Origin of the sequence: Streptacidiphilus sp. ASG 303 (genome assembly GCF_020991365.1) — a bacterium.
GTDB lineage: Bacteria > Actinomycetota > Actinomycetes > Streptomycetales > Streptomycetaceae > Peterkaempfera.
In genome coordinates, this window is the sequence record NZ_JAJLRA010000019.1 from 56,915 (window position 1) to 114,585 (window position 57,671).

Annotated in this window: 45 protein-coding genes and 5 pseudogenes (1 of these 50 cut by a window edge); 29 read left to right on the forward strand and 21 right to left on the reverse strand. The window is 74.3% G+C overall.

Annotation, left to right across the window (positions count from 1 at the left end):
• Positions 1–8,104, forward strand: the 3' portion of a protein-coding gene (locus tag LO771_RS21270) for a hypothetical protein (RefSeq protein WP_230654860.1). It extends 902 nt beyond the left edge of the window; 8,104 of the gene's 9,006 nt are visible here — the last part of the coding sequence; its start codon lies beyond the left edge, outside the window; it ends in the stop codon at positions 8,102–8,104.
• Positions 8,105–8,374: 270 nt separating this feature from the next.
• Here the strand turns inward: LO771_RS21270 and LO771_RS21280 are convergent.
• From LO771_RS21280 to LO771_RS21290, 4 genes and pseudogenes are all read right to left on the reverse strand, one after another.
• A pseudogene (locus LO771_RS21280) lies at positions 8,375–8,692 on the reverse strand (alpha/beta fold hydrolase); the annotation flags it as partial.
• Positions 8,693–9,176: 484 nt separating this feature from the next.
• Positions 9,177–9,335 (reverse strand): annotated as a pseudogene (locus LO771_RS31695) (aldehyde dehydrogenase); the annotation flags it as partial.
• Positions 9,336–9,424: 89 nt separating this feature from the next.
• Positions 9,425–9,688 (reverse strand): aldehyde dehydrogenase family protein, encoded by a 264-nt coding sequence (locus LO771_RS30825; RefSeq protein WP_255744671.1) that lies wholly within the window; start codon positions 9,686–9,688, stop codon positions 9,425–9,427.
• A 96-nt stretch (positions 9,689–9,784) separates the two neighbouring features.
• Positions 9,785–10,762 carry a zinc-binding dehydrogenase gene (locus LO771_RS21290; protein WP_230654864.1) on the reverse strand — a complete coding sequence of 326 codons (978 nt, stop codon included), beginning with the start codon at positions 10,760–10,762 and terminating at the stop codon, positions 9,785–9,787.
• 245 nt (positions 10,763–11,007) lie between these two features.
• Between LO771_RS21290 and LO771_RS21295 the strand changes: the two genes are divergently transcribed.
• From LO771_RS21295 to LO771_RS21305, 3 genes are all read left to right on the forward strand, one after another.
• Positions 11,008–11,664, forward strand: coding sequence for a TetR family transcriptional regulator (locus LO771_RS21295; protein ID WP_230654866.1), 657 nt, complete (start codon positions 11,008–11,010; stop codon positions 11,662–11,664).
• 533 nt (positions 11,665–12,197) lie between these two features.
• On the forward strand, positions 12,198–12,800 hold the full coding sequence (locus LO771_RS21300; protein ID WP_230654868.1) for a DUF4328 domain-containing protein: 603 nt from the start codon (positions 12,198–12,200) through the stop codon (positions 12,798–12,800).
• 237 nt (positions 12,801–13,037) lie between these two features.
• On the forward strand, positions 13,038–13,913 hold the full coding sequence (locus LO771_RS21305) for a hypothetical protein (RefSeq protein ID WP_230654870.1): 876 nt from the start codon (positions 13,038–13,040) through the stop codon (positions 13,911–13,913).
• A 198-nt stretch (positions 13,914–14,111) separates the two neighbouring features.
• Here LO771_RS21305 and LO771_RS21310 read toward each other — a convergent pair whose 3' ends face one another.
• Positions 14,112–14,681, reverse strand: a complete 570-nt coding sequence (locus LO771_RS21310) for a hypothetical protein (RefSeq protein WP_230654872.1) — start codon at positions 14,679–14,681, stop codon at positions 14,112–14,114.
• 399 nt (positions 14,682–15,080) lie between these two features.
• Between LO771_RS21310 and LO771_RS21315 the strand changes: the two genes are divergently transcribed.
• The 3 genes from LO771_RS21315 (at position 15,081) to LO771_RS21325 (ending at position 16,987) form a co-directional block, all read left to right on the forward strand.
• On the forward strand, positions 15,081–15,656 hold the full coding sequence (locus LO771_RS21315; protein WP_230654874.1) for a GNAT family N-acetyltransferase: 576 nt from the start codon (positions 15,081–15,083) through the stop codon (positions 15,654–15,656).
• Between the two features lie 171 nt (positions 15,657–15,827).
• Positions 15,828–16,424, forward strand: coding sequence for a hypothetical protein (locus LO771_RS21320; protein WP_230654876.1), 597 nt, complete (start codon positions 15,828–15,830; stop codon positions 16,422–16,424).
• A gap of 326 nt (positions 16,425–16,750) precedes the next feature.
• A complete protein-coding gene (locus LO771_RS21325) occupies positions 16,751–16,987 on the forward strand; it encodes a hypothetical protein (RefSeq protein ID WP_230654878.1) in 237 nt (78 codons plus the stop codon).
• A 131-nt stretch (positions 16,988–17,118) separates the two neighbouring features.
• On the opposite strand, the gene LO771_RS21330 is transcribed toward LO771_RS21325, so the two are convergent.
• The gene (locus LO771_RS21330) at positions 17,119–18,096 is read right to left on the reverse strand and encodes an L-threonylcarbamoyladenylate synthase (RefSeq protein WP_230654880.1); all 978 of its coding nucleotides are present in this window, start codon (positions 18,094–18,096) and stop codon (positions 17,119–17,121) included.
• 187 nt (positions 18,097–18,283) lie between these two features.
• A complete protein-coding gene (locus LO771_RS21335; protein ID WP_230654882.1) occupies positions 18,284–18,622 on the reverse strand; it encodes a winged helix-turn-helix domain-containing protein in 339 nt (112 codons plus the stop codon).
• Positions 18,623–18,750: 128 nt separating this feature from the next.
• Between LO771_RS21335 and LO771_RS21340 the strand changes: the two genes are divergently transcribed.
• The 7 genes from LO771_RS21340 to LO771_RS21370 all read left to right on the forward strand — a co-directional run bounded on the left by LO771_RS21340 (position 18,751) and on the right by LO771_RS21370 (position 26,335).
• Positions 18,751–20,307, forward strand: coding sequence for a proton-conducting transporter membrane subunit (locus tag LO771_RS21340; RefSeq protein WP_230654883.1), 1,557 nt, complete (start codon positions 18,751–18,753; stop codon positions 20,305–20,307).
• A gap of 100 nt (positions 20,308–20,407) precedes the next feature.
• Positions 20,408–22,864: a DUF2309 domain-containing protein gene (locus LO771_RS21345; RefSeq protein WP_230654886.1), complete on the forward strand. Its 2,457-nt coding sequence runs from the start codon at positions 20,408–20,410 to the stop codon at positions 22,862–22,864.
• 47 nt (positions 22,865–22,911) lie between these two features.
• Positions 22,912–23,502, forward strand: coding sequence for a carbonic anhydrase (locus tag LO771_RS21350; RefSeq protein WP_230654887.1), 591 nt, complete (start codon positions 22,912–22,914; stop codon positions 23,500–23,502).
• Positions 23,503–23,528: 26 nt separating this feature from the next.
• The gene (locus LO771_RS21355; protein ID WP_230654888.1) at positions 23,529–24,383 is read left to right on the forward strand and encodes a DUF6671 family protein; all 855 of its coding nucleotides are present in this window, start codon (positions 23,529–23,531) and stop codon (positions 24,381–24,383) included.
• A gap of 320 nt (positions 24,384–24,703) precedes the next feature.
• Positions 24,704–25,144 (forward strand): VOC family protein, encoded by a 441-nt coding sequence (locus tag LO771_RS21360; protein WP_230654890.1) that lies wholly within the window; start codon positions 24,704–24,706, stop codon positions 25,142–25,144.
• Between the two features lie 277 nt (positions 25,145–25,421).
• Positions 25,422–25,937, forward strand: a complete 516-nt coding sequence (locus tag LO771_RS21365; protein WP_230654892.1) for a cupin domain-containing protein — start codon at positions 25,422–25,424, stop codon at positions 25,935–25,937.
• A complete protein-coding gene (locus LO771_RS21370; RefSeq protein ID WP_230654894.1) occupies positions 25,934–26,335 on the forward strand; it encodes a VOC family protein in 402 nt (133 codons plus the stop codon). Before LO771_RS21365 ends, LO771_RS21370 begins: the two co-directional genes overlap by 4 nt.
• 427 nt (positions 26,336–26,762) lie before the next feature.
• On the opposite strand, the gene LO771_RS21375 is transcribed toward LO771_RS21370, so the two are convergent.
• Together LO771_RS21375 and LO771_RS21380 are read right to left on the reverse strand one after the other, a co-directional pair.
• Positions 26,763–27,248 (reverse strand): cupin domain-containing protein, encoded by a 486-nt coding sequence (locus LO771_RS21375; protein ID WP_230654896.1) that lies wholly within the window; start codon positions 27,246–27,248, stop codon positions 26,763–26,765.
• A gap of 181 nt (positions 27,249–27,429) precedes the next feature.
• Positions 27,430–27,903 (reverse strand): carboxymuconolactone decarboxylase family protein, encoded by a 474-nt coding sequence (locus LO771_RS21380; protein ID WP_230654965.1) that lies wholly within the window; start codon positions 27,901–27,903, stop codon positions 27,430–27,432.
• A gap of 358 nt (positions 27,904–28,261) precedes the next feature.
• Between LO771_RS21380 and LO771_RS21385 the strand changes: the two genes are divergently transcribed.
• From LO771_RS21385 to LO771_RS21410, 6 genes are all read left to right on the forward strand, one after another.
• Complete coding sequence (locus LO771_RS21385; protein WP_230654900.1) at positions 28,262–28,927, forward strand: class I SAM-dependent methyltransferase; 666 nt, start codon at positions 28,262–28,264, stop codon at positions 28,925–28,927.
• Between the two features lie 257 nt (positions 28,928–29,184).
• Positions 29,185–30,153: an RNA polymerase subunit sigma gene (locus LO771_RS21390; RefSeq protein WP_230654902.1), complete on the forward strand. Its 969-nt coding sequence runs from the start codon at positions 29,185–29,187 to the stop codon at positions 30,151–30,153.
• A 285-nt stretch (positions 30,154–30,438) separates the two neighbouring features.
• Complete coding sequence (locus LO771_RS21395; protein WP_230654907.1) at positions 30,439–31,185, forward strand: phosphotransferase family protein; 747 nt, start codon at positions 30,439–30,441, stop codon at positions 31,183–31,185.
• 283 nt (positions 31,186–31,468) lie between these two features.
• Positions 31,469–32,365 carry an RNA polymerase sigma-70 factor gene (locus tag LO771_RS21400; RefSeq protein WP_230654909.1) on the forward strand — a complete coding sequence of 299 codons (897 nt, stop codon included), beginning with the start codon at positions 31,469–31,471 and terminating at the stop codon, positions 32,363–32,365.
• A gap of 402 nt (positions 32,366–32,767) precedes the next feature.
• Positions 32,768–33,514, forward strand: coding sequence for an SDR family oxidoreductase (locus LO771_RS21405; protein WP_230654911.1), 747 nt, complete (start codon positions 32,768–32,770; stop codon positions 33,512–33,514).
• Between the two features lie 702 nt (positions 33,515–34,216).
• A complete protein-coding gene (locus tag LO771_RS21410) occupies positions 34,217–34,654 on the forward strand; it encodes an STAS domain-containing protein (RefSeq protein ID WP_255744654.1) in 438 nt (145 codons plus the stop codon).
• A gap of 178 nt (positions 34,655–34,832) precedes the next feature.
• Here LO771_RS21410 and LO771_RS21415 read toward each other — a convergent pair whose 3' ends face one another.
• The 3 genes from LO771_RS21415 to LO771_RS21425 form a co-directional block, all read right to left on the reverse strand.
• Complete coding sequence (locus LO771_RS21415; RefSeq protein ID WP_230654967.1) at positions 34,833–35,030, reverse strand: hypothetical protein; 198 nt, start codon at positions 35,028–35,030, stop codon at positions 34,833–34,835.
• 554 nt (positions 35,031–35,584) lie between these two features.
• The gene (locus LO771_RS21420) at positions 35,585–36,238 is read right to left on the reverse strand and encodes a MarR family winged helix-turn-helix transcriptional regulator (protein ID WP_230654915.1); all 654 of its coding nucleotides are present in this window, start codon (positions 36,236–36,238) and stop codon (positions 35,585–35,587) included.
• On the reverse strand, positions 36,235–38,115 hold the full coding sequence (locus LO771_RS21425; protein ID WP_374228212.1) for a glycoside hydrolase family 15 protein: 1,881 nt from the start codon (positions 38,113–38,115) through the stop codon (positions 36,235–36,237). The genes LO771_RS21420 and LO771_RS21425 overlap by 4 nt, the downstream gene beginning before the upstream one ends.
• Before the next feature lie 300 nt (positions 38,116–38,415).
• On the opposite strand from LO771_RS21425, the gene LO771_RS21430 reads away from it, so the two are divergent.
• Positions 38,416–39,432, forward strand: a complete 1,017-nt coding sequence (locus LO771_RS21430; protein WP_230654917.1) for an SDR family oxidoreductase — start codon at positions 38,416–38,418, stop codon at positions 39,430–39,432.
• Positions 39,433–39,790: 358 nt separating this feature from the next.
• On the forward strand, positions 39,791–41,200 hold the full coding sequence (locus LO771_RS21435) for a SigB/SigF/SigG family RNA polymerase sigma factor (protein ID WP_230654919.1): 1,410 nt from the start codon (positions 39,791–39,793) through the stop codon (positions 41,198–41,200).
• 788 nt (positions 41,201–41,988) lie between these two features.
• Here the strand turns inward: LO771_RS21435 and cynS are convergent.
• Together cynS and LO771_RS21445 are read right to left on the reverse strand one after the other, a co-directional pair.
• Complete coding sequence (gene cynS, locus LO771_RS21440) at positions 41,989–42,459, reverse strand: cyanase (protein WP_230654921.1); 471 nt, start codon at positions 42,457–42,459, stop codon at positions 41,989–41,991.
• An 80-nt stretch (positions 42,460–42,539) separates the two neighbouring features.
• Complete coding sequence (locus LO771_RS21445; protein WP_308188963.1) at positions 42,540–42,764, reverse strand: carbonic anhydrase; 225 nt, start codon at positions 42,762–42,764, stop codon at positions 42,540–42,542.
• 71 nt (positions 42,765–42,835) lie between these two features.
• On the opposite strand from LO771_RS21445, the gene cynR reads away from it, so the two are divergent.
• The 3 genes from cynR (at position 42,836) to LO771_RS21460 (ending at position 47,396) form a co-directional block, all read left to right on the forward strand.
• Positions 42,836–43,780, forward strand: a complete 945-nt coding sequence (cynR, locus tag LO771_RS21450) for a transcriptional regulator CynR (RefSeq protein ID WP_230654923.1) — start codon at positions 42,836–42,838, stop codon at positions 43,778–43,780.
• Between the two features lie 548 nt (positions 43,781–44,328).
• Positions 44,329–45,573, forward strand: a complete 1,245-nt coding sequence (locus tag LO771_RS21455) for a ThuA domain-containing protein (RefSeq protein WP_230654926.1) — start codon at positions 44,329–44,331, stop codon at positions 45,571–45,573.
• Positions 45,574–45,995: 422 nt separating this feature from the next.
• A complete protein-coding gene (locus LO771_RS21460) occupies positions 45,996–47,396 on the forward strand; it encodes a chitinase (RefSeq protein WP_230654928.1) in 1,401 nt (466 codons plus the stop codon).
• An 813-nt stretch (positions 47,397–48,209) separates the two neighbouring features.
• On the opposite strand, the gene LO771_RS21465 is transcribed toward LO771_RS21460, so the two are convergent.
• The 4 genes from LO771_RS21465 to LO771_RS21480 all read right to left on the reverse strand — a co-directional run bounded on the left by LO771_RS21465 (position 48,210) and on the right by LO771_RS21480 (position 52,239).
• The gene (locus tag LO771_RS21465) at positions 48,210–48,950 is read right to left on the reverse strand and encodes a hypothetical protein (RefSeq protein ID WP_230654930.1); all 741 of its coding nucleotides are present in this window, start codon (positions 48,948–48,950) and stop codon (positions 48,210–48,212) included.
• 883 nt (positions 48,951–49,833) lie between these two features.
• Positions 49,834–50,175, reverse strand: coding sequence for an SH3 domain-containing protein (locus LO771_RS21470; RefSeq protein WP_230654932.1), 342 nt, complete (start codon positions 50,173–50,175; stop codon positions 49,834–49,836).
• 307 nt (positions 50,176–50,482) lie between these two features.
• Positions 50,483–50,923, reverse strand: coding sequence for a hypothetical protein (locus LO771_RS21475; protein ID WP_230654934.1), 441 nt, complete (start codon positions 50,921–50,923; stop codon positions 50,483–50,485).
• Between the two features lie 737 nt (positions 50,924–51,660).
• Entirely contained in the window at positions 51,661–52,239 is a 579-nt protein-coding gene (locus LO771_RS21480; RefSeq protein ID WP_230654936.1) for a TetR/AcrR family transcriptional regulator, read from the reverse strand.
• An 88-nt stretch (positions 52,240–52,327) separates the two neighbouring features.
• Here LO771_RS21480 and LO771_RS21485 point away from each other — a divergent pair, with 88 nt between their 5' ends.
• From LO771_RS21485 to LO771_RS21500, 4 genes and pseudogenes are all read left to right on the forward strand, one after another.
• Entirely contained in the window at positions 52,328–52,774 is a 447-nt protein-coding gene (locus LO771_RS21485) for a DUF1772 domain-containing protein (protein ID WP_230654939.1), read from the forward strand.
• A gap of 419 nt (positions 52,775–53,193) precedes the next feature.
• Positions 53,194–53,967, forward strand: a pseudogene (locus tag LO771_RS21490) (class I SAM-dependent methyltransferase).
• A gap of 165 nt (positions 53,968–54,132) precedes the next feature.
• The gene (locus LO771_RS21495; RefSeq protein WP_230654941.1) at positions 54,133–54,522 is read left to right on the forward strand and encodes an SMI1/KNR4 family protein; all 390 of its coding nucleotides are present in this window, start codon (positions 54,133–54,135) and stop codon (positions 54,520–54,522) included.
• A 47-nt stretch (positions 54,523–54,569) separates the two neighbouring features.
• A pseudogene (locus LO771_RS21500) lies at positions 54,570–55,334 on the forward strand (transposase family protein); the annotation flags it as partial.
• A 47-nt stretch (positions 55,335–55,381) separates the two neighbouring features.
• On the opposite strand, the pseudogene LO771_RS21505 reads toward LO771_RS21500, so the two are convergent.
• The 3 genes and pseudogenes from LO771_RS21505 to LO771_RS21515 all read right to left on the reverse strand — a co-directional run bounded on the left by LO771_RS21505 (position 55,382) and on the right by LO771_RS21515 (position 57,265).
• A pseudogene (locus LO771_RS21505) lies at positions 55,382–56,113 on the reverse strand (IS701 family transposase).
• Between the two features lie 93 nt (positions 56,114–56,206).
• Entirely contained in the window at positions 56,207–56,623 is a 417-nt protein-coding gene (locus tag LO771_RS21510) for a DUF5958 family protein (protein WP_230654943.1), read from the reverse strand.
• Between the two features lie 78 nt (positions 56,624–56,701).
• Entirely contained in the window at positions 56,702–57,265 is a 564-nt protein-coding gene (locus tag LO771_RS21515) for a dihydrofolate reductase family protein (RefSeq protein ID WP_230654945.1), read from the reverse strand.
• Positions 57,266–57,671 lie beyond the last annotated feature (406 nt).

The following is a 57,671-nucleotide window of genomic DNA, read 5'->3' on the forward strand; positions in this document are numbered from 1 at the left end:
CAGAGCCGGCAGCGGCGACGCGGGCGCCCCCCGCACCACCGGCACCACCAGCACCACCAGCACCACCAGCACCACCGGCACCACCGGCACCACCGGCACCACCAGCACCACCGGCACCACCAGCACCACCAGCACCACCAGCACCACCAGCACCACCGCGCAGGAGACCACCACCACGACCGGGGCGGGGCAGCAGGCGAGTTCCGCACCGCCCATGATCGACCTCCGCACCACCGCCGAAACCAGCACCGGCACCGGCGGCACAGAGGCCCCCACCGTCACCCGGAGCACCGCCGCGACGCCGGCTACCACCAACGGCACCGCCGCCCACCCGGGCACCGGCACCGGCGGGGAGGCCCTCGCCGCCACCGGCGCCACCGCCCCCCGCCCGGGCACCACCACGGGCGCCGCCGCAGGCCCGGCCCAAGCCCCCGCCCCGGCACTGGGCACGAACGGCCGGACCACGGCCCCCGACCTGCCCGGCTTCACCACCCACCTCACCCCCCATCCCGACCCCGCACCCGCAGACCCCACCCGCACCGAGACAGCACCCGCCCTCACCCCGGGTGGCCCCCGCCCCGCCACCGCGGCACCGGAACACACTGCCCCCGCACCCACCGGATCCCGCACAACCGCAGGCGGCAGCCGCACCACCACCATCGACACCACCACCGGCCCGGCCCGCACCACCGACACCATCACCGGCCGGACCGCGGCCCCGGACCCCGCACCCGGCACCCCCCGCACCCTCGACCCTGCCGCACCCGCACCCCAGACCCCCCACACCCCGCCGGTAGACGCACCCCGCACGGTTGCCGGCACGACCGCAGACCCCGCCACCGCCCCACGCCCGCAGGACACGCCCGCCGCACACCGCCCGGACACCACCCCCCGCACCGACGACCTCCACGCCCGCCCGACCATCCTCCCGGATCCCGACACCGCCCCCCACGCCCACGGGCCGGACGAGAACCGTGCGAACGGGCGGGCCGGCAGGTACGAGCAGGACGGCAGCTACGGGCCTGCCTCCACCGGGACCGTCGACGTGACGACACACACCGAGCCGGCACCGCCCGGCCCGACCCGGGACGCATTCGTCGTCCACACCGTGAACAACAGCCTCCGGGCGATGGATCGGCCCCCGGTGACGGCCGAGCGGGTGAGCGAAGTCCACCGCGCGTTGGAGACGCGGCACGGTGCCGCCTTCACCCGGCAGGGGCCGCGGGAGCGGGGCGAGGAGGTAGCCCGGCACATCGCGGGCCTGGAGCCGGCCCGCATCCTGGGCGGCGGAGACCTGCGACCCGGGGAGTCCCGGACCACCGGCGGGACCGGACCGACCGGCGTCGCCGAGGCGGCGGCAGGCACGTCCACCGCCGTCCGGGGCCCCGTCCGGGAGCCGGCCCCAGTCGTCCCCCGTCCCGACAGGTGGCGCCTCACGACCATCGAGGGCGACCTGGGCAGACGGCGGCCGCCCCGGGTCGATCACGGGCTGCCCCCGGCGGCTGAGGCCACCGGCCCGGTCCGGTTCAGCGACGGGGCCGTGCTGCCGCCCCACCTCACCGGCGGCCTCCGCGAGATGCTGGACGGCCTGCCGGCGGACGTCGTCCGCCGGTCCTTCGGCCTCGGCCAGGGCCATCACGTGCTGCGCGGCGCCGACCTGGTCGTGCGGGAGCTCGACGGCTTCCTGCAGGGGTCGGACGCCGTCCGGCCGGCCCCCCCTCGCCACTCGGGCGCCCCGGGCGGCACGGGTCTGCTGGACCAGGTGAGCCGGAGCCTGCGGGATGATCCGCAGGCGTTCTTCGGTGACGGCAGGAGGTTCGTCTACGAGGCGGCGGACAGGACCTTCCGAACGCTGGAGGTGACCGCCCGGCCGTACGGGAACTGGGAGCGGTTCACCTTCGGCTTCGCGAAGCCGGTCAAGGTCGACACGATGCAGCGGTCCACGGCCACCAGCGGCCAGGTCAAGGTCAACAGCACCTCCATGACGTGGGCCCCGACGGCGCCCCTCGGACCCGCCAAGCTCCCCTTCAGCCCCTGGGGCAGGGTGAACGTCCGCTTCTCCACCGGCAAGCAGGCGCGGTACAACCTGCAGAACCAGCTGGTGCACCAGACCGAGACCCGCACCACGGACGGCTCGCACGTCCATCTGGACGACGTCTGGTACCAGTTCTCGGTCAGGGACAGCCGCGGCCGTCCCGTCACCCTGGACGGGAGGCAGGTCGTCGAGGGCGGTCCTGTCCGGCACCAGGCGGAGTTCGGCTTCGCCGTGCGCGACGGCCTCACCGTGCGGATCGCCGACTCCCTCACCCTCCCCAAGCAGCCGGAGGGGGGACTGCCGGACGAGCTGACGCTGGGCCGCGGTTCCCGGTTCCGGATGGTGAACACCGAGGTGTTCGGCCCGGTGGGCCACATCCGCGACTGGGTGCTCTCCCAGGCCGGGGTGGAGGAGCACACCGGGACCGCCGCCCAGATCAACGACTTCTTCTCGACCGAGAACTTCCACCGGATGAGCCGTGTGCTCCATGCGGGCGCCGTGTACACCCCGCAGCTGTACGGCGGCAGCAAGGGCCTCAGACCGCTGGGCGTCTTCACGGTGCGCGTCGAGTCCGTCCGGGCGACCCTCGTCAACGGGACGAAGGCCGCCGAGCTGCGCGACGGCGCGCAGTCCACCGTCCGCAACGAGCAGCTGGTCAGCACCTCCCGCAGCGTCGAGGTCGGTGCCTCCGCCGGTCCCGGACTGCAGCTGTTCGGCCTGGGCCACGGGGCGGTCGACCTGCGGATGCTGGCCGGGGCCAACATCCGCTACGGAGCGTCGAGCACCCACGGCACCGCTTTCGGGCACTCCGCGGCGATCAGGATCGCCGCACAGGCCAAAGGCGCCACGACCGGCCTGTACCTGGTGCGCAAGACCGTCACCGTCACCGCCCCGCCGCGTCCCGAAGGAGCGCTGACGGACGGGAGCGCGCGCACCGGGACGTTCCACACCTGGGCGCTCGAACGGCTGACCCGGACCGAGGCCCGCCGTCTGGCCGGGCTGGGCCCGGGCAGGCCGGAGGGCGAGGAGCCCTTCGCGCCGCCCTACCTCGCGGCGGACCGGCCTCAGACCCTCGGTATGAGCAGGGTGGAGGAGTTCACCTTCGCCGACGGGGCCGTCTCCCGCGACGTCGACGGCCGGACGGTGACCTTCCCGGAGCAGTTCGCCGACACCGTGCTCCGGGAGATCGACAGGGCGTACCCGGGCCTCGTCGTGCCCCTGGACGAGCTCCGGTCGGACCATCCCCGTCTGCGCGGCTCCGGCCATTACCAGACCGTGCTGTCCAACACGCTGGAGGTGCTGAACCGGCTGTCCCACCAGAGCCTCGCATCGGGTCTGGGCACGATGATCACTACGGGCCTGCGGATCGACCTGGCCGAATCGGGCCGTGCCACCAGGGGGCACCGCTACGTGTGGATCGACGCGGAACTGACCGGACGGCGCTATGAGGGCACGCAGGAGGACCTGCGCATCCGCTACAGCGCGCCGGGCAGCGAGAACGTGGGCGGTCAGCAGAGCGGTTCACGTGCGCTGCAGATGGGTGCCGAGGGCCTGCTGTCGGTACGCGACAGCCAGCGCGACGAGATCGGCGGTCCGCTGCAGGCGGGCACCGCCTCCCTGGGCGGCAGGTACGGCAGGCGCACCGAGTCGGGGAGCGTCTACGGCTCGACCGCCACCCACGAGGCGATGTCGATCGGCACCAGCGGCTCGCACCTGTACAGCTACGAGGTCAGGCTCAGGGTCGAACGCGGCGGTTTCGTGCGCCCCCGCCGGTGGATGCGCGGCCTGGTGTCCATGAACGTCCTGGGCACGCAGCCGTTCGTGTTCCGGCAGCGGGAGGAGGCCCTGATCGCGCCTCCCGGGCCCGGCACCGCGGTGCGGGACGCGCCGGGGCTGGGCCGGGTGCTGCTCAGCGTCCCCGTCGACCACACGCCCGTCAGGCCTCCGTCGGGCGTCCGGGAGGCTCCGCGGCCGAGGACGATGCCCGTCGCGGCGGCCCGCGGGCTGGCGCTGGGGACAGAGTCGTCGTCGGCGGCCTCCGAGATCTCGTCCCACCCCCACCAGACGCTCTCCGTCACAGGCGGCGGGCAGCTCACCCGCCTCCTGCGGGACGTGCTCCACGACGCGTCGGGCGGTTCTTGGACGGTGACGCAGAGGGGCGCCCCCGCGTACGACGCGGCCGAGCGGATCGTCCAGAACGAGAGCCTGATCGCGAACTTCAACGAGACCTTCTCCCCCACGGGCCTGCGGTCGCCGGGGCTGTGGTCCCCGTCCCCCTACCTGGACCGCTCGACGGTGCTCGTGCACCGGACGGCCGTCATGCCCGGCATGACCGCTCTCACCAGGGCGGTGAAGGTCGAGAGCGAGACGACCATCGGTGGCGCCGTCCAGGCATCCGGCCGCAGCGTGAGGACCAGCACGCTCTTCTTCGGCGGCCAGGTGGCCTTCATGAGGTCCCACCCCGCGGGCGGCGGGGTCACCGGCAGCTACACCCTCATGGCGGGCCCGTACCGCCGCGTCACCTCGACCTCCGTCACCGTCCAGCGGTCCGCCGTCGCGGAGATCAACCGCAAGGACGCCGGCCGCCACGTCCTCGTGAGCGCCCCCGTGCGGCACGAGATCGCAGCCGCCTCCAGCAGGCTCGGCCGCGGCGCGCACGACGTGCCCTTCGTGCCGAGGGCCCTGGCCGGGGTGTCGGGGCGTGAGCTCGTGGTCCCGGACGGCTGGTACGGCCACGTGCCGGAGAAGAGCGCCCACCGGCTCGGGGCGATGGAGGACGGCATCGGGGAGGTGCCGCTGTACGACGAGGTGGCGTGGTCCCCGCTGCCGTGGCTGAGGGACCGGCCGTTCGGCAGCTGGCCCGTCAACTCCCTCGACACGGCGGGCGTGCTCCGGCAGTTCGTGGAGAGGCTGAAGCCCCTGGGACTGCCGACGCGGGACGAGGAGCAGCTGCGCCAGCTGGTCTCGGAGCGCGTGGTGCGGGCCGTCGCCAAGGAGATGACCGGCGCGGGTTCCTCCGTGCCGGCCCGCATCGGCCGGTGGGGCGCGGAGTGGGCACAGGCGTGGATCGGCAGCCGCCAGGTGCGGATACGGGCCGAACTGATCCCCGGCCGGGGCGGCGGCTTCCGCGGCCTGGGGCACAGCGCGGAGCTGGAGGAGCACCGGCAGGCGGTGGAGACCGTCCAGCAGGCCCAGGGCCACTCCTCGGGCACGGCGCTCGGCCTCGCGGTTTCCGAGGGCGCGCACGTGGGCGACCCCGTGGTCAGGTCCGCCGGACCGGCCTACGCGCAGGCGGGCTCCTCGGTGCGGTCGACCACCCGGACGCAGACCGACGGCACCGTGCAGATCGCGACGGTGACGACCACGCAGGCCCACGGCGAGTACGCCACGCCGTACGACCTCCGGCTCCACCTGGAGATCACCGGCACCGAGCCGGCCGCCGGGACCCCGCAGCCGGCCACGGCCGGCCGGAAGGGCCGGGCCGACGACTGGGTGCGTATGTGGACCGGCCGGCGCAGGCACGTCGTCTCGATCCAGGCGCACGTGGGCAGCCTGATCGAGCACTTCCCGCTCAGTCTGATGCGACCCGACCCGCAGGACGGGGCCGAGCCGTCCGCTGCGCCGGTCCGGCAGCCCGTCCACCAGCACGACGGACCCCGCCCGGTCGCCGCACCGGGGTTGCCGGACGTGGACGCGTGGCTCCGCGGCGGGGTCGACGGGGGCGAGCCGTTCACGATGCCGCACGAGGGCTTCGCGGTCCGCGGCATCGTCGGCCTGGAGCACCTGCGCACCGCCAACGTACTCGCCCTGGGTGCGGCGTACGACCCCTCCCTGCCGGTACCGGAGCGGGGCGTCGTCGACGCGGACCTGCTGGCACGGGCCAGGAACACCCCGCTGACCCGCTACGGCAAGGGGGCGGCGCAGAACCTGGAGGACGGCACGTCCAACCTGGCGCTGACCGCCTTCTACGCCCACACCTTGACTCCGGAGGGCTACCAGGTGGCGGGCCTGACCGACCGGGGCCTGCTCGGCGGTGCGGACGGCAGTCTGACGCTCCGCTCCAGGCCGGACCTCTCCCGGTCCCGGCTGCTGACGGTCGCGGACGGTGTGAAGTTCGAGACGGCCAGGCGGGACCTGCACGGCAGCGGCTCCTCCTCCGCCGACGCCGAGGCGGCGGAGCACAGCCTGTCCGGCGGGCCGGCCGTCTCCTCGGCGGCCGGTACGAACCAGGTGGGATCCTCCTTCGGCACCCAGGACGCCGAAACCGCGGCCTCGGGGCTCTCCGCCGACCGGCTGGGATCGGTGAACGTCAAACCGGACAACGCGGTCCGCACGTTCCTGTTCGCCGTCCCCACGACCTGGCTGACCGTCGCCCACGTCCACCACCACGTCAAGGACAGCGCCCCGGCGGCATGGATCCGCAGCGCCTTCGGACACGTGGAGCGGCAGCCCCAGGCCATGGAGACCGACACCACGGTGCTGGCCTGGGTGCGCGAGGACGTCGCCCGCCAGCTGGGGCTGATCGACGACACCAACTTCCCGGCCCGGGTGGGCGAGGCGTGGAACGCCGTCACCAAGGCGGACAAGCAGTGGGTGGCCGCCGACAAGGCCTACTGGGACCTGCGCCGCACCGAGGGCGCGACCCGCTCCGCCCACCTGGCGGAGGCCGAATCCCGCCTCAAGGACCTCACCGACCGCGACGGGGACACACGGAGGGCCGTCGAGGGCGCCCGGTACACCCTCCGTGCGCTGGAGCGGCAGCAGGAGGAGGCCGAAGCCGCACACGACGGCTGGGAGGAGCTGCGGTCCCAGCTGATCGACGAGGCGCGGGCGGGCCTCGAGCAGGCGGAGCGGGCGGATGCCGTCCAGGACGCCGCCCGCCGCGCACTGGAGGAGGCAAGGAACCGGATGGCGGAGATCGAGGCGGAACTGCACGACCGGGAGGCGTACGCCAACGCGCTCGCCCGCGAGTACGCCCGGGTGCGGGCGGGCGCCGACCGGCTCACCGCCTGGCACCAGCTCGACCCCGCCGATCCGGGACGCGGGCAGCCCGAGCCGCCGGCCGTGGCCTACTCCCCGCCGGAGCAGCCGGGGGCCAAGGCGGCGAAGCCGCCAACGCCGAAGGCGGAGGCACCGAAGGCGGAGGCACCGAAGGCGGGAGCGCCGAAGACAGCCGCGCCGAGGACGCAGGCACCCGCGGCGACGGCCGTGCGGCAGGACGCGTCCGGGGTGAACCAGGCCCACGGCACACCGCCGTGGCAGCGGCAGGCCGGAGCCGCCGAGGGGCCCCCGTCCTTCGACGCGGCCGCCGACCACCGCGTCCTCGTGGCCACGGAGCCCGACGGACGCCACCGGACCTTCGACCTGTACCGGCCCGTGGGCGACGGGAACGGCTTCTACGCCGCCGTCCTGGCGGCGTTGCACCGCACCGCCGACGACCCCGCCGATCTGGCGAACAGGGTCTCGGCGAGCGCGGCCCTGTCGGACGGCGCACGCCTGGACCCGCGCGCGGTCTTCCACAGCCGTGAGCTGGAGCAGCTGACCGGCAGGTCCGACGGCGACCGCGACCAGGTCATCCGGAGCGGTGGGCTGCTTCCGGAGGCGCTGCGCGACCGGCTCACCCCGGAGGAATCCCACCTGCTGGCCGGGCTGAACCTGCGGGAGGCCCGCGGCTGGGACGCGGAGACGGCCGACACGGCGGCACGCCTGACCGCGTGGATCCTGCGCGTCAACCTGACCGTCGTCGAGGAGGACGGCTCCCACCGCCGCCATGCCGGGGCCGACGCACCCGGAGTCCGCGAAGTCACCGTCTACCGGCGGGGAGACGCCTATCTGGCGGCCGTCCCGAGGCGGGACGGCGCCGCGGGCGATCGCGCCGGGTCCGCAGGCGCCGAGGACGGCTGGCGGTGGGAGCGGAGGGAGGGCAAGCGGCCCGAGCGGACGGCGGCACCGGCGGGTCCATCGGAGGAGGCCGCCGCCGACCTGCAGCCGAGGCCGACCCGGCGGGACCCGGACCATCCCGACGGAGCGGAGCCCTTCCCGTCCGGCGGGGTGCTGACGGGCCGCTGACGGGGTCGGGGGGATCGAAGATCCGCTCGTCCGCGACCGCAGCGGCCTGCCGCCCCCGTGGGGCGCCTCCGCCGGCAACACCGCCGGCAGCCAGGCCCTCATCCCGCCGGTGTGCGGCATCCCGCCGATCCGCTCGCGCCGCAGCCCCCGCCGGCGCAGGTCCGCCGGGCTCCACGCCGGCAGGACACCTCAGGCGTTCGGCGTGCCGAGCTGCTTGCGACCCGGCGGGGCAGTCGGCCAAGCCCCTGGGAGCCTGGTGGTACCGGCTCCTCACTCGGGCTTGTCAGCGAAGAAGTCCGCCAACGAGGAAGCGAGCGCCTCCGGAGCCTGTTCGGCCACGTGGTGGCCGGAGTCGATGCCGTGGCCGCGGACGTGCTCCGCCCACCGGCGCCAGATCTCCACGGGGTCGCCGTACAGGTCCTCCAGGTCGTCCCGGAGTGACCACAGGATCAACGCCGGGCACCGGATGCGTGCTCCGGCGGCCCGGTCCTCCTGTTCGTGCTGCCTGTCGATGCCCAGGCCGGCGCGGTAGTCCTCCAGCATGGCGCGCACCACGTCGCGGATGTCCTCGGGTGGCCGTGGAGCAGCACCACGGGTGGGCCCTCGCCGCCGTGGCGGACGAAGATCGATGCCTCATCGAGCTCAATTCGCCCGGTTGTGAAACCCTCGAACAAAGCTGCACCTTTCCAGCCGTGTCGCGACCCTGCCCACCCGGTCCGCAGGCCGCCGGCAGTCCGGTCGGGGACCGCCGGAGCCGGGAGCCTGCGCCGGCCGACGCTCTCCGTCGGCGCCCCCAGAGCTGACACACCGTCTGTCGGCTCTTGTTTCCGCGGACGTCGTACGCACACCTGGCCGGCACCCGCACCAGGTCGCACGGAACGCACGGCGGGACGGCCATCACGCCTTCAAGCCGCGGTGGCGAGCCCGGTCGGGAAGGCGGTGTGCTCGTCGGACGTCTTGCGGTGCTGCAGGCAGTGGTGGAGCTGTCCGAGCATGCGGTTGAAAAGATCGCGGCTCCCTTGCGGATGCAGCTCCGGACGCGCTTCTCGTGCGCACGGGACTCCACGGGCCGGATCGGGTCGCCGATCTTCAGACTCCCGTCTCCGGCCTTCAGCGCGGCCCTCGCCTCGTCCGCCCGGCGTGCGGGAACGAGGACACGGGTTCCGGCGATGCAGGCCCGGCCGGTGCCGATCGGCCCCGTGGTGGGAGCGGACCGGACCGCCTTGCCCATGCCGGCGTCGTCGTCGAGGACGGCGTCGGGGACCTGCCGCCGAGTCCCGGCATGACGCGCTTCATCGTCTCGGTCGCGTCGTGGTCGATCTACCGGCCGACCTCGGTCGAGCCGGTGAAGGAGATCCTCTGAACGTCGGGGCTGCGGGTGAGGGTGCTGCCGACCGTGGCGCCGGGGCCGTTGACGACGTTGACGACGGCGGGAGGCAGGGCGGCCTTGTCAAAGCACTCCACGGGGATCCGGGCCTCGAGCGCGCTCGGTTCACCCGGCTTGGCGACCACGGTGCAGCCGGCCGCGAGCGCGGCCGCCGCCTTGCCGCAGACGGACCAGGGGTTGCCGTTCCCCGGCGTCAGCGGCCCTGCGACGCCGACCGGCCCCCCGTGACGACCGCCTTGCCGTTGGCCTCCTCGAAGTTCTCGGGCTCGAGCAGGTCCTGCACGCCGGATGGTTCAGGTGGTGAGGACGATGCGGCCGGGGACCTCACGGGCCTCGAGCCGGCGGTGCGCCTCCGCGGCCTCGGCGAGGGGGAGTTCGTCGATGCGCCGGGTCAGCCTGCCGTCGGCGAGGAGGGCGATGACATGTGCGGCGGCGGGCTGCGCGGCGGAGGGGTCGGCCTGGAGGTAGGGGCCGACGGCGAAGCCGAGCATGCCCGCGTTCCTGCCCCACAGTTCGTCGCCGGTGACGGGGGTGTCCGGGGTGCGGGCGGCGTGTCCGAGGAGGAGGATGCGACCGAGCGGGGCCAGGACGTCCAGGCTGGCGGTGCGGACCTCGCCGCCGACCGGGTCGACCACGACGTCGACCGGGCGGCCGTCCAGAGCCGCCACGAAGCGGTCGCTGGTGAGGACCTCGTCGTAGTCCAGGTGGGCGGTGTCGGCGATCCTGGCCTGCGCGGTGACGGTGCCGGTGATGCGGGAGGCGCCGAGGGAGCGGGCGACGGCGGGGAACGCGGCGGCCAGGCCCCCGGCGGCTCCGTGCACCAGTACGCTCTCCCCCTCCCGCAGGTGCGCCACGCGGGTGAGTGCCAGGTGGGCCGTGACGGCATTGGGCAGGACCGCAACGGCCTGGGCCGGGTCCACGCCGCTCCCCTTCAGGGAGACGGTCATGGCGGCCTCGGCCAGGGTCACGGTGGCGTACCCGCCCAGGCTCATCCGGGACAGGGTCACGACGGGCTCGCCGACCTGGAATCCGGTGACGCCTTCGCCCAGCTCCCGGACCGTTCCGGCGACTTCCAGGCCGGGCACGAACGGCGGCCGGGGGAAGCCGGGCCGGTCGGCCAGGTCGCCGCGACGGAAGAAGACGTCGACCAGGCCGACTGCGGCGTGGCTGGTGTCGATGCTGATCTGCCCCGCGCCCGGCCTCGGGTCTGGCAGGTCGACGGGGACCAGGACCTGGGGCCCGCCGAACTCGCTGATGGTCATCGCATGCATGGGAACACTCCTGATTTTCGGCCCGTGTGGGGGGAGGGGGAGGCTGCGGGTGGGGCGCCGAAGCGCGGGGACGCGGCCGGAGATCGACCGCGCGAGGAACGCCGCACCGCGGATCACGTGCATCGGGGCACCGCTCCGACAGGGCCTGCAAACGCGGAGCCCGGTGTCCGCCCGCCGACATCGACAGTAACGCAAGGGCCTTGCGTTGTCCAACGCATCCCGCTTGCGTTGTTAGGATCGTGAGCATGACGCATCCGAAGACCTTCCAGCGCGCCTACTCCCGCCACCACAAGGAGCAGCGGGCCGCCGACCTCCTCGAGGCGGCCCGCGTCCTGGGCACCCGCGAGGGCGTCCGCGCGGTCACCCTGACGGCGATCGCCGGACATGCCGGCGTGCACGCCTCAGCGGTCCGCCGCTACTACTCCTCACGCGAGGAGATCCTGCTCAGCCTCGCCGAGGAGGGATACCGCGACTGGTCGGAGGACGTCGCCGCGCGGCTGGCCGGCCGCCGCGCCACCTCGGACGAACTGGCCCGCGCCCTGACCGCCTCGCTCGCCGCGCGGCCGCTCTTCTGCGACCTGCTGACCCACGTTCCCCTCACCCTCGAACGCGAGGTCACCTACGAGCGCGTCCACGCCTTCAAGGCCGTCGCCCTCGCCTGCGTGGAGACCCTCGTCACCGCCATCACCTCGGCCAGCGCACTCGACACGGCGCAGGCGGGCGACCTGGTCATCGCGGTCATCGCCATGGCCGCGCCCCTGTGGCAAGCCGCGCACCCCGCCGAAACGCTCACCCGCCTCTACGCGGAGGAGCCCGGGCTGGCCCATCTCGGCATCGCCTTCGAACCCACCCTCGTGCGGCTGGTCAGCGCACTGGCGGACGGTATGACCGGCCGGGCATGACCACCAACGGCCGGGTCCCGGGGAGCAGGTGACGGAGCCGGGAGGACACCGGGCCGAGCACACCGGGGACGGCCTGGGCGAGGACGATCCCGTTCCCGGGACCTCCTGGGAGAGCGTCCGTCCCAGCGGGTCGTGGGGGGGGTGGCGCCCCTCGGTCCGCCCGTCGGAGGCGGACAGCGGGCGGCCGCCGCGCCGCAGATGGTGCGGCCCGGGCCGCACAGGAACGCGCGGACCCCGTGAGCACAGCGCCAGGCGACGGCGATCGTGGCAGCCCGCGTCGGTGCCTCCTCGAGCGGGCTGCTCTGCGGACATCGACGTGCTGCGGGCCGGCTGCCTCCGTTCGGCCGCCTCCCGCCTGATCGGCGTGCCGCCCGCACCCGGCCCCCGTGCACGTACGGTCGTCCGCCGTCGGGCACGTGCGCCCCGCGACCGACGACCCGAAAACCCCACGTGCGTGCGGCGGGCAGACCCTATGATCACTCCGCCCCAGCGTCCGCTGCAGCGGCACACGCCTCCGAGACAGGCCGACGACGATGACGAACACCGCACGCAGAGCCCCGTGGATCCTCGCCCGCTCCGCACAGGCGACGACAGCGGCGGCCGCCGTGGCGGACGTGTTCCGCGCGGCGGCCGTCCGGGACCACCACCTGCACCACACGGATGCGTCCCTGCAGAGGTCGGGCTTCATGTCGATGGTCTTCCTGTACGTGATGGCTCCGGCGATCGTGCTGTTCCTCGTGTGGCTCGCCCGGTCCCGGCACAACGCCCAGGAGCTGTCCCCCCTGGCCCCGGTCCCGAGTCGGGCCTGGACGATCGGCGCGTGGTTCGTACCGGTGGTCAACCTCTTCGTCCCGCGCCGGCTCGTCCTCGACATCGGGCGCGCGAGCTCCGCGTCGTGGGAGCAGAAGCGGGGCACGACCCTGGTGAACCTGTGGTGGGCCGCCTGGATCACGCACGCGGTCGTGCTCACGGTGGGAGGCCGGGTGGCCCCGGGTTCGATGCCCCTCCTCGTGGTGGCGGAGGCACTCATGGTCGCGGCGGCCGTGCTGCTGGGACTGGTCATCGAGCGCATCACGGCGCTGCAGGGTGCCGCGCTCGGCGCCATCCTCCCGGTCGCGCCTCTCGCCCAGGTGTGAGCCACTCCCCGGATGCACTCCCCCACGTCGTACCGCAGGCTCCGGGCGGTCCGTTCCGACGTGGGGCACCGGCCGCTCGCGGGCCGGTGCCGCGGCGTGGAGTGGTCCTCCCGGAGCCCGCCTGTCGGCAGGCTCGGTCGTCGTGGCGACGCGGCGCACGTCCAGGATCGAGCGGTGTCCTCCAGGCCGTGGCGCGGGGTGGAAGAGCCTCCTCGTGCGGTGGCACCCTTCTTCCCCATGGGTCGGGATCAGAGCGACGAGGCATACGTACTGGACCTGTGCGACGAGGCCCTGGGGGAGGAAGGCCTGCGTCAGCACCGGTTCGACTGGCTGCTCGGGGATCCCGGCCGCACGGGCCACCGCAGCAGGCTGCCGGTCGACGCCTACTGGCCGGACCACGGCCTGGTGGTGGAGTACCGCGAGCTGCAGCACGACCGGCCCAACGCCTTCTTCGACAAGCCCGACCGCCTCACCGTCAGCGGCGTGCACCGCGGTCGGCAGCGCGCTCTCTACGACGCCCGCCGCGACACCCTGATTCCGCAGCACGGTCTGCGCCTGACGGTGATCCGCCCCGCGGATCTCTCCGCCGATGTGCGGGGCCGCCTGCGCCGGCACCCAGAGACGGACCTCGCGGCCGTACGGACTCTGCTGGCGCCCATCGCCTCGGTGGAGGCCGCTCCCGCGCCCCCGGGCGACGGCACGCCCGTTCCCGTCCCGGCACCACTGCGGACCCGCACAGCGCAGGCCGCCACCGCAGCCGGCCATACCGAGGACCGCGTGACGGAGGCGTTCCGCGCCTGGCTCGTCCTGCAGGGGTGGACACCGGTCACCCCCGCGGATGCGCACACCGATGTCGAAGCCGTCCGAGGAGCCGAGCGCCTCATCGGCGAGGTGAAGGGACGCACCCGAGCGCCCGGAACCGATCTCGACACGGCATACGGGCAGCTCCTGCGGCGCATGACGGAGTCTGACCCGGCCGTGCAGTACGCCATCGTCGTGCCGGCCTCGGTGCTCTCCCACGCCCGGCGGGTTCCGTCCGCCGTGCGGCGCCTGCTGCGGATCGACCTGTACGCCGTCTCCCCGGACGGTGGAGTGGAGCAGGTGAGGGAATAGCCGCAGCCAGGCGCCAGGAGGACTGTTCCCGCACCGCGCAGCCCGGCAGCCTCGCTGGTCGGAGGACCGACTCCGCCGTCGTCCGGCGCGGCAGGTCCGGACTGCTGGACTCGGAAGCATGACATGGGAGGAAGGAGCTGCTCCGTGGCCGTGAGAGCCATGCCCCGGGGCAACCGCTCCGCAGGGGCACGCCGCGAGTCACCACTCGAAGGTCTTCCACTCCCTCTCGGGGATGCAGCCCTCCGTGGTGTCCCAGCAGCGGTCGGCCCATGCTTCGGACACCATCACCGGACGGCTCAGCACGAGGTCGCCCGCCCGCTGGGCCCGAAGCACCAGACCGAGCTGCGCCGAGCACGGGTCGGCGCACTGCGAGTACCGCAGTTCCTTGTCGTGCATCCCGAGGTAGTCGATGAACCGTTCCTCCAGGCGTGACGGCACCTGACCGACGAGCCGCATCCCGTCCAGCGTCACCTGTGGGCCACGCAGTGCGTTGACGGCAATCCCCGACAGGCGGACCGACCGGTCGTAGTACACGGTGACCGCCGGTCCGGAGAACCTCGCGTCAGGTCGCTGCTCCAGCCAGAAGTCGACGCGGATCCCGTCCCCCGAAGAACCCTCCCGGAGAGCGGTCCGCAGGACACCTTCACCTGCTGCCTCCGCCTGCTCGTGCGTCATGCCGAACTCCAGAGGCCCGACGCGTTCGAACGGCGTGAACACCCACGAGAGGCGCTGCTTCTCGTCCAGTACGCCCCAGACGTCCGTCACCACGATCAACCTCCGGTCAGCAGAGCACCTCAGCCCGAGCGGCCGGCAGCGTGACGATACCGGGCCTGTTCGAACAGCCCTGTGCGATCGGGGACCGGTGGGCGCGGCTCCTGCATCTGAAGGGGTGATGCCGGAATCGTCCCCGTGCCGTCCGCCCGGCACACGCCACCGCACAGGCGAGGGAAGCGCGGCCTCCAGCTCTTCGACCCTCGGCATGCCGCCTGCCGGTCCGAGCGGTTCTCGACAGCGACGGTCCCGGACCGCACCCCGTCCTGGGTGAGGCGGACGTCGCGACGGCAGGAACGCACGACGAGTGCCGAAGCGCCTCTCATGCCTCGGCCCCAGCCGTCCACGTGCGGTCACGACGTTGCATGTCGTCCTCGGAACAGGGAGATTCCACGGATGGAGCAAGCGTCGAACACCCCGCAGCCTGTCCTCCGCCCCGGCGACGTACCCGAGCGCATCACGGCCGAGGGCTTCGTCCTGCGGCGCTGGCAGCCACGGGACCGCGAGGCGAGGTACCGCGCGATCCTGGCCTCCTTCGACCACCTGCACCCCTGGATGGAGTGGGCCGGCGAGCCGCCGACCGAGCAGCAGCACGCGCAGCGCTTCGAGGACGCGCTGGCCTGGCCGAGCGGCCGCAGCCACAACTTCGGCATCTTCGACGAGCGGGAGGGGACGATCCTGGGCATGGCCGCGGTCCACGACGACCTCGGCGGCGGAGCCGTCGAGATCGGCTACTGGTGCCACGTCGACCACGTGGGCCGAGGGGTCGCCACCAGGTCGGCCGGGGCGCTCACCCGGCTCCTCCTCGGTCTGGACCACCTCACCCGGGTCGAGATCCACTGCGACGAGGCGAACGTCCGCAGCGCCGCCGTGGCACGACGCCTGGGCTACCGTCTCGAACGCGTCGAGGAGGACGGCATCCAGGCACCTGCCGAGTCAGGCCGGGGCATGATCTGGGTCAAGGAACGCTGAGAGCCCTGCCGCCTCCCAGTGCACCGGTCGAGCAGCCGTCGGCAGCAGGTTGATGAGGGGCACACGGTCCGCTCCCGCAGTGCCCTCCGTGCCACGGGGCCGTCACAGGCGCGTCACCGCGAGGCCTTCCGGCTTCCTCGCGGAGGCCCCCGACTGCCACGATGGACGCACATGATCACCTCATTCCTCCCGGAGGGCCCCGTGCGCCGCACCGTCCTGCCGTCCCGCGCGGCCGCCCTCCTCACCCTCGTCCTGCTGTCCGGGTGCGGTCCGACCCCGGCCGCGGACGGCGGCGCTCCCGGCACCGCCGCGGCCGGGGACGTGCCCGGCGGGGACGCGGACGCCTTCGGTGGGGGCGTCCCGCCCGCCGATGCGCCGGACGGGTCCGACCCCGGCACGCCGGACGAGGCGGAGTCCCCCGCCGCGGCCTGCCCGGCCCGGGACGCGGCCAGGCACCTCCCCGACCTGGCCGGCAGGCGCTTCGACCCGCACGGTGCCGACCTGCGGTGCCTGGTCCACCTCAGCGCGCTCACCCCGGACGGCCGCGACGTCGCGCACGACGCCGCGGCGGCGGCACGCTGGACCGTGGCCTCCTCCCAGCCCGCCGCCGGCACAGCGGTCCACGGCGACACCCCCGTCGTCCTGCACCTGCGGCCGGTCCGCACGACAACCGCGACCCCGCGACGCACACCGACGCCGCCGCACTCCTCCGTACGCAAGGAGGCCCCGCGCCACCCGGCTGCGCCCAGGCGCACCAGGCGCCGGTAGGCCCCCGCGCACCGGGTGCCGCCCGGACCGACGGGCGGCACCGCCGGTCCGCTCCTCCGCACGGGCGGACGGGGGCGGGTGCGACGGGTTTCCTCCGGTTGGGGAAGGAGCTCCTGCCGCCGGGCGACGCCCGGGCGGGAGGGGGGTTGCGCCCGGTGGCAGGGCGGCGCCGGCGTCGCTGGATGCCCCGTCACCTCCATCGTCCACCCCGATGGTCGTTCCGTCCGAGACCTCCGCGGTCGAGGTCTTGAGACGACCGGTTGAATGCACCCCGTACGGATCCCGGCAGTTCGCCGGCCTCTGCGACGAGCTCGGGGGGCCGGTCGATGGGCACCGTCGGCAGCGGTGCCGACAGCACGGTCTGCAAGAGCCTCGACACGTCGCTGAGGCGCGAGGCCCTCCGGGGCGGCCGCGACCACGGCGACCCGCTCACCTGCCGGAGGACGGTCCTCGCCCGGCCGGCCCGTGACAACACCCACCGCCGGCACTCCGCCGACGGATGCCTCAGCAGGCACGCACACGAACGCCGGGACCACCCGGCCGACCCCGCGCTCGCCGCGTGAGACGCGAACGCCCGTCCACCATCAGGGGAGAAGGTCCCGTGTGAGTCCGATCCCTTCGGCCCCCCGCCGCCGGACGCCCGCGCGACGGCGACGGCAGGAGCAGCAGGACGGTCGAGCGGGACGGGCCCCGGTCACGCGGTGGGCCGTGGGCCCGCGGCGCGGCGGAGCCGGTTGGCGATGGCCAGCCCCAGTCCCTCCTCCTGCGGCAGGGAGGCGATGATGAGGTCGCATCCCCGCCGGTCGAGTTCGCGCAGGTACCCGTAGAGCCCGCGTGCGTAGGCGGCCGTCGATGCGGGGACCGGGATCACGGCGTGCGCCGCCACCGGGGCGCCCGCGAGGGAGGGTGGGAGGAGAACGCCCACCCGGTGGCCGAGTCCCTGCGCGCGTTCCGTTTCGGCGACGGCCTTCCCGGGCTCGACGAGGACGACCCGTGCCCGCGGTGCGTAGTGGGACGGATGCTGGCCCGGTACCCGGACACGGCTGGTGGAGGGGACCGTGATCGGGCGCCCCAGCACCGCTTCGAGGTCTTCGCGTGTGACTCCGCCGGGCCGGAGGATGCTCGGGGCGTCGCCGGTGGTGTCGACGATGGTCGACTCGACGCCGACGTCGCAGGGGCCGCCGTCCAGGACGAGGTCGACGGCGTCGCCGAGCTCCGCGCGGACGTGCTCGGCGGTTGTGGGGCTGACCGAGCCGAAGCGGTTGGCGGACGGGGCCGTGACACCGCCGCCGAAGGCCGAGAGCAGGGCGAGGGCGACGGGGTGGCCGGGCACGCGTACGGCCACCGTTTCCAGGCCTCCGGTGGCTTCGAGGGGCACGCGCCGGCCGCGCCGCAGGACCAGCGTCAGGGGCCCGGGCCAGAAGTGCTCGGCCAGCAGGCGCGCGGTGGCGGGAACGTCCTCGGCCCAGTCGTGGAGGTGCTCCGCGCCGGCGATGTGGACGATCAGCGGATGGGAGGGCGGGCGGCCCTTGACCTGGAAGGTCCGGGAGACGGCGGCGGGATCCTCGGCGTTGGCGCCCAGACCGTAGACGGTTTCGGTCGGCAGGGCCACCAGGCCGCCGGCCCGCAGCACTTCGGCCGCCTTCTCGATGTCACGTGTGCTTGCCGTCACTGTCCTTCGTCCTCTGCCTTGCCCGTTCCCCGCACCGCCCGGCCCCGCACCGCCCGGCCCCCCGTTCCCCGCACCGCCCGGTCCGCGCCCGCTCCGCGGCGGACGCGGGGCCGGCGGCCACCACGCCGGCCCGCCGTCGCTGCGGCACGCGCAGTGCGTCGGAGGGACCCGTCGCCCGGGTGCCTGGTCAGCCCGCCTGCCGGTCGGAGGATTCGCGCCCGGTGTAGCCGGCGACGGCGGCGAGGAGGTCGCCGATGCTGTGGGGCTGCTCGACCGGGTGGCGGACGGGCAGGTGGGGGTTGATCGTGTAGTGGTTTCGGCGCCCGACGCGGGCGCGGGTGATGTATCCGGCGCCGATGAGGTCGGCGATGATCGACTGGGTGGCCCGTTCGGTGATGCCGACGCGGTCGGCGATGTCGCGCGCGCGGATGCCGGGGTCCTGGGCGATGCACACCAGGACGTGGCCGTGGTTGGTCAGGAACGTCCAGGCCGGCTTGGCGGTCTCGGCTGCGGCAGACGGTGTCACCTGTTCAGTGTACTGCACTTCCTGAATCAGAAGCCGCATGTCACGCCTCTCCCGGGTTGCGCCTCATCCTCACCTGCTGTACTAATCACGATATCAAATTCGTGCTTTAGAGATCGGAGGTGGTGCGGATGGACGCGGGGACACTCGGGCAGGCGGCACTCGCGGCGGCAGTGGGTGTGCCGCTGCTGGCCGCGACGGGAACCGGGGGGTCGCAGGCCGCGGCCCGGTGGCGGGCGGGATGGTCGTGGGTGGCGGCGGCGGCCGCGGTCGTGGCCCTGGTGGCGGTCGCGGTGGGCGGGCCGGTGGGCCTGGTGGCCCGGGCCGGGTCGCAGCCGGCCTGGGGGCTGGTCGCCGACGGGCTGACGGTGAGTCTGCTGACACTGGTGTGCCTGGTGGGTGCGCTGGTGCAGAGCTTCTCCGGCCGCTACCTGTCCGGGGATGCCCGCTCGGGGCGGTTCGGGGCGGCAGCGGCGTGGGTGGTGGCGGCGATGGCCGTGGTGTCGGTGTCGGCGACCGTGGCCGGGATGGTGGCCGCCTGGGTGGTCGCCGGCCTCGGGTTCACGCGGGTCGCGGGAGCCCGCCGGGACCTGCCCGGCGTGGCGGGGCTGGTGCGGGTGATGCGCACCGCGCTGCTGACAGGTGACGCCGCCCTGGTCGCGGCAGCGGTGATCGTCCTCGCGCGGGCGGGAAACGTGGGGACGGAGTACACCGCGCTCCAGGGTGCTGCGGCCCGGCTGGGCGGGTGGGCGCCGCTGGTGGCGGCGCTGATCGCGGTGGCGGCGATGTCGCGGTGTGCGCAGGGCGTCTTTCAGGGGTGGCTGCGGCTGACGGTGTCGGCACCGACCCCGGCGTGCGCCCTGCTGCACGCCGGGGTGGTCAACGGCGGCGGGATCCTGCTGGTGCGGCTGGCGCCGCTGGCGGCGTGGACGCCCGCCCTGGCGGCGGTGGCGCTCGCGGGGACGGCGACGGCGACCTGGGCGGTGGCGGTCATGGCACGGCAGCCGGACGTGAAGGGGCGGCTGGCATCGTCGACGAGCGCACAGATGGGCTTCATGCTGGTCGAGTGCTGTGTGGGCGCCTACCCGGCGGCGATGGTGCACCTGATCGGGCACGGCCTGTACAAGGCGGGGCTGTTCCTGTCGTCGGGGTCGACCGTGCGCAGGCCGGGGTCCCCGGGTGTCCCGGAGCCGGTCGGCGGCCGGGCGCGGGCGGGTGCGGCCGCCGTGGCCGCCGTGGCCGCCACCGCCGCCGCGGCCCCCGGGGTCGCCACCGGTGACGGGCTGGTGCTGGTGGTCCTGGTGGCGGCGACCGCGTGGACGCTGGCGAATGCGTGGTGGGCGCGGCGCCCGGCCGGTGAGCCGCGGCGGTGGCTGTGGCCGGTGCTGCTGGTGGTGGCCGCCGGTGCCTACGGCGCGGTCGCGGCGGTGGTGGGCGGCTTCGTCGCCCGGGCCGTGCCCGGTGCGGGGACCGGGCTGCCCGTCTGGGTGCTGCTGGGTGTGCCGGCCGCGGCTGCGGTGTTCACCTGGGCGGCGACCCGTACGCGGGCGGCGGTGTTCCTCGGGGCCCGGCTGCTGGACGCCGCCGTCGCACCGGTCGGCTGGGACCGGCCGCGCCCGCCCTCCGCCGCGACCGTCGCCCGGCCGCACCGGCCCGAGAAGGAGCCGGTGCTGGAGTCCGCGGCCTGAACCGCCGCCCCGGCGCGGGCGAACCCCCGTGCCCTCGCCCGTGTGCGGCGTGAGCGGCCCCGGCCCTCCTGCCCCTCCGATGACTGAAAGGTCTGCTTCCATGACGACGACCCATCCGGCGCCGGTGACGGCGGCGCTGATCGAGCAGGCGGCTCGGCCGATCCCGGCGCTGTGGCCGGTGACCACCGCGATCGCGGTCAACCCGCTGTGGGACCTGCGCGGGCACAGCATGGCCGAGGCCGTCGGCATCGCCGCCCCGCTGCTGGGCATCACCGGCCTGCCGGATGCGCGCCTGGTCGCCGACGCCTACGAGCGCGGCCGGATCACCGACGCCGACCTGAGGACCGCGCTGAGCGCCCTGCACGCTCCGGCCGTGCCGGGGGACGCCGCGTGCACGCCGGCTCTCGCGCCGCCGGTGCCGACGGTGGACGGGCGGGCGGAAGCGGTGACGGACCGGGAGGTGGCCAAGTGGTGCGCCGCCTACGTCACCGGAATGCTCGGCAGGACGGCCCCGGCGTCCGGCTTCTACGCCACGTGGCGGGAGCGGGTGGGAGGGGATCCGGTGGCCCGCCGCCTGGGGATCGGCACCGGCCGCCCGCTGCCCGCCACCGCCGAGGACGCCCTCGCGCTCGCACTGAGGGACATGGGGGCGGACGACGAGGAGACGGTGGTGGCGGTGCTGAGCGCGCAGCTGGCCCGTCTGCCCGGCTGGGCGGCCCATGCCAAGTGGCGCACGCAGTGGGCCGCACCCGACCACCCCGGCCCCGCCCTGCACCTGGGCGACTACCTGGCCGTGCGCCTGACCTACGACGCAGCCCAGCGCACCCCCGCCCTTTCCGCGCCCGGCGGCGGCCCGGCCCCGCACGCAGACGCGGCCGACACAGACGCCGGCGCCGACGCCGACCGGGGCCGCGACGGGCTGCCGGAACCTGCCGACGCCGAGGTGGCGGCCCGGCTCTCGGCCCTGGCCCCCCGCACGCGGCACTGGGTGTGGCTGGCCGCCTACGAGGGCCACTACCGCGACGAGTTGCTGGCCGCCCTCGACCGCCCCGCACGACCGGTCCCCGCCCGGCCCCCCGCCGCCCAGCTGGTGTGCTGCATCGACGTGCGCAGCGAGGGTCTGCGCCGCCACGTGGAGGCCGTCGGTGACTACGAGACCTTCGGGTTCGCCGGGTTCTTCGGCCTGCCCGCCCGGGTGAGGCCCTTCGCCAGCGATGACGCACTCGACCTGTTCCCGGTGCTGCTGCGGCCCGCCTTCACCGTCGGCGAAGCCTCCCCCCGTGCGGGCACGGGTGCCGCGGCGGCGGCCGCCCACGCCGACCTCGCCGCTGCGGCGGCAGCGGCCGGGGCCGCGCAGAAGGCCCCGCTGGGCGCGTACCTGCTGGCCGAGGCGGGCGGGTTCGCGCTCGGGCCCCTGGCGGTGGCCCGCACCCTCGCCCCGCGCGCCTGGGCGGCCGTACAGCGGTGGGCGAGGACCGCCCTGACCGGCGCCGCCCCGGTGACGCCGGTGCTGTCCGGGCCGACGGCACCCAGCGACACCGAGCAGGCCGACTTCGCCGAGGCGGCCCTTGCCGCGATGGGCCTGACGGAGCGGTTCGCGCCGCTGGTGCTGCTGTGCGGGCACGGCAGCACCACCACCAACAATCCCTACGCGAGCGCCCTGGACTGCGGCGCCTGCGGCGCGGCCCGCGGCGGCACCAGCGCCCGGCTGGCCGCCGCGGTCCTCAACCGGGCGCCGGTGCGCGCCCTGCTCGCCGAGCGGGGCCTGCGCGTGCCCGACGACACCGTGTTCGTCGCCGCCGAGCACGACACCGCCACCGACACCGTCACCTGCTACGACGTGGACACCCTGCCCGCCACCCACCAGGCCCGCATGGGGCGGCTGCGCCGCGACCTGGCCACCGCCGGACAGCGGCTGGCCGCGGAGCGCGCCCGCGATCTGCCCGCCGCCCCCGCCCGCCTGCGGCCCAGGGCCGCGGCCGCGCACACGGCCACCCGGGCGGCGGACTGGTCCCAGGTCCGCCCGGAATGGGGTCTGGCCCGCAACGCCGCCTTCCTCGTGGCCCCGCGCGCGTTCAGCGCGGGCCTCGATCTGGGCCGGCGGTGCTTCCTGCACTCCTACCGGCCCGAGACGGACCCCGACGGCGCGGTGCTGGAGGCGATCCTGTCGGGGCCCGCGGTCGTGGCGCACTGGATCAACGCCCAGTACTACTTCTCCACCGTGGACCCCGACACCCTCGGCGCCGGGGACAAGATCGCCCACAACGTCGTCGGCGACATCGGCGTCCACCAGGGTGCGGGCGGCGACCTCCGGCTCGGCCTGCCCCGCCAGTCGGTGTTCACCGACCACTCCCGCCCCTACCACGAGCCCATGCGGCTGCTGGTCGCCGTCACCGCCCCCCGCGACCGCCTCGACACCCTCCTGCACCGCAACCCCACCCTGGCCGACCTCGTCGACGGCGCCTGGATCCACCTCGCCGTGCACGACGCCGACCGCTGGTGGCTGCGCCGCCCCGGCCGCGGCTGGACGCCCTGGCGCCCCGCCGGCCGGCCCTGAGAGCGACCACGAACCGACCCAGTTCCAGCGCAAGGGAGAAACCCGCGATGACCTCGCTGCAGTCCGACGCCGCCACCGCCCTCGCCACCCTGCTCGGCGGCAACCGCCGGCACGCCCTCGGCACCCCCGCCCCGCACGCGCCCGGTGAGCACCCCGGCGTCCTCGCCGCCGTACTCACCTGCAGCGACCTGGGCGTGGCACCGGAAGCCATCTTCGACACCCAGCCCGGCCGGCTGATCGTGACCTCCACCGCGGCGCACCTGACCGGCACCGCCGCCCTCGCCGGCATCGACTACGCCCTCACCCTCCACCAGGCGCCCCTGGTGGTGGTCCTCGGACACCAGCCGTGCCGCATCCTCGACACCGTCCACGCCCAGTACACCCGCGGCACCGTCTCCACCGCCTACCACGGCGCCATCACCGCGCACCTCGGCCTCACCCTCCGCCACCGCCCCGCCACCACCCCCGAGGACCTCCTCGACCGCCACCTGCGCCACACCGCCACCACCCTGCTCGACACCTTCCCCGTCCTCGCAAGGCTCCACCGCGCCGACCCCGCCGCTCTGGCCACCCTCGTCTACACCCCGGCCGACCGGCTCGTCCGCCCGCTCAGGACCGTGCCCGTCCTCCAGTCGTAGGAGCAGCCCGGAAAGGCACCCACCCCATGGCCAGCACGCCCACCGCCCGCCCCTACCACGGCGCGACCGTCGTCTTCGGCACCCGGCACGACAAACACCACTGCGCCGCCCCCGCGTTCCACGACGTCCTCGGCGCGCGCGTCACCGCACCGCCCGGCCTCGACACCGACCAGTTCGGCACCTTCGCCGGCGACATCCCCCGCACCCTGCCCCCGCTCCAGGCCGCCACCGCCAAAGCCCGCCTGGCCATGGCCACCACCGCCACCCCCTACGGACTGGCCAGCGAGGCCAGCTACGGACCCGTCGGGCTGGTCAACACCCACGAGGAGATCCTCGTCTTCCTCGACGACACCCGCGACCTGTGCATCGTCGAGGGCCTGCGCAGCCTCGACGTCCCCGGCACCGCCACCGACGTCACCGACCCGGACACCGCCGTCGAGGCCGCCCGCTCCTTCGGCTTCCCCCACCAGGGCGCCCTCGTCACCACCACGCACAACGGGCACCTGCACGTCGCCGGCAAGGGCATCACCGACGCCGCCGTCCTGCGCCGCACCACCGGCACCGCGCTGCGGCGCTCCGACACCGGCACCGCAACCGTCGCCCCCGACCTGCGCGCCCACCACAACCCCACACGCCGCACCCTCCTCACCCGACTCGCCCGCCGACTCGCCACGCGCCTGGCCACACCCTGCCCCCGGTGCCACGCCCCCGGCTACGGCCGCACCTCCCACCGCACCGGCCTGCCCTGCCGCGCCTGCGCCTGGCCCACCGACCTCGTCACCGCCGACGTTCACGGCTGCGCCCGCTGCCAGCACCGCCACACCGTGCCACGCCCCGACACCACCGCCGACCCCCGCTGGTGCGAACGCTGCAACCCCTGACAGAGCGTTCTCTCCGCCGGTTCGTGTCCGGCCCCGGGGCCGGGTTCCGCGCCGGTTCACGGGGGACCCCCGGGTGGGCCGCCGGCTCCTGAGGCCGGTCATCACGGGCTGGATCACGGCTTCGGGGCGGTGGGGGTGGGTCTCGTGGTCGCGGGCCGGGCGGGCGCCGTGGTCGACGGCCTCGGCGCGGTAGCCGGAGTCAGCCCGCGCCGAGGCCGCGCGGGCCGGGGAGGACGCCACCGTCCCCTCGGCCCGCGCGGCCGCCGCCGTGCCACGGCCGACCCCGCGCCACCGCGCACCGGGTCGTTAGGCTCGGGGACATGACTGTTCAGCGGATGGACAACGTCGCCATCGTCGTCGACGACCTGGACGCGGCTGTCGCCTTCTTCACCGAGCTCGGCCTGGAGCTGGAAGGCAGGGCGCAGATCGAAGGCCTCTATGCGGACCGCACCGTCGGACTCGACGGCGTCCGGAGCGACATCGCGATGATGCGGACCCCCGACGGCCACAGCAAGCTGGAGCTGACCAAGTACCACACCCCCGCGGTGTCCGAGGCCGGGCCGCGGAACCCTCCGGCCAACACGCTGGGCCTGCACCGCGTCATGTTCGCCGTCGACGACATCGACGACATCGTCGCCCGCCTGCGCACCCACGGCGCCGAACTCCTCGGCGGGGTGGCGCAGTACGAGGACGTCTTCCGGCTCTGCTACCTCCGCGGCCCCGCAGGCATCATCGTCGCCCTGGCCGAACAGACGGGCTGACGCGGGCCCGCCGCGCGGAGCACGCCGACGGCCGGCCCCGCGCCCCCGCGTACCGGGTCGCAGGGCCCGGACCGCGGACGGGCCCGGGCCGGCAGGGCGGCTGCGCTCGGCGAGGTGCTCCGCAGGCGAGGGGCCTGGCCCCGTGCCGCGCGTTCGACGGCGCAGGTGACGGCGCAGATGACGGCGCAGATGACGGCGAGGACGGACTCCCGTCGCGGCGTCAGCGGCGTCATCGTGTGCGGCGCCCCTGTCCTACCCGGTCGATAGGGTCGCGACCATGACTTCGGATCACGGCCTGACCGGCCGCACCACGCAGGGGCCGGTGCTCACGCGCGGCGGCGAGGCCGAGACCTGCGCCGACCCCAGTGCCGTGATGGCGCTGTTCGCCGATTCGGCGCAGACCGGGGGCGCGTTCACGAGCTACCGCTCGGCCTTCGCCGAGGGTGCGCCCGGCGCGCCCGCGCACGTCCACACGCGCGCCTGGGAGGTGTTCTTCGTCCTGGGCGGCTCGCTCCAGGTGCTGCTCGGTGAGGAGGTGACCCTCCTGCACCAGGGCGACTTCCTCGCCGTGCCGCCGGGCACGCCGCACGCCTTCCGCGCCGCCCCGGGCTCGGGCGCCGACGTCCTGTGCGTGTTCACGCCGGGCATGGACCGCTTCGACTACCTGCGCCTGCTGGGGCGGGTCACCCGCGGCGAGGAGCCCCCGAGCCGGCTCGCCGAGACGTCGGAGCGCTTCGACAACCACTACGTCGACAGCCCGGTCTGGCGCGCGACCCTGGAGGCCCCGCAGTGATCACCCGGGACACCCGCATCCGGATCGCCCGCCCCTCCCGGGACCTGGTGGCCGCCGAGCGCTTCTCCGTCGAGGGCCTCGGGCTCGACGTTCCGTGGCGCACCACCGGGCGCGTCTCCGGCGGGCATGACCTGGTGATGCCCGGGCTCCCGGGCGGCTCCTGGCACTTCGAGCCCACTCACGACCCCGAGCGGCCGCCGGAGCCCACACCCACGGTGGACGACCTCTTCGTCCTCCATCCCGGTACCGCGGTCGATGACGCCCTCGTCGACCGCTTCGTCGCCGCGGGCGGCACCCGCGCGGCGGCGCACAACCCCTACTGGGACGAGTACGGTGCCACCGTTGCCGATCCCGACGGCTACCGCTTGGTGCTCTGCTCGCGTTCCTGGAGCGCCTGAAGTCGTCCGCCGTTGACGGGCGGGGTCACGGGGCGGGGCCGGGTGGCCGGGCCCGGTCCGGGCCGGGCGAGGATGGCCGCGGTCGACCGGCCGCTCGGCCTGCAGGCGGACATGGTCGACCTGGCCGGACGCGACCTCCGCGCCCACCGCCTCGCACACCGCCCGCGCCCGTGGCCGCGCCTGTGCCCGTGACCCAACGGTGCGTCAGATGAGGCGGAAACCGCCATGACCCGCCGGCAGGCCGGAGGGTCCGGCAGCCTCACGGCCGGCGGCGCGGGCGGTGGGGGACCTGACAGCTCCAGCAGCGTCTCGCGGGTGATCCGGATCCCCTCGGAACCCTCGTCGAACCCGTCCGGCAGCGCCGCCCTGCCAGGAGTGCCCAGCGATGCGGGAACGCGGCTGCCCTGGGCGTGCGCGGGCGTACCGGTCACTCCACGAAGTACGAGTCGTGCCGGTCGAAGAACCTCGGATGCTCCTCGTCGGAGGCGTCGGCCAGCTCCGACACCCGCTCGAAGTACTCCTCGCGCGGTGCGCCCGGCGTGAAGAGCAGCAGCATCTCGGCGGGCGCGTCGGAGTCGTTGCGGAAGGCGTGCAGTCCGCCCTGCGGGACGTGCAGGAAGTCGCCCTGGTGCGCGTCGACCCACTGAGCGCCGTCGTAGAGGCGGACGGTGCCGCCGAGGATGTAGAACGACTCCGAGATGGTCTTGTGGAAGTGGGTCCTCGGACCGCCGGCCCTGGGCCGCATTTCGACGCGGTAGAGCCCGAACTCGCCTCGGGTGGTGGTCGTGGTCGCCAAGTAGTGGATGGCGTCCCCGCCCTCCCCGCCGATGTCGGGGGCGGTCTCCGCAGGACGGTAGCGGGCGCTGACCTCGCCCCCGTCCCCCCAGTACACCTGTTCCGGGTAGTACGACATTGCAGGCACCCTTCGTCCGATCGGTGTGTGCGCCGAGAGGCGCTGGTGGGCGCGGACCGTTCGAGGTCCGGGCCCACGCCCTTGTCCACTTGACCGGGCACGTCGGGGGAGTGTGACGTGCCCGTCGTGGGCGGTGCGGCGGGCTCGGCGCCCCGCAACCGCCCACGACGGACCGGGTGCCTCAGCCGAACTGGCCCGGCTGGTAGTCACCGGCCGGCGTCTGGTTGATCACGTTGATGCGGTTGTAGGCGTTGATCACGGCGATGAGCGAGACCAGCGCGGTGAGCTGGTCCTCGTCGTAGTGCTTGGCGGCGTTCTCCCAGGCCTCGTCGGTGACCCCGCCGGCCGCGTCGGCGATGCGGGTGCCCTGCTCGGTCAGCTCCAGCGCGGCACGCTCGGCCTCGGTGAAGACCGTGGCCTCACGCCAGGCGGCGACCAGGTTGAGGCGCTGCTGCGTCTCACCGGCATGGGCGGCATCCTTGCTGTGCATGTCGGTGCAGAAGCCGCAGCCGTTGATCTGGCTGGCGCGGAGCTTCACGAGCTCCTGGACCGTGTGCGGCAGCGTCGAGTCGACCACCACCTTGTTGGCCGAGTTGATGTGCTTGAGCACCTTGGCCGCGAGGGGGTGGCCGAAGTAGTCGAGGCGCGCTTCCATCATGGGATCTCCTCGTCGTATCGGGGTTGCGCCCTACTGACCGGGCAGCCCTCCGGACTGTGACACGGCGGCCGTTCATCCACGTCACTCCACGCCGGACGTTCCGATGCGATGCGTCCGGTCCGGATCGGCGGCGTGCGTGCGGGCGGGCGGGCGGATGGCCGGAGCTCAGGCCGGGACGGTGCACACGCGCTCGATGCCGGTTCCGGGGTCGCCGGGGACAGTAGACCCGTCCAGACCGACGGGGGCACCCCGGGCTCCGTCCCGTGGTCGTGCGGCGGAACGGCCGGCCTCCACCGGTGGGGGGTACGGCGACCGGGAGAGGCTGCGGACGTGCGCGGATGGTAGCTTCCCTGCCGTGACGGAGCATCAGGACGAGACCAGGGCGGCCTACGACGGAGTGGTCGAGCTGTATGCGTCGATGTTCGCCAACAGGTTGGAGGCGCACCCGTTCTCGCGCAACATGATCGGCACCTTCGCCGAGCTGGTGCACGCGACGGGGAACCTGCGGGCAGCGGACGTCGGATGCGGGCCCGGGCATCTGACCGCCATGCTGCACGGCCTGGGGCTGGACGCCTTCGGGCTCGACCTCTCCCCGGGCATGGTCGCCCACGCCCGGCGGGCCCATCCGTCGCTGCGGTTCGACGAGGCACGGATGGAGGCCCTGCCGGTCGAGGACGGCGCGCTCGGCGGCGTGCTGGCCCACTACTCGATGATCCACACCCCGCCCGGCGCACTGCCCGCGCTGCTCGCCGAGCAGGTACGCGTCCTGGCGCCGGGCGGCCTGCTCCTGGTCTCGTTCTTCGCGACCGACGGACCGGAGCCGGTCCGCTTCGACCACAAGGTGACGCCCGCCTACAGCTGGCCGGTGGAGCGGTTTGCCGCGCTGCTGGCCGGGGCCGGGCTCGTCACGGTCGCCAGGCTGGTCCACGACCCGGCCTCCGAGCGGGGCTTCCTCGACGCCCACGTGCTGGCCCGCCGTCCCGAGAGCACGCCCGTGGTCTCGGGGAGCGAGCCGGTGTAGATCACCTCTGTGGAGGGAGGCCGCCCGAAGGCGCCGCGTCCCGACCGGTCGGGAGCCCGCTCCCCGGCCCGCCCGAGACTCGTTCCCCCGGACTGTCCGAGGCCGCCTCCAGCGGGTTCCCGGGGTCCGATGTCACAGATTCCGTGCCTGTCCGGTCTGAACGGTTGAGCGGTGTGCGCGGGCACGGCTGCCGGCACGGGGGACGCGGTGCCGGGTGATGAGGGGATGGATGCGGTACGGACCACGCCGACGACGCGGTGCCGATCTCGGAGCTGCTGGACGAGCGGAGGCATCTGCTGGATGTCGCCCACTGGATGCTCGGCAGCGGCAGCGCGGCCGAGGAGGTCATCGACGACGCCTACCAGCAGTGGTGCGCGCTGGCCGAGGAGGAGCGGGCTCGGATCGCCTCCCCCCGTGCCTGGCTGGCGAAGGCCGCCGGCAGCGTCTGCCTGGCCCGGCCGGCCCTGCCCCGCCGGGTCCCGCCCGGAGCGGTGGACGGGGCGGCGCCCGGCGCAGCGGACGGCGTGGCGCCCGGCGCAGCGGACGGCGTGGCGCCCGGCGCAGCGGACGGGGCGGCCGACGAAGGGGACCGGCAGCGACTGCTGGAGGAGGAGATCAGCGAGGTCCTCCTGGACGCGCTGGACTCCCTGTCGCCGGCCGAGCGGGCGGCCTTCGTGCTCAACGACGCCTTCGGGACGGCGCCGGGTACGGTCGCGGACATCGTGGGGCAGCCGGAGCCGGAGTGCGCCGAGCCGACCGACCGGGCTCGCGACAGCCTGCGCGCACGCCGGGCACGGTCCGCGTCCGTCAGGCGGCACGACGCGGTGGCCCGCCGGGTGGGCAAGGCCTGCGTCGCGGAGGACGCGGCGCTCCTGGCGTCCGTGACGGCTCCCGACGTGACGGCGTCCTTCGACGGCGGCGGCAAGATCCGGGCCCTGGTCAGGCCCGTGTACGGCAGGGAGCAGGTCGCCCGCAGCCTGCTGACACTGCTGGCGCGACGGCCGCGGACCACGCTGCGCACCCAGTCCGTCAACGGGCGGACCGGTCTCGTGGTGCGCTACGACGACCTGGTGGCCGCGGTCGTCAGCCTCGACGTGGCCGGCCACCTGGTCGCGCAGGTGTGGATCACCCTCAACCCCGACAAGCTCCGCTCCTGGAACCGCCCCGGTTCCCCGCCGGACACCGGACGGCACCGCGGCAGCCCTGCCGGAACACGCCGGACGTGACCTCCGCCGCTCCCGCGGCACGGGATGCGGGATGCGGGAGCGGCGGAGCAGCGCGTCCGGCCGGGACCGGGACGGCCCCGCCGGTCCGCTCCCCGGTCGACGCCGTGTCACCGCTTCACCGGGTGCGACGGGCTGTGGCGGAATCCTGCCCGAAGTGGCGGTCTTGACCTGGCCGGAGGTCGGTGCCGCGTACGAGGCCGCCGGGCGCCGGGACGCGGTCAGCCGCGTCATCGCACGCGGTGCACCCGGTGACGTCGGCGGCCGTCCCCGGGATACTGGTCGCCCATGGATGAGGTCGAAGTCGTCGTCGCCCATTCCGAGCGCGCGACCCTGCGCGTCGGGGACGTGTTCCTCAAGGTGGACGCCGACCAGGCGCGCATCGACGTCGAGGTCGAGGCGATGTCCCTCGCGCCGGTCCCGACCCCGCAGGTCCTGTGGCGCAGGCCGCCCGTGCTGGCGCTCGCCGCAGTCCCGGGGACGACGCTCGGGCGCCTCGGCGGGCCGTCGACCGGATCGCCGGCGGCGTGGGCCGCGGCGGGCGCCGCCATCCGGAGACTGCACGACGCGCCGCCACCGCCCCGGCCCGGCCGGGCGGGCCGGGGCATCGCCGCGCTGGAGGCGGAACTCGACGACGAGTGCGGACTGCTCGTGGCGAACGGCCTGCTGCCCGCCGACCTGGTCACCCGCAACCGCCGGGTCGCCGAGGCCGCACTGCGGCCGTGGACTCCGGCGTTCACGCACGGCGACCTGCAGATCGCGCACGTCTTCGTCGACGGCGACGAGGTCACGGGCATCATCGACTGGTCCGAGGCGGGCCGGGGCGACGCCCTGTACGACCTCGCCACCTTCACGCTCGGACACGGGGAGCACCTCGGCGACGTCGCCGCCGGCTACGGCGCCGGCATCGACCTCGACGTGATCCACGCGTGGTGGTCGCTGCGGAGCCTGCTGGTGGTTCGCTGGCTGGCCGAGCACGGCTTCGACCCGTTCGCGCCGGGCTGTGAGGTCGACGTGCTGAGATCCCGGATGTGAGGCTGCGCGGGCCCGGCTGCGAGATCCTGCTGGTCATATCGTGGCTTTCGTACGGCTGGCCGGCAGGGGGCTGTTCACCTCTTCCGACCGGTGGCTCCCCGCCCGTGTGACACCGGGAGGACAAGGGGCGCCCGGAAGGTACGGACACGGACGGATCCCGTGGACGCACGACGCGTGCCACGGTGCACCCGGGGCGAAGCCGGTTGCGAGGCCGACCGTCCGCGGAAGCGCCCTGCTCAGGCCGCTTGTAGAGTGGGAGGCGGCCGGACCGGAAGGGACGATCATGGGCGCTGGCGCCGGCACCGACTCCCTCGACCGGGCGACGAGCGACTTCCTCGCGGCGCGCCCGCAGCTCTTCGGCATCGCGTACCGCATGCTCGGGAGCGCCGCCGAGGCCGAGGACATCGTGCAGGAGGCCTGGCTGCGGTGGCAGAACGCGGACCGCACGGACGTCCACGAGCCGACGGCCTTCCTGACCACGATCACCACACGTCTGGCCATCAACCTGGCCCAGTCCGCGCGCGTGCGGCGGGAGTCGTACGTCGGGCCGTGGCTTCCCGAGCCGGTCGACACCCGGTCCGATCCGCAGCTGGGGGCGGAACGGGCCGAGGCGCTCGAACTGGCGGTGCTCATGCTCCTGGAGAAGCTGAACCCCGTGGAGCGTGCCGCCTACGTCCTGCGGGAGGCGTTCGACTACCCGTACGGACAGATCTCCGGCATCCTCGACACGAGCGAGGCCAACGCCCGCCAGCTGGTAAGCCGTGCGCGCAGGCACCTGGCCGCCGAGCGCAGGGAGCGCGTCAGCGCGGCGGACCACAAGCGCCTGCTGGAGGTGTTCCTCTCCGCCGCGCGGACGGGCGACCTGGCAGTGCTGGAGGACGTCCTCACCGCGGACGTCGTCAGCTACGCCGACGGCGGCGGGATCCGCGGCGCGTCGAGGATCCCGGTCATCGGACGTCCGCACGTCTCCAAGTACCTCGTGGCCTTCGCGCCGCGCTTCTGGCCGCAGGCGGACGTCCGGTGGGTCGAGGCCAACGGGCGGCCGGCCGTGCTCGTCTCGTCCGACGGGACCGCCGTGGCCCTGCTCTCCGTCGACGTGTCCGCGGAGGGCATCGACCGGATCATGTGGATGATGAATCCGGACAAGCTGTCGCCCTATGTGGCGTCCCTGGACGCCTGACGACCCGCCCCTCCGGTGCACGACGGCGCCGCGTTCGGGGCCTGCGGCTCCGACCCCGCCGACGGGGAGCGCCGCCTCGTCCACGCGGACGCCGCCGTCCCGAGGGGCGGTGTCCGTGTCCGTCCGGAGGACCGCGGCGCGGACGTGCGCGGCCCCTGCGCCGCCGGTGAGGCGTCGGGCGGCCCGTACGGCGCCGGCCGGCTCGGCGGCGGCCCCGTCGGGCCGCTGCTCCACGGCCGCCTCACCGGGAGGGCGGCCGCCGCCCTCCCGGAGCCGCCGGCCTCGGCGGCCCGGTCCCGGAGGAACGCCCCGCGGTCCACCCGGGGACCTGTCACACCGACCGTCCCTGCCCGGTCTTCCCTGGGACAGGTGACATCGAAGGTCTCCGAAAGGATTGCCCCTATGAAGATCGCAGTGATCGGCGGTACCGGACTCATCGGCTCGAAGCTGGTCGCCAGGCTCGCCGAGCACGGTCACGAGGCCGTGCCCGCCGCTCCCAGCACCGGCGTCAACACGCTGACGGGCGAGGGACTGGCCGAGGTCCTGAGCGGGGCGTCGGTCGTGGTCGACGTCTCGAACTCCCCCTCCTTCGCGGACGACGCCGTCATGGAGTTCTTCCGCACCTCGACCGCCAACCTCCTCAAGGCGGAGGCGGACGCCGGAGTGACCCACCACGTGGCCCTGTCCGTGGTCGGCACGGAGCGGCTCCAGGAGAGCGGCTACTTCCGCGCCAAGCAGGCCCAGGAGGAGCTGATCAGGTCCTCCGGGATTCCGTACTCCATCGTCCACGCCACCCAGTTCTTCGAGTTCATGAAGGGCATCGCCGATGCGGCGACCGACGGCGGCACCGTCCGCCTGGCGCCCGTCGGGATCCAGCCCGTCCACTCCGACGACGTGGCCGCGGCCGTGGGCCGTACGGCGGTCGGGACCCCCGTCAACGGGGTGGTGGAGGTGGCCGGCCCCGACGCGTTCCAGCTGGACGAGCTCATCCGCCAAGGCCTCGCGGCCAAGGGCGACCCCCGCGAGGTCGTGACCGACGTGCACGCCCGGTACTTCGGTGCCGAGCTGCGCGAGGACACCCTCCTGCCCGGCCCGGACGCGCACCTCGCCGCGACCCGTTTCGCGGACTGGCTCGCGCAGCAGCGGTGAGCCACCGGGTGGCGGCCCCCGCACAGGGCCGCCACCCGCCCCCGGCCTGCTGCTCCCCGGCGCCGCGCGGCCGTGCCGCAGCGGCCTGCCGCACCCGGAGCGGCAGGCCGCTTCCTTCCCGGACGCGGCGGGCGCCGGGATGCCGACGCTCTTCACCGGCACCGGCACCGGCACCGGCACCGACACCGACACCGACACCGACACCGACACCGACACCGCGACCGCGACCGGCTCTGCGTCGGAGCAGGAGGCCCGGAACCGGATCCCCGTCGAGCGCGGGCACGTCGACGTGAGGCGGATACGGCAGGACTCCGCGGACACCTCAGCCCGGTCCGCTGCTGCTCCTCCGGTGACGTCGCACCTGCTGTCGCTGCACGCTCGTCCCGGGAACCGCAGCCGTGGGGGCAGGCCGGTCGCGGGAGCCTCCCCTCCCCGAGAACTGTCGGAGGGTCAGTCGCCGGGGGCCGCACCGGTGAGGCCGGGCAGGGCGTGGGCGGCGGACGCGTCGGGACGGCGTGCGCTTCCCCGGAGGTTTGCATGATGCAATGATTGAACGGTGGTACAGAGCGATCCGATCGAAGGGTGCTCGGCAGGACGCTGCCCGCACCCTCACTCCGGAGGGTCCGGGGCAGGTGGGCCGGGAAGTCCGCTCGGCGGTCGCCCCGGCGACCCCTCCGACAGGCGGACAGAGGCCGCTGCACGATGACGAGCGCCAGATCCTCCGACGGGCCCGGAGAACCCTTCCGGCCGAGCGGCGCGCATCCGTACCGCCTCCGCCTTGAGCCCGCCGTCCTCCTGCCCGGCGGTGCGGCCGTGCTCAGGCCCGCAGGCACCCTCGACCACCGCGCCGACGCCCTGCTCGACCCTGCCGTCGCCGCGCTGCTCGCCGACGGCGCGCGCCATCTCGTGGTCGACCTGGCAGGAGTGACCCGCTGCGACTCCCGAGGTGTGGACTGCCTGCTCGGCGTCCGCCACTGCATCCGCGTCCTCGGCGGCGTGTTCGCCGTCGCCGCGGCGCAGGGGCCGGTCCTGCGGGCGATCGCCGCCTGCAGCGCGGGCCGGGAGCTGTCCTGCTTCCCCGACACGGAGCGCGCACTCGACGCGGTCCGCCGGGGCGCCGCTCCGGGCTCCCCTCGCTGAACCGGGCCGGGGGCGGGCCGCCCCTGTTCGGCGCGGCACCGGACACGGCCATGCCCGTCCCGGGCCGCGACGCCGGAGCCGCGGCCCCGGCCGGAGCCGGGGCCGCGGGACGCGCGACCGGCCGCCCCCGGGGCCGCGTGCGGCCAGGGGGGCGGCCGGTGGTCCGTCGTCGCCCGGGTCAGGCACCTCCCCCGGTGCTGTCGTGGTCCGCCGCGCCGGGACGGTCGTCGCGGCGCCGGCTGCCGGGCAGCACGTCCTGCAGCATGGCCTTGAGCCCCTGCCGGACCACGGAGCCCCGGTCGCTGCCGCCGTGCAGGACCGCGGAGGCCGCGGCCTCGATCCGGTCCAGGGAGGCGTCCGCGCACCCCCTGCGCACCCGGCGCGCCGTGGCCGGTCGGGGTCAGCGGGGACGGGGAAGGGCGCGGTCCCGGTGCCGTGCCTGCGGGCGGGCCGCCTCCGGCCCGGGGCCGCGGGCCACCCGCCACATGCCGTACGGGAGGTCGACCAGGAGCCGCCACGGACGGCCCTCGGCGCGCGCGCTCCACCGCTCCGCCCACCCGGCCGTCCGCACGCGGGGCAGCGGACGGGCATGGGCCCGTCCTCCCACCATGTCGGAGAGCACCCTTGCCACAACGCCTCCCGCACGTCCCCTCTCTGCCCGCGGTCCGGTGCCGCGGCTCACGTCGCGCACCGCACTGCTGCCCCGTCCGGCGCCGGGCGAACCGCACCGGCGACGGCAGGGGCGGGGCCGCCGTCCGCCGCGAGGGCGGCGGTCGGCGGACCGCGGAGGGCGGGCAGGCGGGCCGGCGGGTTCCCTGCGGGTCCCTCCTGTCCTCGGCCGGCGTGCGGCCGGAGGCGGGCGAAGAGCCCCTGGGTGCCCGCCGGACCGGAGGGGAAACGGTCGTGCGGGCGCCGGGACCGGACCGTCCGTCACCATCCCGGAGGGTCGGGGGGAAGGGGGAGCGCGTACGGCTCCCCTCCGGCCTCGGCGAGGTCCCGCAGGGCACCCACCAGGCCGGCCCTGCGGTCGGCGGGCACCGCCGCGACGACCCGCCGGATCTCCTCCCGGCGGCGTTCGAGGACGAGGGCGACGGTGCGCCGCCCCTCCGGGGCGAGGGCGACCCGCACCTCGCGGCGGTCGCGGACCCCGGCCTCGCGCACGACCAGGCCCGCGGCGGCAAGCCGGTCGGCCATGCGCATCGCCGTCGACGGGTTCACCCCGAGCTGCTCGGCCAGCCGCGACAGGCTCAGGGGGCCGCGCGTCTCCAGGACCACGAGCATGCGGAAGCGGGGCAGGGTGAGGTCCTCGGCGGTCCCCGCCAGGGAGCGCACCGAGAGGGCCACCAGGACGCGGGAGGCGGCCAGGACGGCCGTGACGACCTCGTCCTCGTCCTCCCTGTCGGGGGTGACGGGACGCGCAGGAACGGCCGGACCCTCTGGGGTGGCGGGGCCCTCCGGAGTGGCGGGGCCCTCGGGGGCGGCGGGGCCCTGGTCGGCGGCGGCCCGCCCGGGGGCGGCCGAGCTGTCGGAGGGGCCGGGGGCGGGGAGCGTGCCGCCGTCCGCGGCCGGCCGGAGTTCTGTCATGGCTCCTTCCTACCGCCAGGGGCCGCCCGGCCGCCGCCCGCCCCGCTGACGCCGCTCCCGGTCCCGGAGGCGGGCGGCGCCCCCAGGCGGGCCGTGCACTCCAGGAGCAGGGCGTGGACGAACGCCTGGGGGAGGTTGCCGCGCAGCTGCCGCTGCCCGACGTCGTACTCCTCGGCGAGGAGCCCCGGCGGTCCGCAGGCGGCGCGGTTGCGCTCGAACCAGCGGACGGCCGCCACGGGGTCGGGGTCCGCGAGCGCCATGACGAACCCGCACAGCAGGAAGGCGCCCTCGGCCTCCCCCAGTGGCCCGTCGCCGTGCCGGAACCGGTAGACGTACCCCTCCTGCGCGAGCGCCCCGACGACCGCCCTGCGGGTCCGCTCCTCCCGGCCGGGCTCGGGCGGGAGCCCGCCGCGGGCGTAGGGGACCAGCAGTGCGGCGTCGACCCGGTCGTCGTCGGCGGCGCGCCGCCAGCGGCCGTCGGGCCGCAGGCAGCGGCGCTCGGTCTCCCGAAGGATCCGGTCGGCGAGGTGCGCCCGGTCGGCGGCGCCGGGCCCGGGGAGCGCCTCGGCGATCCGGTGCAGGCCGGCGACGGCCGCGAGCCGCGAGTGCGTCCACCAGGCGTCGTGGGTCTCCCACAGTCCCGCGTCCGGCCGGTCCCACTCCTCGGCGACCGCGCGCACCGCCGTCCCCACGGCGCGGTGCGCGTCGGCGTCCAGGCGGTCCAGGCGGGCGGCGGCGGCGGCGCACAGCTGGAGGAACTCGCCGTAGGTGTCGAGCTGGAACTGGCTCCCCGCCCGGTTGCCCACCCGGTCGCTGCCGCCGGGGTAGCCGGGCAGGCCGAGCGGCCGCTCGGGCGGGACCGGTCCCCCGTCGACCGCGTAGGCGGGGCGGAGGCGGGGGCCGTCGGCGAGGACGCGTTCCGCGGTGAAGCGCACGGACCGGTCGAGGAGGGGGTGCGGCCCGTGGGCGGCGACCGCGAGTCCGGCGTAGCACTGGTCGCGGACCCAGGCGAAGCGGTAGTCGTAGTTGCGGCCGGCCTCGCTGCGCTCGGGCAGCGAGGTGGTGGCGGCGGCGACCATGCCGCCGCTCGCACTGGTCATCCCATGGAGGACCGCGTGGGCGAGCCGGGCGTCACGGGCGGCCGGGCGGTCCTCGTAGGGAGGGACCGCGTCCCGCCAGGCGGCGGCGGTGGAGCTCCACAGGGCGGCGGGGCCGGGGGGCCGCTCCGGCAGCCGGTCCCCCACCTCCAGCACGAGGTCGTGCGCGTCGCCGGCGGCGACGGTGAGGACCGCCTCCAGGACGCCGTCCCGGTCGGGGACCGCCTCCGCCGCCCCCGCGAGCCGGACCCGCAGGCCGCCGGTGCGGGCGGTCCACACCCCGGCGTCCCGGCGCAGACCGGTCAGGGGGTGCGCTCCGAAGCCGGCCCGCAGGTCGAGGCGGACCCGTACCCGGGCCGTGCCCCGCACCGCGAGGACGCGGCGCAGCAGCACCGCCCGGCCGGGGTCGGCGGGCAGCGCCAGGGCCTCCCGGCACTCGACGACGCCGTCGGGCAGCACCCAGCGGCCGGTGTGGACCAGGGTGCCGTCCTCGTAGGAGCCGCCCCACACGTTCCAGGGGTCCTCGGGGGTGACGAGGTAGGTGCCGCGGCCCCCGATGAGGGGGGAGAGGACGGCGTCGCCGTCCCAGCGCGGCGCGCACATCCACACGACGTCGCCGCGGGGTCCGACCAGGGCGCCGCGCTCACCGTCGGCGAGCAGGGCGTAGTCCCGCAGGGCCCAGGGGCCCGGCTCGGCCGGGCCGGTCCGGCCGGGGGGCGGCGCGGTGGCGGGCTCCCCCGGGTCCGGCTGCTCCCGTGGGCGTCGGTCTGTGCGCGTCACGTGGTCCTCCTCGGGGTGCGCGGTCACGGCACGGTCCGCTGGCGGGGTACCCCGTGGCGGCTCCGCCGACCGCCGATCGCCGGGGCCGGGAGAGCGGGGACGGAGCCGGTGCGGGCGGGCCCGGGAGGCCCGGGGGGCCCGGGGGGGGGCGGGCGGGCCGGGCGGACCGGGGGGCCGGGCGGGCCGGGTGTTTCGGCGGAGGGGGGCGGTGCACCCGGGGACCGCGGAGCACGTGCCGCGCCCCGGCCGCCCGGAGCGGCGGGGCGCGGCCTACGGCAGGAGACGACGGGAGGCAGGGCCATGGCAGGAGCAGGCGGCCGGGTGGCCGTGGTGACGGGCGGTTCGGCCGGGGTGGGCCGGGCCGTGGTGCGCGCGCTGGCGGCGGACGGCTGCGACGTGGCGGTGCTGGCCCGGGGGCGGACCGGCCTGCGCGCGGCGGTGGCCGAGGTGGAGGCCGCCGGGCGGAGGGGCCTCGCCCTGCAGACGGACGTCGCCGACGCGAAGGCGGTCGAGGAGGCGGCCGACCGCGCGGAGGAGGGGCTGGGGCCGGTGGACGTCTGGGTGAACTGTGCGTTCGCCGGCTTCCTGGCCCCGTTCACGGAGGTGGACGACGAGGAGTTCCGCCGCGTCACCGACGTCACCTACCACGGGCAGGTCAACGGGACCCGGGCGGCGCTGCGCCTGATGGGCCCGCGCGACCGGGGGGTGGTGGTCAACGTGGGGTCCGCCCTGAGCGGCCGCGGCATCCCGCTGCAGAGCGCGTACTGCGGGGCGAAGCACGCCGTGGTCGGGTTCACGGAGGCGGTCCGCACGGAGCTGGAGCACCGGCGCAGCGGCGTGCGGATCTGCGGGGTGCAGCTTCCCGGAATGAACACGCCGCAGTTCACCTGGGTCCTCAACCGGATGCCGGGGAGGCCCCAGCCGGTGCCGCCGATCTACCAGCCGGAGGTCGCCGCGCGCGCGGTGGTGTTCCTGGCCCGCCACCCCCGCCGCAACGCCTGGGTGGGCGTGTCCACCGCGTACACCCTGCTCGGCAACCGCGTCGCACCGTGGCTCGCCGACCGGTACCTGGCGCGCACGGGCTTCGCCTCCCAGCAGACCGGCGAGGACACGCCGGTGCGCCCCGCCAACCTCTTCGCGCCCTCGGACGAGCACGAGGACGCCGGGGCGCACGGCCCCTTCGACGACCGGGCGCACGGGCACGACGCCTGGGGGTGGGCGAGCCGGCACCGCACGGTCCTGGCCTGCGCCGGCGTGGTGGCGTGCGGACTGAGCGCACTGGGCGGGCCGCTGCGGTCAGGGGCCCGCCGCCGCTGAGGAGGCCGGCATCGGGGGACCGGGGGACCTCGGGGGCTTACGACACGGCCCGGTCCGCAGGCGGTCCGCCGAATCGGGAGAAAAGGCACGTAATTTTTGCCTTGTGCAAAGGTTCGGTCCGTCCGTGCCGGACAGGCGTACGACGAGACGCCCGCATCCCCACGGGAGGAGAGGCCGCCATGACTCCCCGCGCGACCGGACCGCACAATGCCGCGCCCCCGGGCCGCCCCCTTCCGGGGCAGGCCGCAGCGCCGGGGGCACACGCGATCCCCCGCACACCGTGGTGAGCGCCACGGCCGCCCCGCCGGGCACACCGCGCGACCACGCCGCGGTCCCGCCCGCCGCGCCGGTCCGTGCCGTGACCCGCTCCGACGGGCTGCCCGAGCAGGTGGACGCACTGCTCCGGCGGCTGTCGGAGCTGAGGGACTCCCCCGAGCGCCTGGCCGTGCGCGACGAGGCCGTCCGGTCCCTGCTGCCCCTGGCCCGCCGCATCGCGGGCCGGTTCCGGGGCCGGGGCGAGGACGCCGAGGACCTCTACCAGGTCGCCTGTGTGGGACTGGTCAAGGCCGTGGACGGCTACGACGGCGCCCGCGGCCACGCCTTCCTCTCGTACGCGGTGCCCACCATCCGCGGGGAGGTCCGGCGGCACCTGCGGGACCGGACCGCGGGCGTGCACGTACCGCGTCCGGTCCAGGAGGTCCTGGCCCGGATCCGCACCGCCCGCGCCGAGCTCCAGCAGCGGAACCACGGTGCCCGGCCCACCGCGGAGGACCTCGCGGCGCACACCGGGCTGGACGTCGCGGACGTGCGCCGGGCCCTGGGGGCCGAGGACGTCCGGCACACCCGCTCCCTGGACGCGGCCCCGGCGGGCCGCCACGGCGGACCGGCCCTCGCCGACCTCGCGGGCGCCGAGGACCCCGGCCTGGACCTCGCCGTCGACCGGGTGTCGCTGCGCCCCCTGGTGGAGCGGCTGCCGGAGCGCGAGCGCCGCATCCTGTACCTGCGGTTCTTCGAGGACATGACGCAGAGGCAGGTCGCCGAGGCGGTGGGCCTCTCCCAGATGCACGTCTCGCGGCTGCTGCGCGACTGCTTCACCCTCCTGCGGGAGCAGGTGCTGGGCCCGGAGGGCCCTGCCGCGGGGACGGCCGGACCGGAGTGCGGCACCGGCGCCGGGTCGCAGCGGCGACGGCGGGACCAGGACCGCGCACCGGAGGACCGCCGTCCGGCGCGGGGCGGCGCGCCCGCCGCGGAGGCCGTCCCGCACGGCTCGGGACGTCCGGCCCGTCCGCACCCGGGCGGCCGCCGGGGCCCGGAGGCCGTCGGCGCCGCTGCGGGCGTCCTCACGGACGGCGCCCGGGGCAGGCCGGCCCGGGACGTTGCCGGAGGCGCGAACCGGCGGGCGCGCCCCTTCGGGGACCAGGGTGTTCACGCCGACGGTGCGGCTCCCGGACCGGGCCGCCCCGGCCCGGGAGCCGGGTGCACAACGCCGGAGGCCGTGGAAGCACCCGGGAACGGTTCCTCGTACGGAGCGGCCGGGAACGGCTGCTCCCGCGGAACGGCCGGGCGGCGCCCGCGGCCCCCCGTCCCGGACCGCCCCTCCCCCGCCGCGGTGGACCGCCGTCCGCGGGGCCGTCCGGTGTCCGCCCCCGTCAGCCCCGCCGGGGCGGGCGGGCCGGTCGGGAGCCGGCCGAGCCCGGCCGCCGGACGCCCGCACGGCGGGCGCCGCGCGCGGGTGCCCCGGACCGGCGTGCCGGTCCGGGGGCCCTGAGGCCGCCCCTGCCCGGGCCGGCGCGCGGGCGCGCGGCTCAGGACGGCCGGGCTGTCAGGGAGCGCATGCGCTCGTACTCGGCCCGGTCCTGGATCCGCCAGAAGGCCTGGCCGACGGCGAGAACGCCGCGCGCAGCGGGCGGCCACGCGTCCGCCCGGTGTTCTCCCGTCCGGGTCGCGCAGCTCGGGGCCCGCCTGGTCCGCCCCGAACGCCGCCTGACGCCGCCCCGTGGCACCCGGTCTGCGAGAGCTCGGTGACAGGAGCGCGGGACGCGGGGAAGCCGCAGTTGTCGCAACGGTCGTCCAGCCGTGGACCGGTGCCCGATGCGGGCCTCGGAGCGGTACTCCGCCTCGGCCACCGCCACCAGGAGGTCCAGCGATCCGGCCAGGAGCATCCAGGGTTCCTCGACGGCCTCCCGGATGCGCGCCATCCATCCCCCCTGCCGGCAGCCTGCACTCGGGCCAGGGCAGGATGCCCAGGCGGCCGCCGACGCAGGTCCTGCCGGCCATGTCGTGGCCCGCCTCCGGTCCCTGGCCCTGTGCGTCCACCGTCCGGGGACCGGAGCCGTCGGGCAGCGTCGCCACCGGCCGGGCGGAGATGCCCCGGAAGCCCCGGAGGGTGCCGTCGCCCCGGGCGGGCACCGCCCACGGGCGCCTGTCCTCGACTCCGTTGCGACAGGGCGGGCCAAGGGTGTGCCGGGCGAAGCACACGACGGAATTCCTTGCCGGCGGGGCCCGGACCTGGGGCGGGGGCGGGAAGGCCTGCCGGGTTCCCCGCCCCGCCGGGGGTCAGAACGGCTTGGTGGGCAGGTACTTGCCGTCCAGGGTGATGACGGCCCGGCGGCCGCCCTCGGGGTCCTCGACGGTCTTGAAGTCGAGTCTGAAGTTGATGGCGGAGACGATGCCGTCGCCGAGCTGCTCGTGGACCAGGGCCTTGAGGGTGGTGCCGTAGACCTGGAGCATCTCGTGGAAGCGGTAGATGGTCGGGTCGGTGGGGATGCCGCCGGGGATGGATCCGCGCAGCGGGACGGTCTGGAGCAGCCGGGCGGCGTCCCGGTCGAGACCGAGGCGCTCGGCGACGGCCGTTGCGGACTGTTCGGGGAGGGGGTGCTGGCCGAGCAGGGCGGCGGTGACGAAGGCGACGGAGAGGCCGGCGGTGTCTGCCAGCTCCTGCCAGGTGAGGTCCTTCTCGGCCTTTGCTTCGACGACCTGCAGGGCGAGCTGCCGGCGGGCGGCCGGGTCGAACTGGGAGTGCACCATGGGGTGGGCCTTTCGGGTGGGGTCCTCAGCGGGGTGCCCGGACCTGGTTCGGGGGTGTGACGGGTGGTGGGAGGGGGTGGTCAGCCCGCCAGGGCGGTGAAGCGTCCGGTTCCGGTGTCGAGCGTCTCGGCGGAGCCGGACCCGATGTCGTAGACCCGGCCGTGCAGGGTGACCTTGCGCCGGACCAGGGCCTTGGCGACCGAGGGGTGGGTCTGCAGGTTCGCCAGCTGGACGAGGACGTTGTCCTTCACCAGGGCGGCGACCCGCTCCGGGCCGGCGGAGTGCCCGCCTGTGACCTCAACGATGCATGACCTTTTCTATAGTTCCAAAGACGCAATATCCATGATTGCCATCGATGACACCTATGGTTGACGGCATGGAACTGCGCCACCTCCGGTACCTGCTCGCCGTGGCCGAGCACGCCAGCTTCACCCGCGCCGCCGAAGCCCTGCACGTCTCGCAGCCCACGCTCTCGCAGCAGGTCAGGCAGCTGGAGAGCTCCCTTCAGGTGCAGCTGCTCGACCGCTCCGGGCGCACCGTGCGCCTCACCGACGCCGGCCAGGCCTACACCCACTACGCGCGTCAGGCCCTGCGCGACCTCGCCGCGGCCGAGCGTGCGGTCCGCGACGTCCAGGACCTCTCACGCGGCACCCTGCGCCTGGCCGTGACGCCGACCTTCACGGCCTACCTGGTCGGGACGCTCGTCGAGGACTTCCACGCGCGCCACCCCGGGATCACCCTGGACATCCGCGAGATGGCACAGGCCCGCATCGAGTCCGAACTGGCCGCCGACCGGCTCGACCTCGGCATCGCCTTCAGCGGGGCACACCTGCCGGCCATCACCGCCAGCACCCTGTTCACCGAGCACCTCGGCCTCGTCGTCGCCTCCACCCACCCCTGGGCGACCCTCCCGGGCCCGCTACCGGTGCGCGCCCTGCGCGACCAGCGACTCGCCCTCCTCAGCACCGACTTCGCCACCCGGCGCCACATCGACCAGTACCTCGCCGAGCACGGGGTCCAGCCACAGGTCGCCGTCGAGGCCAACTCCGTCGGCGCGCTCATCGCGATCGTCCGGCGAACCGGACTCGCCACCGTGCTGCCCGACGCCGTCACCGGGGATCGGCCCCACCTCCACGCCGTCGCCGTCGACCCCCCGCTGCCTTCACGCACCGTGGCACTGCTCCGCCGGGACACCTCCTACCAGAGCGCCGCCGCCCGCTCCTTCACCACGCTCGCCGAACGCCACGCCCACATCTTCGGCCACACCGGCGACGAACCGGCCCGCACCGACCCTCCGCAAGGAGCACACGGATCCGCCTGAAGGCCTGAGCCCGGATCCACCGAAGCCTCCCCGACGTGACCGGTGTTCCCGACGTGACCGGTGTTCCCGCAGACCAGCGCCGACGTCTCCGACGGGGCGTCGGCGGCACCGGTCCAGCGGTCGTCGCCATCCACGCCGCGCCGGAGGATGCGGCTCCGTCGGACTTCTCGTTCCGGCCGGTCGCCGGCAGCCGCCGCACAACCCCATGCCGCCGAGCGGGGCCCCGGCCCCCGACCGGACCGGCACGGTCGTGGCGGCCCGGGCCGACGGCGGCAGCAGCCGGGCCGGGCCGGGGCCGGCACCCGCGCACGGCCGCCCCCTCGCGCACGGGTGCGACCGCCGTACCCGCGGCAGCGGCACGACGGCCCTGCGAACCGGTCGGCGCGGGGCCGCGCCTCGTCCCGGGTACGCGTGCAAATCCGGCCGTTTTTGTCTGACGGTACGTCAAATTCAAGTGTTGAAAAAACTATTGACGCGCCAATGGTCCAGACCTTTCAATGCGAGCAGCGAGTGCGCCACCCCCGCCCCGCGCACGAGAAGGGCCTTCCGTGTCCGCATCCCCCACCGCCTTTTTGTGGCACCGGTCCCTGCTGCGGCTGCTCACCCTGTTCACCGTGGTGCTCGGCCTGCAGACCTGGACACCCCCCGCCGCCCATGCAGCACCGGCCTTCAACGTCCTCGCCTTCTACGGCAGCACGAACGACCCGGCACACATCAGCTTCGACCAGGAAGCCAACTCCTGGTTCCCGCAGGCGGGTGCGCAGTACGGCTTCTCGTACACCTCGACCACCGACTGGAACCAGCTGAACGCCGCCAACCTGGCCGACTACCAGGTGGTGATGTTCCTCGACGACTACCCCCACGCCGCCGCGCAGCAGTCCGCGTTCCAGACGTACATGAACAACGGCGGCGGGTTCCTGGGCTTCCACGTCGCGGCCTACAACGCCGACAGCGGTGACTGGCCCTGGTACCACAACACCTTGCTGGGGACGGGTACCTTCCGCACCAACACCTGGTGGCCGACCGCCGAGACGCTCAGGATCGACGACGGCACCCACCCGGCGACGGCCGGCCTGCCGTCCACCATCACGTCATCGGTCAGCGAGTGGTACAGCTGGCAGAACGACCTGCGGACGAACCCGGCGATCGACATCCTGGCGTCGATGGACCCCTCGACCTTCCCGGTCGGCACGGATCCCGACCAGTCCTGGTACAGCGGCTCCTACCCTGTCGTCTGGTCCAACCGCGACTACAGGATGATCTACGCGAACTTCGGCCACAACGCCATGGACTACTCCACCAACACCCCCCTGTCGTCCACCTTCGCCAGCGCGCAGCAGAACCAGCTGCTCATCCAGGGGCTGCGCTGGCTGGGCGGGCAGTCCGGACCGGTCACGCCGCCCGGCGGACCCACCGGCGCGATCCACGGGTACGGCGGCACGTGCGTGGACGTCGCCGGAGCCGACAGCGCCAACGGCACGGCGGTGCAGCTCTACACCTGCAACGGCACCGCCGCCCAGAACTGGACGGTCGCCGCGGACGGCAGTCTCCGGGCGCTGGGCAAGTGCCTGGACGTCACCGCGGGCGGCACGGCCGACGGCACCAAGGTGCAGCTGTACGACTGCAACGGCACCGGTGCGCAGCAGTGGCGGCCCGGCACCGGCGGCTCGCTGGTGAACCCCCGGTCCGGCAGATGCCTGGACGCCACCGGTCCGAGTTCCGCCAACGGCACCCGGCTGCAGATCTGGTCCTGCACCGGCGGGGCGAACCAGAGCTGGACACTGCCGTCCTGACGCCCGGCCCGCACACCGCCCCATCGCGGAGCTGAGGATCCCCCTACAGGGCGGGGACCTGCAGACGACCCCCCTCCCCGCCGGCCCGGCACCACCGGGGACGCCGCCCCGCGCCGCCGGGAAGCGGGCGTGTCGGGCACCCCACCTGCAGGCCCCTCCCCCGGCGGTGCCCCGCAATCGCGCACGGATCCCCTCCGCACCCGAGGACGGCGAGGCGGCAGAACAGGGCCGTCGCACGCCTGCGTGAAGCCACGTCGCGGCAGCTCCCGGGACGTCGACCCGAGAAGCCCGGGCCGACAGGACGAAGACCTCCCCTTGTCGGCCCTCCCGTCCACCGATGACCCGAGCGGTCCTCCTCGCCCTTCCCGGCCGCTCTTCCTCCCCCACCGGCCCCGTACGCCCCCACACCCCTTGGACGGCTCATGCGTATCAGACACCTGTCCCCCCTCGTCGGCCTCCTGGCGGCCGTCTCCCTCCTCAACGCCCCCCAGGCCCAGGCGGCGGCCAACCCCGGTCCCGGCTTCCCCGCCCAGTACGTCGCGCCCTGGGTGGAGACCTGGAACTCCCCGTCCGCCATGGCGAACGCCCAGGCCGCCACCGGCGTCAACCACTTCCACCTCGCGTTCGTCCTCAGCGACGGCTCCTGCAACGCCACCTTCAACGGCAACATGCCGATCAACGACGCCGGCTGGACCGGGGCGATCAACAGCCTGCGGGCCTCGGGAGGGGACGTCATCGCCTCCTTCGGAGGCGCCGCCGGCACCGAGCTCGCCCAGGCCTGCGGTACCGTCGCGGCCCTGCAGACCCAGTACCAGCGGGTCATCGACACGCTCAACCTCACGCGGATCGACTTCGACATCGAGGGGGCGGCGGTCGGTGACACCGCCGCCAACGACCGCCGCAACCAGGCTCTGGCGAACCTCCAGGCGGCCGCCGCGGCCGCGGGACGGAGGCTCGACGTCGACTACACGCTGGCGACGAACCCCGACGGTCTGAGCTCCGAGGGGATGAACCTCGTCGGCAACGCCAAGTCCCGCAACGTGAACGTCAACCTGGTCAACATCATGACCATGGACTACTACCAGAACGTCTCCGACATGGGTGCGGCCGCCATCAGTGCCGCCAACGCACTGCACACCCAGCTGGGAAGCGTCTGGACCACGAAGACCTCCGCGCAGCTGTGGTCCATGGAGGGCAGTACGCCCATGATCGGCGTGAACGATTCGCTCAACGAGGTCTTCACCACCGGCAACGCCACCACCCTCACCGACTTCGCCAGGTCCAACGGCATCCAGCAGATCGGCTACTGGGCCCTCGGCCGCGACAAGGCCTGCGCGACGAACGGCACGCTCTCCAGCACCTGCAGCGGCACGCCGCAGAGCCCCTACCAGTTCGCCGCCGTCTTCAACGCCGTCGGCGGCGGGGGCGGCACTCCGCACACCGGTCCGATCAGCGGCTACGCGGGCCTCTGCCTCGACGACAGGAGTGCCTCGACAGCCAACGGCAGCCCGGTCCAGGTCTACACCTGCAACGGCACCAGCGCCCAGAACTGGACCGTCGACGACGCCGGCCACACCCTCCAGGTGCTCGGCAAGTGCCTGGACGTCACCGCCGGCGGTACTGCCGACGGGACCAGGGTGCAGCTGTACGACTGCAACGGCACCGGAGCGCAGGTGTGGGTCCCGCAGGCCGACGGCTCGCTGCTCAACCCCCAGTCGGGCAAGTGCCTGGACGACACCGACTGGTCCACCACCCCCGGCACCCAGTCCCAGATCTGGTCCTGCACCGGCAGCGCCAACCAGAAGTGGTCCCTGCCCGCCTGAACCCCCTCCCGGAGATGGGGCCGCCGCGAAGGTGAGGAGCACCACGCGGCTGCGGCGGCCCCTCCGCCGGACCCGCACGTCGCGCACTGCGGACACCGGGGCCGTCGACAGGCCCGTGCCCCCTGTTGGGTGCCACAAGTCCCGTACGTGCGCCGATCCGGGCGTTCGCCGTGCCGGTGTGACCTCTGTCCGGCGGTGTTGCGGAAATCGTGCATCGGTCCGCCGAGGACAAGCTCCGGAAATCCAAGGCGACCTGGCAGGGTCGCCCGAACAACCGGAGCTTCGTTTCACGGGTGGCGGGCCTGCACCACGTCCTCGCAACAGCGCGGCCTGAAGACCTGCATGATCACCGAGACTTTGGAACACCCCTGGGTCGACTACCGCGAGCGCCATGCGGTCGGGTGCGGGATCAATCGCCTCAGGAGGCACCGCGCCGTCGCCACGCGACACGGCAGGCTCGCGGTCCGCTACGAGGCGGCTGTCCTCGCCGCTGCCATCGACGAGTGGCTGTGGCCCTCGGCCGTTACGCGGTGGGATCCACGTTCCACGCCTCCGGCAGATCGCTGCCGCAGAAGACACAGACGAAGTCGTCCTCGCGCACGATGTTGTGCTCCTGGCAGTCAGGGCACCGTCGGAACATCACCTCGCGGGTGAAGCCGGAGGGCCGCCCGAGCCGGCCGAGTCCGGCCGCCGGACGCCCGCAGGGCGGGCGCCGCGCGCGGGTGCCCCGGCCCGGCGTGCCGGTCCGGGGGTCCTGAGGCCGCCACTCCCCGGGCCGGCGCGCGGGCGCGCGGCTCAGGACGGCCGGGCGGCTCAGGACGGCCGGGCTGTCAGGGAGCGCATGCGCTCGTACTCGGCCCGGTCCTGGATCCGCCAGACGGCCTGGCCGACGGCGAGAACGCCGCGCGCAGGCAGGGGGACGTCGCCGATGCGCGGGTTCTCCCGCAGTCGAACGGGGTGTCCGAGGTCGACACCGTCGAACGTGGCGTGGGCCTCGTCGATGAAGTACATCTGCTGAGGCATCAGTGTCCCGCTGTGGCCGCTCGGCATCACCCCGGACATCCGCAGGCGGCCCAGCCCCAGCGCGCGGGCCGCCAGCTCGCGAGCCCCCACCAGGGGGCGGGGGCGCCATGTGGCCGGCGGCAGCACCGCGCTGACGCGGTTCAGCAGCGAGAGGGGCCTGGTCACGCGGGCGGTGAGGGTCCAGTCCACCGCGGGCGTGTCCATCGTCACCCTCAGGGACACTGGGCCCGTCCAGGTGAGACCGATCCGGGCGGATCCCGTGTGGTCGCAGGCGGCGCCGTAGTACCGCGGGCACGCCGTGTCGAGCCGCTCCCCGTCGACGTGGATCGACCACCTGCCGCCCGGATCGCGATGCCACAGCGTGCGGTACGGGGCGAAGGAGCCCTCCGGGAACACCCGCAGCGCGAGCACGTGACCGGAGTCGAAAGGCAGGCCGAACACGCCCCAGCCACGGACGTACTCGTGGTCCGGCCAGGGAGCCCGTCCCCGCACCTCGGGACGCCGCGACAACGTGGACGACAGGTCGAGCATCTGCGCCACCTCGTTCCCGACGGCCCCCGACCTATGTCCAGCATGCCCACGACCGGCACCCGGGATCCACCGGGCCGACCGGGCCGTCGCCGTCCCGCCCCGCCCCGCACCGGCAGCGACCGGAGGGGAGGTGCGGCCACCGGCCGCATACCGGAAGTCACGCACAGCCGTCGACCCGGAACCCTGCCCTCCCGCCCGCTCCCGCCCGCTCCCGCCCGCGCCTGCCCGCACCTGCCCGCACCTGCCCGCTCCCGGCAGGCTCGGACCGCACGGCGCCGCACATGCCCGGCCTCTTCCTCCTCCTCCGTCTCCCGGGGTCCTCCCGCCGCCGTCCCGTGCGGATCAGGCCGAGGACGTCGAGCCGTCCGCGCCCCGGTGCAGGAGCGCAGTCCTGCGCCGACGCCGCCGGCAGGTCCTCGCCCGGTTGCCCCTCGGCAACGCCCCCACCGGCTCCTTCCAGAACAGCGTCCGCCTGGCCGTCGAGGACAACGGGCCGGCCCCGGCCGCCTCTCCGACCGGTCCGGCTCCCTGGTCCGCCCCTGACGGGGCGGGAACCGACACGGCCCGGCCCTCCGACGCACCGCTCTCCGCGGAACGGGTTGATGGAACACCGGGCCGTTCCTCGGAGGGGAACGCAGGCAGGACACCCCTGTGCAGCGGGAGAAGGTGATCGCCGTGCGCTCCCCTGGGCGTGAGGGCGTGCGACTGCGGCAGCAGGGCCTCCCGGACCTCCTCGACGGCTACGACGCCTTTCGGGATTCCGTGAGGCCCTGCCTTCACGGGCCGACCACCTGATGATCACCCGACGGGGACTCCCGGTCGAGCGGCGGGGCCGGGAGCGGCATGCCGGCGGCTTCCCGGCCCGCACGTCGGCCCGGCCCGGTCAGGGCCACACCAGGTACTCGCCGGCGACCCAGCCGGTGAGCTTGGTGCTGCCGTTGTAGCCGTAGCCGCACACCCAGTAGTGACCGCCGGACTGGACTCCCGAGGAGCTGAAGGTGAACGCGGCGCCGCCGGGGAGCTGGCCTACGGCCGCGTAGCTGGTCGACGGTCCGGTGCGCACCTTCAGCCAGTCCACGCTCGACTGGACATGCGTGTAGTTGCTGAGGGAGCCCGGGCAGGTGACGGCCGCGGTGACGGCGTTCGCCGGAGCGGCGTGGGCGGCCGGCACGGCGGTGAGCGAGAGTGCCGCAGCGGAGAAGGCGACGGCGACGGCTTTCCTCATGGGGAACCTCCAGGATGAGATCGGATACCGGGGCTCCACGCGGCCATGACCGTGTCCGCGTGGATGGGGACATGCGTGGATCAGGCGTTCCATCTCCGCGCCGGCGCCGGCGCCGGTGCAGGCGGGCCGCGTGGAGTCCGTGGACTGCGCGGATCCCCCTGACCCGCAGTCAGCGACCGGTTCGGGTCAGCGGTGGATGCCGCCTCGGCAGGGCGGCCGGCCGCGACGGCGGCCGGCCGGCTGCGAACCGCGGGCGACGCGACCGGCCGGCTGTTCCGGCACAAGGCTCCTCGCGCCGTTCCGGTCCCTACCACCAGGACGTGGAGTTGGTGGAGGTGCAGGTGCCGAGGATCGAGGTCACGTAGCAGGCGCGGAAGGCGACGGCGGAGCTCGAACTCGTCAGGTAGCCCTGGGTGTAGTTGCGGCTGCCGGCAAGCTTGATGTCGGCGTAGTCCCAGACGTGGCCCCCGAGGGAGACCTCGAAGCGGATGTAGTCCGACGAGCCGTAGTTGAGGATGCGCCCCCAGCCGTACTGCGAGCCGCCGCACATGCCGTAGCGGACCTGGACCTGTCGGCCGCTGACGGTCCTCTCGGTTGCCGTGGCGGCGCCGGTGCAGGAGTTCGGGTCGCTCCACCACGTGGAGGCGGCGGTCGCCGGGGCCGAGGCAAGGACGACCGTGGCTGCGGCGGCGGCACACATCGCTGCGACGGAAGCCGTACGACGGGACTTCGTGCGGTGCTTCACCATGCTGTACTCCGCTTCGTGGAATCGGCAGACGTCACTGCAGGGCAGGTGCGGCGACGTGGCTCCGGTGCACGGCTGCGGTGGACCCGCCCACGAGGGGGAACCCCGTCGCGCCGACATCATGGTGGAAGACTTTGACATGTACCCACAAGTCATTTGGCCTCAGCCGAAAGGCTCCGGCCGGACGGCATGCGGGACACTGAGAATGCACCGGGGGCACCTACGGGGGACTGTGGCGCTCGGGGCGCATGCCACGGCGGGGGATCCGGTCCGGGTGCGGACAGCCGGCGGACCCGACGTGACGGGGCAGACCGTGCCGGGCGCCGCTCGGCCCGCAGGCAGCGCAGGCAGCGCAGGCCGGGCCGCGTTCGGCCCCTGGCGTGTCCAGGCACGGACCCGGCTGCGCCGGCCGAACCCGGGGACGCCCCGCACGCCCACCACCGTGCCGCCCCGCCCCGTCCGGCCACGCCTCCGATCCGCGATCGGCGCCGGACGGGCCGCGCAGTTACCCCTGCGGATGACTGCCGAGAAGCTCACCGCCCACGACTCCGGACGGTCCCTGGGGCGGGCGCCCGGTCGTGGTCGACGTTCATCGCAGCGTGCGGGGCGGATGCCCGTCCGGGGTGCCGGGCCCGGCGGTCTGCGGCTGCGCCGTCCGGGGGCGAGCGACCGAGGGCGATGCCGCAGGCAGGCAGCGGCGGGGCCCGAGGGCCCGGCCGCGCGCACGCCGGGATGGCGCGTCAGACCTTGGCGAGCCGGTCCACCAGCAGTTCCACCCTCGACTCGGTGTCCTCCGGCGGCAGCCGCCCCGCCCGGGTCAGGGTGGCCAGTCCGTGCAGGGCCGCCCAGAACACCTCGGTGAACAGTCCCGGGTGGACGCCGTCCCCGGCGACCTCGCCGAGGCTCTCCAGCAGGGCGGCGAAGGCGTCCTTGAGAGGTTGCGGGGTGTCCTCGTCCGCGAAGGCCAGGCCGCCGTCGAGCTGGAACATGGCGTCGTAGACCGCCGGGTTGCGTGCGGCGAAGCCGAGGTAGGCGTGGGCGAGGGCGGCGACCCGCTCGCGCGGGCCGTCCGCGGCGGAGGTCGCGGCACGCACCGCCGCGGCCATCTCCGCGGCGCCTTCGAGGGCGACGGCGCCGATGATCTCCCGCTTGCCGCGGAAATGGCTGTAGAGGACGGGCTGGCTGTATTCGATGCGCTCGGCGAGACGCCGGGTGGTGACCGCGTCCCAGCCCTGCTGCTCGGCGAGTTCGCGGGCCGTTGCCACGATGAGGCGTTCGCGTTCCGCCCGTTCGCGCCGCTTGCGCTCCTGTACCGACATGATTGGATCCTAGCACTGCTAGACAACCAAGCGGCGGCAGTACTAGCGTTGCCTCATCACCTAGCGGCACTAGATGCCAGGGGGCATCATGTTCGACGCACTCGAGGTCGTCACCACCGTGATCGTCGGCGTGATGGTGGGGGTGGAGTTCTCCGTCGCCTTCGTCATCAACCCGATCCTCAACGCACTCCCCGAGGACAGCGGCCAGCTCGGCCGCGCCCACGGGGGCCGGATGCTCGGCGCCGTGATGCCGGTCTGGTACATCGGCTCGCTCGCCCTCGTCGCGGTCTGGGCCTTCGCCGGGCGGCACCACCAGGGCACCGGCCTCGTCGTCACCGCCGGCGCGCTGCTGGTCCTCAGCGTGATCATGTCGATCCTGCTGCTCGTCCCGATCAACAACCGGGGCAAGACATGGACCCCCGAGAACCGGCCCGCCGACTGGAAGGAGCAGATGAACCGCTGGGACCGCTACCACTACGGCCGCGTCGCCGTCATCATCGCCGCCTTCGCCCTCCTCGCCGCCGCCCTCACCTGAGCCTGCGGGCGGACACCGCGCCGGTGGCGCACGACCCCCACTCCCCGGGCGGCAGCCGGCCACCGCAGTCTCGGCATCCGGGAATGCAGCTGCCGCTCAGAGCCCGCAACCGCGATCCCGACAGACGACGCTCCTCGACGGCCTGCGCGGCTCCTGGCTCCTGGCTCGGTCCGCTGCGCACACGTCACGCAGGGCGATCCATCGGATCGACGACCGGCACGAGGGGAGGACCCGCTCATTGACCACGACCCGACACGCGCCCCGGCTCCAGTGCGGTCCCGTGATCACGTGCGGGTCGACTGCGCCCGGACCTGCCCGAAGGCCTTCCAGTCGATCCGCAGTCGCAGACGGGCCCTGTCGGCAGACGTATCCATGGTCGGCCCAGGAACCGAACCGGTGGGTCCTACGTCTCTCGCACCATGATTTCTGACGACCAGCACGGGCAGGCGGGCCGCACCGGGGGTGTCCCACCGGCTGCCGCGCCTGTGGATCCGCCGAGGGTCAACGACTACGACAGCATCGCCGAGGCGTACAGCAGGGAGAACGAAACCGGCCTCGTCAATGCCTACTACGAGCGTCCGGCGATGCTGGCCCTCGCCGGGGACGTGGCCGGTCGGCGGATCCTCGACGCCGGCTGCGGCTCCGGGCCCCTGTTCGCAGCGCTGCGCGACCGTGGCGCGGCCGTCAGCGGCTTCGACGCGAGCGCCGGGATGCTGGAGCTGGCCCGGCGTCGACTCGGCGAGGATGCCGACCTGCAGGTGGCCGCCCTGGGCGGTCCCCTTCCCTACGCCGACGACACGTTCGACGACGTTGTCGCATCCCTGGTGATGCACTACCTGGAGGACTGGGGGCCGGCGCTGACCGAGCTGCGACGCGTACTCAAGCCCGGCGGCCGGCTGATCATGTCCGTCGACCACCCCTTCGCCATCCACGGCCTGGAGTACCTGGCCGGGAACAAGACCGACTACTTCGCGACCTACGACCGGATCGAGGAGTGATCGATGGGTGGCCGGACCGCCCGGCTGCGCTTCTGGAACAGGCCGCTGCATGCGATGACCGACGCCTTCGCCGCAGCCGGCTTCCGGATCACGGTCATCAGCGAGCCGGAGTCCGACCCTGCCGCCCGTGACCTGTTCCCCGAGGTCACGTCACGCTTTCTGTCCTTCCTGTTCTTCGTCCTGCAAGCGGATTGAGCGCTGTCCCGCAATCATGAGGGCTGTCCGTCGCCCGGCCGGTCCGGACGACGACTCCACTGTTCGAGCGGTGATCAGTCGTGCCTCCTGCTCGGCCAGGACACAAGCCCTGTGGAGGTCGATCCAACCGTGTGGACCGAACTGGTCAGCTCCCTGCCTGGTCCGGTGGTCTTCCAACCTCCGGCCTCGGAGGCATCGCTGCTCGGATGCGCCACCGTCCTCGGGCATCCGCTGCCCGCAGACCTCATGGCCCTTCTTCGTGAGAGCGACGGCATCGAGGGCGAGTACGGCGCAGGGCTCATCTGGTCCACCGAACGCATCGCCTCCGAGAACCACACCCTTCGCCGCGATGCAGAGCTCGCTGCGCTCTGCATGCCCTTCGATCCGCTGCTCTTCTTCGCGGATGCAGGCAATGGAGACCTCTTCGCGCTCCTCCCCGGACTGCGACGCCCCGATGTCTTCGCCTGGAACCACGAGGACGACAGCCGCACCTGGGTCGCTCCGAGCCTGGCCACGCACCTCGAGTGGTGGCTGACCGGACGGATCGCCCTGTAGTCCCACCTCTCCCAGGGCCTGCCGCGCCACGATGACACGATCCCGACGTGGCTGGTGTGATCCGTGCGCCGGAGCCTTCCTGGACAGCCCCCCTCACCGGGCTGAGAGCGCGCGACTTGCGCGAGCTGATCACGATGCCGCGCCGAGAGGGGGCCGATGCTCCCCATGCGGGTCGCCCCTGGTCGTTGCCCTGGAAGACCGGGGTGCTGCTGGTCACCGCGTACGGGCGGACCCACATCCCCCCGGGCCGACTCGCCGCTCTCCTCCGCGTCTCCAAGTCCGCCGCCGGCCGGATCATCGACCACATCGCCCCGCTGCTCGCCCTCAAGCAGCGCCGGCGGTTCCGCAAGGACACGGTGCTCATCGTGGACGGCACGCCGGTGCCCACCCGCGACCACGGCATCGCCGAGCAGTCGAAGAACTGCAGGTACTTCACCACCCACCAGGTCGTCATCGACGCCGAGGCCCGACTGATCGTGGCCATCGGACGTCCAGTGCCCTGGAACCGCCACGACAGCAAGGCGTGGGAGGAGTCCGGGGCGAAAGCCGCCGTCGGCACGACCACCACGATCGCCGACGCCGGCTGCCTGGGCACCGGCCTGGTCATCCCGCACCGTCACCCGCCCGGTGGCGAACTCCCCGAGGGGAAACGTGAGCACAACCGCTCACACAAGCAGATCCGCGCCCGCGTCAAGCACGCCTTCGCCCGCATGAAGACCTGGAAGATCCTCCGCGACTGCCCGCTCAAGGGCGACAGCGTCGACCACGCCGTGTTCGGCATCGCTCGGCTGCACCATCTCCTGCAGGCCGGGCAGCCGAGCGAACAGCACCGGGATGCCCCACATCCACAGCTGGACGTTCACTTACGGACGACCCTTAGCGTGGAATCCACCATTGCACGCGCGCACCAGCACGCCGCCGAGGCGCGTATAGGGCGTCTCCCCGACATCCGAGGGCTGCAGGCCACGGCCAGGACATAACCGGTCCGACGGGGCTCCAGCAAGGGACGCAACCCAGGGACTTGGCCGTATGTCTCATCGCCGGTCACCCGGAATGTGGCGATGCCGGCATCCAGTGCCGCCGCGATCATCTGCCCGGCCAGCATGGGCTTGGTCGCGTACCCCACCTGGTCGGACACCTCGGCACGGGTGCGGCGCTCGGTGTCCCGTCACCAGGACGCATGGGGCAGGCAGAGCCGGCGGTCGATCAACGCCCTTCCTCCACTTGAGGCGTGGGCAAGGACGACACCGACCTGGCTGTTCTCGATGCGCCCCGCAGTGACGGTGTACTGCCACTGCACGTCCGCCGAGGCGGCACCCTTCTCAAGAAAGCCTGTCCCGTCGACGATCAGCATGCCGTTGTCGGCGCCGAGGTGCTCGAGGACGTAGGCACGTATGTCATCACGGAGTGCACCGGCGTCCCGGCGGGCGGTTCGCAGCAGCCGCTGCATCGGCCCGGTGCGGGCACGGCCGGCCTGCTCGGCCAGCCGCCAGCGGTTCTTCCGCTCGACGCCCGACAGCAACCCGAACACCAAGGCGCGGGCCGTGGCGCGCGGCTCACCCCGCCTGAACCGGCCCGCGATCCGGGCCATGGCCTGGTCGAACCTCGCCCGACAACGGGCGGCGTCCCTGCTGTGGCCCGCGGTCACCGCACGATCTTCAGGAGTTCGCACAACCCCCGACGATCACGGGGTGGCCGTTTCGGTGCGCACTCCGGTCCTCAGGTGGTGCCAGGCATGCCCGCACCCGCCAGCACAGAAGCGGAGCCGCCGCCGATCATCAGCGACACCAAGAAGTGCGACCAACAGCCGGAATGCCTTGACCTGCTCGTCCTGCGGAAGATTGATGATCTTCGCCAGCTGCTCGGCGAGGCGTCCGCGCGTGACCAGCACGGCCGGGGTGTGGGTCGGCCGGATGCCAGCCCTGCGGATGCTCTCCGGCCCGTCATCGCTGGTTGCGCGGGCCTGGATGCAGAACGCTGCCAGATCGCGCAGGACTTCGAACCGCTCGGCGTCGGCAAGGTCCTCGAACCAGCCGAGACCCTGGGCGAGCGGACGGATGCCTTGCGCCAACTCGTTGAGGACGACCGCGCGTCCGTCCATCCCGCCCCACCTTCACCACGCGCCTGGCTGCCTACCCAGCAGGGCCATCGAACCAGATCACGATGTCGCACGGGAGTACTAACGGTGCCGGCGGTACTGCAGATAGACGATCCCGTTGGCGGAGGCGGTGCTGGAGACCAGGTCGAGCCGGTAGGACGCGGGCACGCCGTCGAACAGCCGGGTGCCCTCGCCTGCGACATAGGGGAACAGGCTCAGCCGGAGTTCGTCGACCAGGTCGAGCCGCATGAGCGACCGCCAGAGGCTGACGCCGCCCCAGACCACCATGTAGCCGTCGCCGCCCAGCCTGAGCTTGTCGACCTCCTCTGCAGTGTCACCGGCGGCGATGGTGGTGTTGGCCCAGTCGGCCGTCTTCAGGGTCCGGGAGAAGACGACCTTGCGTCCGGCGTTCAGGATGTCGGCGAAGGGATGGTCGGTGGCCGTTGCCATGGACGCAGAAATGCCTTCGTAGGCGGTGCGGCCCATGATGTGCGCGTACGCACCCCGGAGGAAGTCGAGGTGCTCCGAGTCGTCGGGGTCACTGTTTTCGGGCAGGCCGAAGCAGAACTTCCAAAAGTCGGTGCCCTCGTCGGCGAGAAGGCCGTCGAGCGAGTAGTTGAACACTGTCGCAATCAGCTTCCGCATGATCAGGACTCCTTGGTCTCAGGTCGAGCGGGTCCTTCCACCGGCCGAACGTGGCCGTGCCGGGTCGCGGCCGCTGCCGTGGCGCCGGAGGCCCCGGTGTGGTGCAGGCGCTTCACGCGCCCGCAGTGAGCAGTGTCCAACTTGGCCGCCCGGATGGCCAGTTGGCGCGGAGTGGTGTCCCGGACGAGGTGAAGCTCCTGGTCGACCGGGCGCCGACCAGGAGCTCCCTGTCCGCCCGGAGCCTCACCCGCTTGTCCACCCATCGGGCGTCGATCCGTCCAGCGCGCCGCTGCGCCGCCCCTCCCGTCCGCCGGGCGCCGGGCGCCGGGAGCGGGGAGCGGGGAGCGCGGCGGCTCACGCCTCGACCGGCAGGCCCTTTTCCGAGGCGGTGGCGATGGCGTCGGCC

Excerpts from the sequence above, each read along its gene's own strand:
- LO771_RS21290 (WP_230654864.1), bottom strand. The coding sequence starts at position 10,762 with ATGCATGCGATGACCATCAGCGAGTTCGGCGGGCCCCAGGTCCTGGTC.
- LO771_RS21295 (WP_230654866.1), top strand. The coding sequence starts at position 11,008 with ATGACGCATCCGAAGACCTTCCAGCGCGCCTACTCCCGCCACCACAAG.
- LO771_RS21300 (WP_230654868.1), top strand. The coding sequence starts at position 12,198 with ATGACGAACACCGCACGCAGAGCCCCGTGGATCCTCGCCCGCTCCGCA.
- LO771_RS21305 (WP_230654870.1), top strand. The coding sequence starts at position 13,038 with ATGGGTCGGGATCAGAGCGACGAGGCATACGTACTGGACCTGTGCGAC.
- LO771_RS21315 (WP_230654874.1), top strand. The coding sequence starts at position 15,081 with ATGGAGCAAGCGTCGAACACCCCGCAGCCTGTCCTCCGCCCCGGCGAC.
- LO771_RS21320 (WP_230654876.1), top strand. The coding sequence starts at position 15,828 with ATGATCACCTCATTCCTCCCGGAGGGCCCCGTGCGCCGCACCGTCCTG.
- LO771_RS21325 (WP_230654878.1), top strand. The coding sequence starts at position 16,751 with ATGGGCACCGTCGGCAGCGGTGCCGACAGCACGGTCTGCAAGAGCCTC.
- LO771_RS21340 (WP_230654883.1), top strand. The coding sequence starts at position 18,751 with ATGGACGCGGGGACACTCGGGCAGGCGGCACTCGCGGCGGCAGTGGGT.
- LO771_RS21345 (WP_230654886.1), top strand. The coding sequence starts at position 20,408 with ATGACGACGACCCATCCGGCGCCGGTGACGGCGGCGCTGATCGAGCAG.
- LO771_RS21350 (WP_230654887.1), top strand. The coding sequence starts at position 22,912 with ATGACCTCGCTGCAGTCCGACGCCGCCACCGCCCTCGCCACCCTGCTC.
- LO771_RS21355 (WP_230654888.1), top strand. The coding sequence starts at position 23,529 with ATGGCCAGCACGCCCACCGCCCGCCCCTACCACGGCGCGACCGTCGTC.
- LO771_RS21360 (WP_230654890.1), top strand. The coding sequence starts at position 24,704 with ATGACTGTTCAGCGGATGGACAACGTCGCCATCGTCGTCGACGACCTG.
- LO771_RS21365 (WP_230654892.1), top strand. The coding sequence starts at position 25,422 with ATGACTTCGGATCACGGCCTGACCGGCCGCACCACGCAGGGGCCGGTG.
- LO771_RS21375 (WP_230654896.1), bottom strand. The coding sequence starts at position 27,248 with ATGTCGTACTACCCGGAACAGGTGTACTGGGGGGACGGGGGCGAGGTC.
- LO771_RS21380 (WP_230654965.1), bottom strand. The coding sequence starts at position 27,903 with ATGGAAGCGCGCCTCGACTACTTCGGCCACCCCCTCGCGGCCAAGGTG.
- LO771_RS21395 (WP_230654907.1), top strand. The coding sequence starts at position 30,439 with ATGGATGAGGTCGAAGTCGTCGTCGCCCATTCCGAGCGCGCGACCCTG.
- LO771_RS21400 (WP_230654909.1), top strand. The coding sequence starts at position 31,469 with ATGGGCGCTGGCGCCGGCACCGACTCCCTCGACCGGGCGACGAGCGAC.
- LO771_RS21405 (WP_230654911.1), top strand. The coding sequence starts at position 32,768 with ATGAAGATCGCAGTGATCGGCGGTACCGGACTCATCGGCTCGAAGCTG.
- LO771_RS21410 (WP_255744654.1), top strand. The coding sequence starts at position 34,217 with ATGACGAGCGCCAGATCCTCCGACGGGCCCGGAGAACCCTTCCGGCCG.
- LO771_RS21420 (WP_230654915.1), bottom strand. The coding sequence starts at position 36,238 with ATGACAGAACTCCGGCCGGCCGCGGACGGCGGCACGCTCCCCGCCCCC.
- LO771_RS21430 (WP_230654917.1), top strand. The coding sequence starts at position 38,416 with ATGGCAGGAGCAGGCGGCCGGGTGGCCGTGGTGACGGGCGGTTCGGCC.
- cynS (WP_230654921.1), bottom strand. The coding sequence starts at position 42,459 with ATGGTGCACTCCCAGTTCGACCCGGCCGCCCGCCGGCAGCTCGCCCTG.
- cynR (WP_230654923.1), top strand. The coding sequence starts at position 42,836 with ATGGAACTGCGCCACCTCCGGTACCTGCTCGCCGTGGCCGAGCACGCC.
- LO771_RS21460 (WP_230654928.1), top strand. The coding sequence starts at position 45,996 with ATGCGTATCAGACACCTGTCCCCCCTCGTCGGCCTCCTGGCGGCCGTC.
- LO771_RS21465 (WP_230654930.1), bottom strand. The coding sequence starts at position 48,950 with ATGCTCGACCTGTCGTCCACGTTGTCGCGGCGTCCCGAGGTGCGGGGA.
- LO771_RS21470 (WP_230654932.1), bottom strand. The coding sequence starts at position 50,175 with ATGAGGAAAGCCGTCGCCGTCGCCTTCTCCGCTGCGGCACTCTCGCTC.
- LO771_RS21475 (WP_230654934.1), bottom strand. The coding sequence starts at position 50,923 with ATGGTGAAGCACCGCACGAAGTCCCGTCGTACGGCTTCCGTCGCAGCG.
- LO771_RS21480 (WP_230654936.1), bottom strand. The coding sequence starts at position 52,239 with ATGTCGGTACAGGAGCGCAAGCGGCGCGAACGGGCGGAACGCGAACGC.
- LO771_RS21485 (WP_230654939.1), top strand. The coding sequence starts at position 52,328 with ATGTTCGACGCACTCGAGGTCGTCACCACCGTGATCGTCGGCGTGATG.
- LO771_RS21510 (WP_230654943.1), bottom strand. The coding sequence starts at position 56,623 with ATGGACGGACGCGCGGTCGTCCTCAACGAGTTGGCGCAAGGCATCCGT.
- LO771_RS21515 (WP_230654945.1), bottom strand. The coding sequence starts at position 57,265 with ATGCGGAAGCTGATTGCGACAGTGTTCAACTACTCGCTCGACGGCCTT.